The organism is Agrobacterium sp. 33MFTa1.1, assembly GCF_004328495.1.
Taxonomy (GTDB): domain Bacteria; phylum Pseudomonadota; class Alphaproteobacteria; order Rhizobiales; family Rhizobiaceae; genus Agrobacterium; species Agrobacterium pusense.
In genome coordinates this window covers 1,861,534-1,917,705 of record NZ_CP036358.1, presented here as the reverse complement: position 1 = coordinate 1,917,705, position 56,172 = coordinate 1,861,534, and the positions used below count along the sequence as shown (strand labels likewise).

53 protein-coding genes (2 of these 53 cut by a window edge) are annotated in these 56,172 nt (G+C 59.5%); 32 read left to right on the top strand and 21 right to left on the bottom strand.

Features of this window, described 5'->3' with window-relative positions:
• The 9 genes from EYD00_RS09720 to EYD00_RS09680 form a co-directional block, all read left to right on the top strand.
• Window positions 1-1,020, top strand: partial view of an NAD(P)/FAD-dependent oxidoreductase gene (locus EYD00_RS09720; RefSeq protein ID WP_034498736.1) — the 3' portion only. The gene continues 195 nt to the left of window position 1, outside the view; only the last 1,020 of its 1,215 coding nucleotides appear in the window; its start codon lies beyond the left edge, outside the window; the stop codon is at window positions 1,018-1,020.
• A gap of 96 nt (window positions 1,021-1,116) precedes the next feature.
• On the top strand, window positions 1,117-1,824 hold the full coding sequence (locus EYD00_RS09715) for a DUF1045 domain-containing protein (protein ID WP_004443119.1): 708 nt from the start codon (window positions 1,117-1,119) through the stop codon (window positions 1,822-1,824).
• 200 nt (window positions 1,825-2,024) lie between these two features.
• Window positions 2,025-2,948 (top strand): allantoinase PuuE, encoded by a 924-nt coding sequence (gene puuE / locus EYD00_RS09710; RefSeq protein ID WP_004443118.1) that lies wholly within the window; start codon window positions 2,025-2,027, stop codon window positions 2,946-2,948.
• Window positions 2,948-3,445, top strand: coding sequence for a 2-oxo-4-hydroxy-4-carboxy-5-ureidoimidazoline decarboxylase (gene uraD / locus EYD00_RS09705; RefSeq protein WP_004443115.1), 498 nt, complete (start codon window positions 2,948-2,950; stop codon window positions 3,443-3,445). The genes puuE and uraD overlap by 1 nt, the downstream gene beginning before the upstream one ends.
• A gap of 49 nt (window positions 3,446-3,494) precedes the next feature.
• Window positions 3,495-3,785: a nucleotidyltransferase family protein gene (locus EYD00_RS09700; RefSeq protein WP_004443113.1), complete on the top strand. Its 291-nt coding sequence runs from the start codon at window positions 3,495-3,497 to the stop codon at window positions 3,783-3,785.
• Window positions 3,782-4,144 carry a HepT-like ribonuclease domain-containing protein gene (locus tag EYD00_RS09695; protein ID WP_004443112.1) on the top strand — a complete coding sequence of 121 codons (363 nt, stop codon included), beginning with the start codon at window positions 3,782-3,784 and terminating at the stop codon, window positions 4,142-4,144. The genes EYD00_RS09700 and EYD00_RS09695 overlap by 4 nt, the downstream gene beginning before the upstream one ends.
• 3 nt (window positions 4,145-4,147) lie before the next feature.
• Window positions 4,148-4,648, top strand: a complete 501-nt coding sequence (locus EYD00_RS09690; protein WP_004443111.1) for an ureidoglycolate lyase — start codon at window positions 4,148-4,150, stop codon at window positions 4,646-4,648.
• Complete coding sequence (gene uraH, locus EYD00_RS09685) at window positions 4,645-5,001, top strand: hydroxyisourate hydrolase (protein WP_004443110.1); 357 nt, start codon at window positions 4,645-4,647, stop codon at window positions 4,999-5,001. Before EYD00_RS09690 ends, uraH begins: the two co-directional genes overlap by 4 nt.
• A gap of 5 nt (window positions 5,002-5,006) precedes the next feature.
• Window positions 5,007-5,750 (top strand): metallophosphoesterase family protein, encoded by a 744-nt coding sequence (locus EYD00_RS09680; RefSeq protein WP_004443109.1) that lies wholly within the window; start codon window positions 5,007-5,009, stop codon window positions 5,748-5,750.
• A gap of 3 nt (window positions 5,751-5,753) precedes the next feature.
• Here the strand turns inward: EYD00_RS09680 and EYD00_RS09675 are convergent, their stop codons facing one another.
• Window positions 5,754-7,025 carry a D-alanyl-D-alanine carboxypeptidase gene (locus EYD00_RS09675; RefSeq protein ID WP_034498739.1) on the bottom strand — a complete coding sequence of 424 codons (1,272 nt, stop codon included), beginning with the start codon at window positions 7,023-7,025 and terminating at the stop codon, window positions 5,754-5,756.
• Window positions 7,026-7,225: 200 nt separating this feature from the next.
• On the opposite strand from EYD00_RS09675, the gene EYD00_RS09670 reads away from it, so the two are divergent.
• The gene (locus EYD00_RS09670) at window positions 7,226-7,792 is read left to right on the top strand and encodes a TetR/AcrR family transcriptional regulator (protein ID WP_004443107.1); all 567 of its coding nucleotides are present in this window, start codon (window positions 7,226-7,228) and stop codon (window positions 7,790-7,792) included.
• Window positions 7,793-7,794: 2 nt separating this feature from the next.
• Window positions 7,795-8,139 (top strand): DMT family transporter, encoded by a 345-nt coding sequence (locus EYD00_RS09665; RefSeq protein ID WP_004443106.1) that lies wholly within the window; start codon window positions 7,795-7,797, stop codon window positions 8,137-8,139.
• A gap of 202 nt (window positions 8,140-8,341) precedes the next feature.
• On the opposite strand, the gene EYD00_RS09660 is transcribed toward EYD00_RS09665, so the two are convergent.
• From EYD00_RS09660 to puuD, 4 genes are all read right to left on the bottom strand, one after another.
• Window positions 8,342-9,475, bottom strand: a complete 1,134-nt coding sequence (locus EYD00_RS09660) for an alpha-hydroxy acid oxidase (RefSeq protein WP_004443103.1) — start codon at window positions 9,473-9,475, stop codon at window positions 8,342-8,344.
• Window positions 9,476-9,555: 80 nt separating this feature from the next.
• On the bottom strand, window positions 9,556-10,275 hold the full coding sequence (locus EYD00_RS09655) for a sulfite exporter TauE/SafE family protein (protein ID WP_081859507.1): 720 nt from the start codon (window positions 10,273-10,275) through the stop codon (window positions 9,556-9,558).
• A 303-nt stretch (window positions 10,276-10,578) separates the two neighbouring features.
• Window positions 10,579-11,889 (bottom strand): guanine deaminase, encoded by a 1,311-nt coding sequence (gene guaD / locus EYD00_RS09650; protein WP_004443100.1) that lies wholly within the window; start codon window positions 11,887-11,889, stop codon window positions 10,579-10,581.
• Window positions 11,886-13,148, bottom strand: a complete 1,263-nt coding sequence (puuD, locus tag EYD00_RS09645) for a urate hydroxylase PuuD (protein WP_004443099.1) — start codon at window positions 13,146-13,148, stop codon at window positions 11,886-11,888. Before puuD ends, guaD begins: the two co-directional genes overlap by 4 nt.
• A gap of 473 nt (window positions 13,149-13,621) precedes the next feature.
• On the opposite strand from puuD, the gene EYD00_RS09640 reads away from it, so the two are divergent.
• Window positions 13,622-13,960: a hypothetical protein gene (locus EYD00_RS09640; protein ID WP_006699610.1), complete on the top strand. Its 339-nt coding sequence runs from the start codon at window positions 13,622-13,624 to the stop codon at window positions 13,958-13,960.
• Here the strand turns inward: EYD00_RS09640 and EYD00_RS09635 are convergent.
• From EYD00_RS09635 to EYD00_RS09615, 5 genes are all read right to left on the bottom strand, one after another.
• Window positions 13,936-14,865, bottom strand: coding sequence for a LysR substrate-binding domain-containing protein (locus EYD00_RS09635; RefSeq protein ID WP_004443095.1), 930 nt, complete (start codon window positions 14,863-14,865; stop codon window positions 13,936-13,938). The genes EYD00_RS09640 and EYD00_RS09635 overlap by 25 nt on opposite strands.
• A 237-nt stretch (window positions 14,866-15,102) precedes the next feature.
• Window positions 15,103-15,957, bottom strand: a complete 855-nt coding sequence (gene xdhC / locus EYD00_RS09630) for a xanthine dehydrogenase accessory protein XdhC (RefSeq protein ID WP_004443092.1) — start codon at window positions 15,955-15,957, stop codon at window positions 15,103-15,105.
• A 195-nt stretch (window positions 15,958-16,152) separates the two neighbouring features.
• Window positions 16,153-18,492, bottom strand: coding sequence for a xanthine dehydrogenase molybdopterin binding subunit (xdhB, locus tag EYD00_RS09625; protein ID WP_004443090.1), 2,340 nt, complete (start codon window positions 18,490-18,492; stop codon window positions 16,153-16,155).
• Between the two features lie 2 nt (window positions 18,493-18,494).
• Window positions 18,495-19,964, bottom strand: a complete 1,470-nt coding sequence (xdhA, locus tag EYD00_RS09620; RefSeq protein ID WP_004443088.1) for a xanthine dehydrogenase small subunit — start codon at window positions 19,962-19,964, stop codon at window positions 18,495-18,497.
• Window positions 19,965-20,091: 127 nt separating this feature from the next.
• A complete protein-coding gene (locus EYD00_RS09615; RefSeq protein ID WP_004443086.1) occupies window positions 20,092-20,868 on the bottom strand; it encodes a 3-hydroxybutyrate dehydrogenase in 777 nt (258 codons plus the stop codon).
• Window positions 20,869-21,073: 205 nt separating this feature from the next.
• Here EYD00_RS09615 and EYD00_RS09610 point away from each other — a divergent pair, with 205 nt between their 5' ends.
• The 4 genes from EYD00_RS09610 (at window position 21,074) to sbmA (ending at window position 25,859) form a co-directional block, all read left to right on the top strand.
• Window positions 21,074-22,138: an LLM class flavin-dependent oxidoreductase gene (locus EYD00_RS09610; protein ID WP_004443085.1), complete on the top strand. Its 1,065-nt coding sequence runs from the start codon at window positions 21,074-21,076 to the stop codon at window positions 22,136-22,138.
• A 51-nt stretch (window positions 22,139-22,189) separates the two neighbouring features.
• On the top strand, window positions 22,190-22,942 hold the full coding sequence (gene map, locus EYD00_RS09605; protein WP_004443083.1) for a type I methionyl aminopeptidase: 753 nt from the start codon (window positions 22,190-22,192) through the stop codon (window positions 22,940-22,942).
• A 263-nt stretch (window positions 22,943-23,205) separates the two neighbouring features.
• Entirely contained in the window at window positions 23,206-24,396 is a 1,191-nt protein-coding gene (locus EYD00_RS09600; RefSeq protein WP_034498742.1) for an MFS transporter, read from the top strand.
• 185 nt (window positions 24,397-24,581) lie between these two features.
• Window positions 24,582-25,859, top strand: a complete 1,278-nt coding sequence (gene sbmA / locus EYD00_RS09595) for a peptide antibiotic transporter SbmA (protein ID WP_034498745.1) — start codon at window positions 24,582-24,584, stop codon at window positions 25,857-25,859.
• A 47-nt stretch (window positions 25,860-25,906) separates the two neighbouring features.
• On the opposite strand, the gene EYD00_RS09590 is transcribed toward sbmA, so the two are convergent.
• Complete coding sequence (locus EYD00_RS09590) at window positions 25,907-26,890, bottom strand: polysaccharide deacetylase family protein (protein ID WP_004443077.1); 984 nt, start codon at window positions 26,888-26,890, stop codon at window positions 25,907-25,909.
• Between the two features lie 148 nt (window positions 26,891-27,038).
• On the opposite strand from EYD00_RS09590, the gene EYD00_RS09585 reads away from it, so the two are divergent.
• From EYD00_RS09585 to EYD00_RS09570, 4 genes are all read left to right on the top strand, one after another.
• Window positions 27,039-27,623 (top strand): NnrU family protein, encoded by a 585-nt coding sequence (locus tag EYD00_RS09585; protein ID WP_034498747.1) that lies wholly within the window; start codon window positions 27,039-27,041, stop codon window positions 27,621-27,623.
• A 156-nt stretch (window positions 27,624-27,779) separates the two neighbouring features.
• Complete coding sequence (locus EYD00_RS09580) at window positions 27,780-28,451, top strand: tetratricopeptide repeat protein (protein WP_004443073.1); 672 nt, start codon at window positions 27,780-27,782, stop codon at window positions 28,449-28,451.
• 132 nt (window positions 28,452-28,583) lie between these two features.
• Window positions 28,584-30,014: a ribosome biogenesis GTPase Der gene (gene der / locus EYD00_RS09575; protein WP_004443070.1), complete on the top strand. Its 1,431-nt coding sequence runs from the start codon at window positions 28,584-28,586 to the stop codon at window positions 30,012-30,014.
• A 196-nt stretch (window positions 30,015-30,210) separates the two neighbouring features.
• Window positions 30,211-30,819, top strand: a complete 609-nt coding sequence (locus EYD00_RS09570) for a DUF2026 family protein (RefSeq protein WP_004443068.1) — start codon at window positions 30,211-30,213, stop codon at window positions 30,817-30,819.
• Between the two features lie 170 nt (window positions 30,820-30,989).
• Here EYD00_RS09570 and EYD00_RS09565 read toward each other — a convergent pair whose 3' ends face one another.
• Both EYD00_RS09565 and EYD00_RS09560 read right to left on the bottom strand, forming a co-directional pair.
• Window positions 30,990-32,039 (bottom strand): bifunctional monoglucosyl/glucuronosyl diacylglycerol synthase, encoded by a 1,050-nt coding sequence (locus EYD00_RS09565; RefSeq protein WP_004443066.1) that lies wholly within the window; start codon window positions 32,037-32,039, stop codon window positions 30,990-30,992.
• Window positions 32,040-32,177: 138 nt separating this feature from the next.
• Entirely contained in the window at window positions 32,178-33,095 is a 918-nt protein-coding gene (locus EYD00_RS09560; protein ID WP_034498750.1) for a sugar kinase, read from the bottom strand.
• Between the two features lie 155 nt (window positions 33,096-33,250).
• On the opposite strand from EYD00_RS09560, the gene bglA reads away from it, so the two are divergent.
• From bglA to EYD00_RS09545, 3 genes are all read left to right on the top strand, one after another.
• On the top strand, window positions 33,251-34,915 hold the full coding sequence (gene bglA / locus EYD00_RS09555; protein ID WP_004443063.1) for a beta-galactosidase BglA: 1,665 nt from the start codon (window positions 33,251-33,253) through the stop codon (window positions 34,913-34,915).
• Window positions 34,912-35,367, top strand: a complete 456-nt coding sequence (gene aac(6') / locus EYD00_RS09550; RefSeq protein ID WP_004443061.1) for an aminoglycoside 6'-N-acetyltransferase — start codon at window positions 34,912-34,914, stop codon at window positions 35,365-35,367. Before bglA ends, aac(6') begins: the two co-directional genes overlap by 4 nt.
• A gap of 265 nt (window positions 35,368-35,632) precedes the next feature.
• On the top strand, window positions 35,633-36,184 hold the full coding sequence (locus EYD00_RS09545; protein WP_004443060.1) for a hypothetical protein: 552 nt from the start codon (window positions 35,633-35,635) through the stop codon (window positions 36,182-36,184).
• Between the two features lie 67 nt (window positions 36,185-36,251).
• Here the strand turns inward: EYD00_RS09545 and ade are convergent, their stop codons facing one another.
• Window positions 36,252-37,946, bottom strand: a complete 1,695-nt coding sequence (gene ade / locus EYD00_RS09540) for an adenine deaminase (protein WP_004443058.1) — start codon at window positions 37,944-37,946, stop codon at window positions 36,252-36,254.
• A gap of 276 nt (window positions 37,947-38,222) precedes the next feature.
• Between ade and EYD00_RS09535 the strand changes: the two genes are divergently transcribed.
• A complete protein-coding gene (locus EYD00_RS09535; protein WP_004443055.1) occupies window positions 38,223-39,167 on the top strand; it encodes an HD-GYP domain-containing protein in 945 nt (314 codons plus the stop codon).
• Here EYD00_RS09535 and EYD00_RS09530 read toward each other — a convergent pair.
• Both EYD00_RS09530 and EYD00_RS09525 read right to left on the bottom strand, forming a co-directional pair.
• Window positions 39,164-39,673, bottom strand: coding sequence for a GNAT family N-acetyltransferase (locus EYD00_RS09530; RefSeq protein WP_004443053.1), 510 nt, complete (start codon window positions 39,671-39,673; stop codon window positions 39,164-39,166). The two genes, EYD00_RS09535 and EYD00_RS09530, sit on opposite strands and share 4 nt — an antisense overlap.
• A complete protein-coding gene (locus tag EYD00_RS09525) occupies window positions 39,673-41,862 on the bottom strand; it encodes an anthranilate synthase (protein WP_004443052.1) in 2,190 nt (729 codons plus the stop codon). The genes EYD00_RS09530 and EYD00_RS09525 overlap by 1 nt, the downstream gene beginning before the upstream one ends.
• 282 nt (window positions 41,863-42,144) lie before the next feature.
• Here EYD00_RS09525 and EYD00_RS09520 point away from each other — a divergent pair, with 282 nt between their 5' ends.
• Window positions 42,145-43,083, top strand: coding sequence for an extensin-like domain-containing protein (locus tag EYD00_RS09520; protein WP_004443050.1), 939 nt, complete (start codon window positions 42,145-42,147; stop codon window positions 43,081-43,083).
• A 56-nt stretch (window positions 43,084-43,139) separates the two neighbouring features.
• On the opposite strand, the gene EYD00_RS09515 is transcribed toward EYD00_RS09520, so the two are convergent.
• A complete protein-coding gene (locus EYD00_RS09515; RefSeq protein ID WP_004443048.1) occupies window positions 43,140-45,380 on the bottom strand; it encodes a TonB-dependent hemoglobin/transferrin/lactoferrin family receptor in 2,241 nt (746 codons plus the stop codon).
• A 353-nt stretch (window positions 45,381-45,733) separates the two neighbouring features.
• On the opposite strand from EYD00_RS09515, the gene EYD00_RS09510 reads away from it, so the two are divergent.
• Both EYD00_RS09510 and EYD00_RS09505 read left to right on the top strand, forming a co-directional pair.
• Window positions 45,734-46,255, top strand: a complete 522-nt coding sequence (locus tag EYD00_RS09510; protein ID WP_004443046.1) for a TIGR00645 family protein — start codon at window positions 45,734-45,736, stop codon at window positions 46,253-46,255.
• Window positions 46,256-46,350: 95 nt separating this feature from the next.
• Entirely contained in the window at window positions 46,351-47,067 is a 717-nt protein-coding gene (locus EYD00_RS09505) for a helix-turn-helix transcriptional regulator (protein ID WP_004443044.1), read from the top strand.
• A gap of 30 nt (window positions 47,068-47,097) precedes the next feature.
• On the opposite strand, the gene EYD00_RS09500 is transcribed toward EYD00_RS09505, so the two are convergent.
• From EYD00_RS09500 to EYD00_RS09490, 3 genes are all read right to left on the bottom strand, one after another.
• Window positions 47,098-48,255: a DUF2333 family protein gene (locus EYD00_RS09500; protein ID WP_004443043.1), complete on the bottom strand. Its 1,158-nt coding sequence runs from the start codon at window positions 48,253-48,255 to the stop codon at window positions 47,098-47,100.
• Window positions 48,256-48,491: 236 nt separating this feature from the next.
• Window positions 48,492-48,941, bottom strand: coding sequence for a pseudoazurin (locus tag EYD00_RS09495; RefSeq protein WP_004443041.1), 450 nt, complete (start codon window positions 48,939-48,941; stop codon window positions 48,492-48,494).
• Between the two features lie 111 nt (window positions 48,942-49,052).
• Entirely contained in the window at window positions 49,053-49,634 is a 582-nt protein-coding gene (locus EYD00_RS09490; RefSeq protein ID WP_004443038.1) for a thymidine kinase, read from the bottom strand.
• A 373-nt stretch (window positions 49,635-50,007) separates the two neighbouring features.
• On the opposite strand from EYD00_RS09490, the gene EYD00_RS09485 reads away from it, so the two are divergent.
• From EYD00_RS09485 to EYD00_RS09470, 4 genes are all read left to right on the top strand, one after another.
• Window positions 50,008-50,910 carry a choline ABC transporter substrate-binding protein gene (locus EYD00_RS09485; RefSeq protein WP_373887382.1) on the top strand — a complete coding sequence of 301 codons (903 nt, stop codon included), beginning with the start codon at window positions 50,008-50,010 and terminating at the stop codon, window positions 50,908-50,910.
• A 187-nt stretch (window positions 50,911-51,097) separates the two neighbouring features.
• A complete protein-coding gene (gene choW / locus EYD00_RS09480) occupies window positions 51,098-51,949 on the top strand; it encodes a choline ABC transporter permease subunit (protein WP_004443035.1) in 852 nt (283 codons plus the stop codon).
• On the top strand, window positions 51,946-52,992 hold the full coding sequence (gene choV / locus EYD00_RS09475) for a choline ABC transporter ATP-binding protein (RefSeq protein WP_004443032.1): 1,047 nt from the start codon (window positions 51,946-51,948) through the stop codon (window positions 52,990-52,992). Before choW ends, choV begins: the two co-directional genes overlap by 4 nt.
• Window positions 52,993-53,529: 537 nt before the next feature.
• On the top strand, window positions 53,530-53,850 hold the full coding sequence (locus EYD00_RS09470; RefSeq protein WP_003524068.1) for an ArsR/SmtB family transcription factor: 321 nt from the start codon (window positions 53,530-53,532) through the stop codon (window positions 53,848-53,850).
• 128 nt (window positions 53,851-53,978) lie between these two features.
• Here the strand turns inward: EYD00_RS09470 and EYD00_RS09465 are convergent, their stop codons facing one another.
• Entirely contained in the window at window positions 53,979-55,154 is a 1,176-nt protein-coding gene (locus tag EYD00_RS09465; protein WP_034498837.1) for a DUF3095 domain-containing protein, read from the bottom strand.
• Between the two features lie 286 nt (window positions 55,155-55,440).
• Here EYD00_RS09465 and EYD00_RS09460 point away from each other — a divergent pair, with 286 nt between their 5' ends.
• Window positions 55,441-56,172 carry the 5' portion of a branched-chain amino acid ABC transporter substrate-binding protein gene (locus EYD00_RS09460; RefSeq protein WP_004443027.1) on the top strand. It continues 372 nt past the right edge of the window, so only the first 732 of its 1,104 coding nucleotides appear in the window; it begins with the start codon at window positions 55,441-55,443; its stop codon lies beyond the right edge, outside the window.

Genomic DNA, 56,172 nt, shown 5'->3' with positions numbered 1-56,172 from the left:
GGCGCGCTGATGCCTCATATGCCGGACCGCTGGTCGGACAAGAAGCAGTTCCAGTTCGCCGCCCTCGTGGCGCTGGAAAAAGAGATCGCCGGGCTGGAGGCGGAAACGGGGCTTTCCGCCGGTTATCGCCGCTCTGGCCGGATCATCCCATTGCCGAAGCCGCATCTGCGTCCCATCGCCGAGCGGCATGAAAGGGATGCGCAGGAGAACTGGGTCTCGGGTGAGCGCCGGTTCCATTGGCATGTCGGTGACAGCCCAGCGGTTGCGGGCTGGGTGGATGACGCGGCTGGCGCAGCGGGTTTCGTGTTCGATACGCTGGCGGCGCGGGTGGCTCCGCGTGCAATGATTGCGCTTCTTTCGGCATTTCTCGGCAAGGCGCGGCATGTGCGGTTGATCAAGGGTTGCCGCGTCCTTTCGCTTGACGCGGAGACAGGCCGGGCGGCGCTGTCTTCGGGTGACGAGGTCGTGTTCGGGCACGCCGTGATCGCCAACGGACATCGATCCTTTCCCCTGATCCGGGACGCACTGGGCCTCGACACCGGGCTGGTGCTCGGGCAGCCGGTGAAGGGGCAGGCGGCGCTGCTCGACGCGGCGGTCGATCCGGCCATGCCGGTGGTGTTCCTGAACGGTCTTTACATCGTGCCGCACGAAGACGGAACGGTCGCCATCGGCAGTACCAGCGAAGATTGTTTTTCCGACCCCTTCGATACGGATGAGAAGTTGGAAAAACTGCTTGCGGATGCGGCTGCGATTGTCCCCTGCCTTGGCGGGGCGCCGGTTCTCGAACGCTGGGCCGGGCTGCGGCCGAAGGCTGCGGGCAGAGACCCCATGGTGGGAACGGTTGCCGGTCACCCGAAGCTTGTGGCATTGACGGGCGGCTTCAAGGTGAGCTTCGGTCTTGCCCATTCTCTTGCCGATGCCGCGCTACAGGCCGTCTGCGGAAAGGCACCGGACGTGCCGCGGAGTTTCCAGCTTCAAGAACACGTGAACATAGCCATGGCGGGCATCGGAAAGTTCTGACCAGACCGCTTACGTCGTTAATCTGTCACGCAAATCACTTATTTGCTGGCCTGCAACGAGGCAGGTTTGTCCGCTTTTGCGGCGAGGTGACAGCGCATGCGATACGCCATTCATTTCACGCCTTCCCCCAATGACCCCCTGACGCAGGTAGCCGCTGCGTGGCTGGGGCGCGATGCCTATTCCGGTCAGGCGGTTGAGCCGCCCGGTATGATCGATCTTGGCATGCAGGAGATTTCCTATCACACGGCCCTGCCGCGCCGGTATGGTTTCCATGGCACCATCAAGGCTCCTTTCCGCCTTGCCGAGGGTCAGTCCGAAGCGGCGCTCCTGCGTGACCTGATGTATTTTTCCGGCAGGCAGGAACCCTTTCCGTTGCCGCAACTTGTGGTGGCGAGGCATGACAATGTCTTCAGCCTCGTCCCCGAACGGCCCTGTGAAGTGCTGCATTTTTTCGCGGCCCGCGTCGTGCAGGAATTCGACCGTTACCGGGCGCCTCTCACAGAGGCGGAGATCGAGCGTGCCGATCCGGACCGGCTGTCGGCCTCGCAGCTCACCAATCTGCACCGCTGGGGCAGCCCGCATGTGATGGACGAGTTCCGGTTCCAGATGTCGTTGACCGGCGGTGTGGAACCCGCCAGCAGCCAGAGGATCGAGCGGGCCGTGCGCAAGGTGTTCGAGCCGCTGCTGTCGCGGTCCTTGCAATTTTCCAGCCTTGCGCTCTTCATCGAGGATGAGCCGGGAGCGCCTTTCCGGGTGCACTCGCTTCATCCCATGGGCCGCGTTTCCGCCCGCAAGATTGCCTGACTGGCGCGCCATCATAATCGTATACAAAAAAGCTTCGGAATGTCGGCAAAATTGATCTCGACATTCCGTATGCGAATGCTACCGTTCGACATCGCATATTCGAAGTGCGCTGCGTCATCCGTCTGGATCAGGCATCTTCGAAGTTCTGTTTATGTCTCCGAAATCGGTTGCCGATTGGGAGAGATGGTCTGGGTGGCTGAATGATTTCCGAAAACTACTCCCGCAATCTGGTGGGCTATGGCCGCAATGTTCCCGATCCGAAATGGCCGGGCGGTGCGCGCATTGCCGTGCAATTCGTCATCAATTACGAAGAGGGCGGCGAAAGTTGCATTCTCGACAATGACAAGGCGTCGGAATCGCTGCTGTCGGAAATCGTCGGCGCCCAGCCCTGGCCTGGCCAGCGCAACCTGAACATGGAATCGATCTATGAATATGGCTCGCGCGCCGGCTTCTGGCGGCTGTGGCGCATGTTCACCGGGCTTGGCGTCACCACCACCGTTTACGGCGTGACCGCAGCCATGGCCCGCAACCCGGAAGCGGTTGCGGCAATGAAGGAAGCGGGTTGGGAAATCGCCAGCCACGGATACCGCTGGCTGGAATACAAGGATTTTTCCGAGGAGGAAGAGCGTAAGCACATCGTCGAAGCGGTCCGTCTGCACACGGAGGTCACCGGCGAACGTCCCTATGGCATGTATCAGGGCAAGCCCTCGGACAATACGCTGCGGCTTGTCATGGAAGAGGGTGGTTTTCTCTATTCGTCGGACTCCTATGCCGACGATCTGCCCTATTGGGTGAAGGGTGTGAAGGATGAGCCTTTCCTGATCATTCCCTACACGCTTGAGACCAACGACATGCGGTTTGCCACGCCGCAGGGCTTCAATTCCGGCGACCAGTTCTTCACCTATCTGAAGGACGCTTTCGACGTGCTTTATCAGGAAGGTATGGAAGGTGCGCCGAAGATGATGAGTGTCGGTCTGCATTGTCGTCTTGTCGGCCGTCCCGGTCGTGCAGCAGCACTTCGCCGCTTCATCGAATATGTGCTTGGCCACGAAAAGGTGTGGATCCCGCAGCGCATCGAGATCGCCCGTCACTGGCATGAGCATCACAAGCCGGAGGCGCTTTGATGCTGACGCGTGAGGAGTTCGTTACCCGTTTCGGTGGCGTGTTCGAACATTCGCCATTCATTGCCGAGCGGGCCTATGACGCTGGTGGGGCCGGCCTGGAGCTGACGGCGAAGGCGGTTCATGCCGCGCTTAGCGCGCAGTTTCGCGCGGCTTCCGAGGCGGAAAGGCTTGGAGTGTTGCGGGCGCATCCCGATCTCGCCGGCAAGCTGGCAATTGCCGGCGAGTTGACGGCGGAGAGCCGCAACGAACAGGCCGGTGCCGGGCTCGACAGGCTTGCCCCGGAAGAGCACGCCCGTTTTACCGAATTGAACAGCGCCTATACCGATAAATTCGGTTTTCCTTTCATCATCGCGGTCAAGGGGCTGAACAGGCACGATATACTCTCGGCCTTCGAGACACGCATAGGTAACGGCGCAGCCGAAGAATTCGCGACCGCCACGGCGCAGGTTGAAAAGATCGCCTGGCTTCGTCTTTGCGCAATGCTGCCGGAGGGATGATTGGCGCGTTGCGGCCATTCTGCTAGAATCGCGCCGTTTGGAGATGACGATGAGACCTTCCGAGGTGCTGGAAAAGAACAGGGAAGCGATCCGCGAAGCGACGAAACGCTTCAATGCGGCAAATCCCCGCGTGTTCGGCTCCGTCGCCCGCGGCGAGGACAGGCCGGACAGCGATCTCGACATTCTAGTGGACGCGCTGCCGGGTACGACGCTGTTTGATCTCGGCGGTTTGCTGGAAGAACTGAAGACGATGCTTGGTGTCGAGGTCGATGTCGTCACCTCGGGCGGCTTGCATTCGGATATTCGGGCGCGCGTTCTGAAGGAAGCCAAAGCGGTATGAGTACGGATCGGCTTCTGCTCTATCTGAAGGAGATGGATGTTGCTGCTGCCAGGATACGGGATTTCATTCAGGATATGGATGAGGCCGCTTTTTCTTCCGACACGCGCACGCAGATGGCGGTGATGATGGGTCTTGCCCTGATCGGCGAGGCGGTCGCCAAGCTCGACAGGCACTACCCAGCGTTTTTACAGCAGCACCCGGAAATCCCCTGGATCAAGATGAAGGGTATGCGCAATCTGATCGTGCATGATTACTTCCGGGCAGAGCTCTCGGTCGTCTGGAAAACGATAACGCAGAGTATTCCGGATTTGCAGGCGCGCCTCTCCCTTCTCCGAAACTGGCATGCCCAAGGTGAATGACATTTGACTGATTTTCTCAACATACAACCTCTTACCAAGGAGGCGTTTGCGTCCTTCGGCGACGTGATCGAAACAACACCTTCTTCCATGCGGTACATCAATGGCGGTCAGACGGAGCGGCATCATGCGCTCGCAGCGCCGGAGGCGGCAGGCGAGGGGGCACGTGTGATCCTCAATATCTTCCGCGGGCAGCCGCGCGCCTTTCCGCATGAAATCGAGATGATGGAGCGGCATCCGCTCGGCAGCCAGAGTTTTTCGCCGCTTTCCGGCCGGCCCTTCCTCGTCGTCGTTGCCGAAGACGATGGCGGCCGGCCGGGGCGGCCTCGGGTGTTTCTGGCGCGGGGCGATCAGGGCGTGAATTACCGCCGCAATGTCTGGCACTATCCGCTGATGCCGTTGCAGGCGGTTTCGGATTTTCTGGTTGCCGACCGTGACGGGCCGGGCAACAATCTGGAAGAGTATTTTTTCGACAGGCCTTATGTAATCGCGGAGCCCAGCCTATGACCGGTCTGACGACCCATGTTCTCGACGCCGCGCACGGCACGCCTGCCGAGGGGCTGGTGATTGATCTCTACCGGCTCTCCGGTGATCGCCGTGACAAGCTGAAGACGGTGCAGACAAATGGCGACGGCCGTGTCGATGGCGGGCCGCTGCTCGTTGGCGACAGTTTCATGGCCGGTGAGTATGAGCTGGTTTTCCATGCCGGCGATTATCTGCGAGGAAAGGGTGTCGTGCTTCCGGAGCCGGCCTTCCTCGATATTATCCCGATCCGTTTCGGCATTGCCGATGAGAGCGGTCATTACCATGTGCCCTTGCTGCTCTCGCCTTATAGCTATTCCACCTATCGAGGAAGCTGACGCCGATGATCTTTGCCGCCATTGCCGATATTCACGGAAACTGCGCCGCGCTGGAGGCGGTGCTTGAGGATATCGCCAGGCTCGGTATCGAGGACATTGTCAATCTCGGCGATTGTTTCAGCGGTCCGCTGGAGGCCGGTTTTACCGGCGACGTGCTGGTCGGCAACTGGATTCCCAGCATCCGCGGCAATCACGACCGGGAACTGATCGAGCGTGCGCCGGAGGAGATGGGGAGCTGGGAAAGGCCCGCCCATGCGCAGCTGAGCACTGCGCACCGGGACTGGTTGCAAACTCTTCCGTTCAGCATGGTGTTCAAGAACGTCGCTTATTGCTGTCATGGTTCGCCCCGTGACGATCTGGAATATTGGCTGGAAACGCTGTCGCCTGAAGGTGTCCTGAAATTGCGGCCTCTGGCCGAAATCGAAGCCATGGCTGAGGGTATCACGCAGCCGCTGATGCTTTGCGGCCATACCCATATTCCACGCGCCGTGCAGCTTTCAGATGGCCGGCTGATCGTCAATCCGGGCAGCGTCGGCTGTCCTGGGTGGAGGGACGATACGCCTTTCGATCACCACGTTGAAGCCGGTCACCCGCTCGCCACCTATGCGGTTCTCGAAGAAACCGCACGCGGCTGGCAGGTCTATTTCCGCAATATCCGTTACGACAACCTGGCCATGTCCGAAATGGCTCGGGTCAACGGTATTCCTTATCTGGCCGATGCGTTGGAAAACGGCTGGCTGAAGCGCTAGGGATCACCCCTCGCTGGTCATCACCACACATGCATAAGAGCGTGCCTTCAGCGCCTTGCAGGCGGAGACTGCCGAGGACTGGTCTTCGAAGCCGGTGAAGCGGGCTCTGTAGAGCGTCGCCGATCCGCTCTGCACGGCTTCGGTGTAGGGGGCGATGCCGGAATAGTTGCCGATATTGGAGCGCGCATTGGCGAGCAGCGAGCGGGCGGCGGCTTCGCTGTCGGTGGCGGCGATCTGCACCTCCCACCGGCTGCGCTGGCCGGAAGGGGCCGCGGCGGGAGCAGGCCGCGGGATGGCCGAGACCTGCATCATGTCCGCCACATCGGCGTTTGCGGTGGCAATCTGCATGGCAACCGGATCTGCCCGGCGCTCGGCGAACATCGGCAGCGGCACGGCAGCCGGCGGCACGGCGGCGGCAACATCGAAGGTGCGGCTGACATTGGCACTGGCGACGAGCTGTTCGGTGTTGCGGCCTCTCGATGCCTGCGGCACGGCCTTGTCGAGAAGTGCAGCCATCTGGGCATCGCGGCTGCGCGCGGTCTTGCCACCCAGCACGACGCCGACGACGCGGCGGCCATTGTGATTGACTGCACTGACGAGATTGAAGCCGGAGGCGTTGGTATAGCCGGTCTTGATGCCGTCCATCCCCTGATAACGATACATCAGATTGTTGTGGCCACGGATGCGCTTTCCACGAAAATTGAAGGATTGCGTGGCGAAGAGGCTGTATTCTTTGGGAAAATCCCGTTGCAAGGCAAGACCGAGCTTCGCCATGTCGCGTGCCGTCGTCACCTGAGACTTGTTGGGCAGGCCGGACGCGTTGCGGAAGACCGTTTTGGTCATGCCGAGCTGGCGGGCCTTGCGGGTCATCATTTCGGCGAACCGTGCCTCGGAGCCGCCGAGGTGATCGCCCATACCTTCGGCCATGTCATTGGCGGATTTGACGATCATGCCGTAGACGGCTTCGCGCACGGTGAAGGTCTGGCCCTGACGCACATAGAGCTTCGAGGGGATGACCGATGCCCCATTCTTGGACATGGTTATCTTCTGGTCCCAGCGAAGTTTGCCGGCATGCAGCGCCTCAAAGGTCAGGTAAAGCGTCATCATCTTGGTGAGCGAGGCGGGGTGGTTCAGCACATCGGCATTGCGGGCGGCCAGAACCTTGCCGGTATTGGCGTCCATGATGAAATGGGCATAGCCCGCCTGCGCCGGCGACGCATGGAGCGAGAGGATCGCGCAAAAGAAGGCGAGTGCAAAAATCCAGGCACCCGCCATTCCCCGTTTGATCATTCCCGACATAGTTCACCCCTTTTGTTTGATCGCCGTGCTGGGCAAAGTTTTACTGACACTTTCCGGCAACAAAACCGCTAAAACTTTAGAGATCGCTTTCATGCTTAATTAAGTATGAATTTCAACCCGACAGCTGCCCTCACAATTTCCTTGAAAAGAAACCAACCATCCGGTATGTTTGCGACATGACAAACGCTCATGAACGCAAGAAGCAGCCTGAGGTGGTGCGCCGCAATCTACTCGATTGCGCGGCGAAACTTGCTGCTGAACAAGGGGTTGCAGCACTTTCCGTGCAGGCGGTGGCGGATGCGGCGGGAGTGACCAAGGGCGGGCTGTTTCACCATTTTCCTTCCAAGCAGGTGCTGCTCGAAGCCGTCATGACTGACCTTCTGGCGGCGCTGGACAACGAGATCGATGCTCTCATCTCACAGGATCGTGAAGCTTCTGGAAGCTTTACGCGGGCCTATGTAAACGCGGTTTTCTCTGATCGGGGCAGGGATTCGGGTCGGCAATGGGCAGCGATCTCCGTTTCGATGGTCGGCGAACCGTCGCTTCGACGTATGTGGAACAGCTGGATCGAGGGTCGTCTTGTCCGTCATAAAGAAACGGATGACGGGGTGGTACTGGAGATGGTGCGGCTGGCTGCCGACGGCATCTGGTTTGCCGATCTGCTGGCCGACGATGGCAAAGCGGGTGGCGACAGGGCGGCTCTGAGGGCCCGGATGATCGCCCAGACGAAGAAGGATACGTGACGATGAATACCGCGGTCTTCACTTATGGCGCGCTTGTCGCAGCCATTGTCTGCGAGGTAATCGCCACCTCCTTCCTGCAGCAATCGCAGCAGTTCACCAGGCTAGTACCGACAGTGCTGATGGCGTTGTTTTACGGTGCAGCCTTTTATCTTCTGTCGTTTACGCTGCGGGCGCTGCCGGTCGGCGTGGCCTACGCGATCTGGAGCGGGCTTGGCATCGTGCTGATTTCCGGCATCGGATATTTCGTGTTCCGCCAGACGCTGGATATTGCCGCCGTCATCGGCCTCGGCTTCATCATCACCGGCGTGGTGATCGTGAACGTGTTTTCGAAGACGGTCGGGCATTGAGGGGCTGGGTGGTGTAGCGCGAAGGCTATACCGACCGCCGTCATCCCGGCCTTGAGCCAGGATCCGGCGCGATCAAGTCTTTGATCGCGAGAGACTCTTTCGCGGCGCAGACGCGCCGCGGCTGGATGCCGATCTAGTCCGGCGTGACGGTAGAGAGGTCTGCGAGCTGCGGTTGTCACGCCGGAACTTCTGCCTTCTGACATCACGCCAGAATGCTGCGATCCACATCGGTAATCAGCCGCTTGCCGCAGAGCGCCATGCTGACATCCATTTCCTTGCGGATGATCTCGAGCGCTGTCGTCACGCCCTGCTTGCCATCCGCACCGAGGCCGTAGAGGAAGGGCCGGCCGATATAGGTGCCCTTTGCGCCAAGTGCCACGGCCTTCAGCACATCCTGACCGGAGCGGATGCCGCCATCCATGTGCACCTCGACCCTGTCGCCAACGGCATCGACGATTTTCGGCAGCATGGCGATGGAGGAGTGCGCGCCGTCGAGCTGGCGGCCGCCATGGTTGGAGACGATGATGGCGTCGGCGCCGGTATCGAGCGAAGCGCGGGCGTCTTCCTCGTCAAGAATGCCCTTGAGGATAAGTTTGCCGCCCCAGCGTTCCTTGATCCATTCAACGTCTTTCCAGGATAAACGCGGATCGAACTGCTCGGCCGTCCAGGAAGAGAGCGACGAGAGGTCGGAGACGTTCTTGGCGTGGCCGACGATGTTACCGAAGCTGCGGCGCTTGGTCCGCGCCATGTCCAGGCACCATTTGGGCCGGGTCGCCATCTGCCAGATATGTTTCGGGGTGAATTTCGGCGGGGCCGAGAGGCCGTTGCGCAGATCCTTGTGCCGCTGGCCAAGGATCTGCAGGTCGAGCGTCAGCACCAGCGCCGAGCACCCGGCGGCCTTGGCGCGGTCAATGAGGTTGTTGACGAAGTCGCGGTCCTTCATCACATAAAGCTGGAACCAGAAGGGTTTCGAAGTGACGGAGGCCACATCCTCGATGGAGCAGATGCTCATGGTGGAGAGCGTGAAAGGCACGCCGAATTCCTCCGCCGCCTTGGCAGCCAGCATTTCGCCATCGGCATGCTGCATGCCCGTAAGGCCCGTAGGGGAAAGCGCTACCGGCATAGAGACTTTCTCGCCGACCATTTCGGTGGCGAGCGATCGGTCGGTCATATCCACCAGCACGCGCTGGCGCAGCTTTATCTTGGCAAAATCATCCTCATTGGCGCGGTAGGTGCTTTCCGTCCACGCGCCGCTATCGGCATAGTCAAAGAACATTTTCGGCACACGGCGCTGCGCCTGGTTTTTCAGGTCAGCTATGGTCAGGATTTTGCCCATGGATAAAGCCTTCACATTTGAATGATGGCTTCACTTAACATGAATAGCACGGTTGCGACATCGAAATCGTCGTTCTTGTTTCACCAAAAAGCGCGCAGGGATAGTTCGCAGCCAAGCACGAGCAGGCAGATGAGGAACCAGCGCCGAAATGTCGCCGGGCTAACGATATGGCGGATTTTCTGGCCAAGCCACATGCCGAGAAGCGCTGGCAGGACGGCGAATGCGGAAAGCGACAGATGCTCGACATGAAAAGCATTCTGCGAAGCGAGACCGGCGGCAAGTGCAAGGGTGGAAATGGTGAAGGAAAGGCCGAGTGCCTGCACCAGATCGTCTCGGCTAAAACCCAGCGACTGGATATAGGGCACAGCGGGTACGACGAAAATTCCGGTGCCGCCGGTCAGAAGGCCCGTCACCAACCCCATGATGGGGGAGAGTTTTGGTTCCAGCCTTGCCGGTATCGAGATCGGTCTGGCAAGCAGGCTGTAGGCTGCGTAAACCGCGAGGCACAGGCCGAGCGCTGAGGTGGTCCAGACGCCGGTGCCCGCCGTCATCAGCCGGATACCGATAAGGGTGCCAAGCGCAATGGCGATCATCATCGGCCACAGCCGCTTCACGATGGCCCGGAAATCAGGCCCGGCCAGCAATTGCCAGATATTGGTGATGAACGAGGGCAGGATGAGCAGGCCGGCGGCGATGACCGGAGGCATGAAGAGGCCGAGCACGCCCATCGCAACAGTCGGCAGCCCCATGCCGGTCACACCCTTGACGATGCCGGCAACGATGAATGTTGTGAGGATCATCAGCAGGGTGGTTGTGTCTAGGTTCGGCACCGGGCACTCCAGAGGTCATTCGCATTCGGCCGAAATGGCGTCAGGCAATCATGTGGAGCGAGCGAGTGCCGCTAGTTTCTTCTCCGCGCCGGGGAGAAGGTCGCGGCAGCGGGATGAGGGGGCAAGCTCTCCGAAATCCGGCAACGTTGCCTCCTCATCCGACCCTTCGGGCCACCTTCTCCCCGGGGGGAGAAGAAACTAGCGGCACACGCTCGATCCAATAGGTGACGGATGTAAACGAGTTAGCCGCTTTATGTTTCGGCCGCAGCCGAACTATGCCAGCACGCTCTTCATCGGCTGGCCGGCCACATAGGTCTCTACCACTGTGCGGTCGTCGCCCATGGTCAGCATCAGGAAGAGTTCTTCCGTGAGGCTTTTGACCACCTCCATCTTCAGGGCCATGGCTGACGTCGAGGAGGCGTTCAGCACCGTGATGTCGGCATCCGTGCCGGCCTCCAACGTGCCAATGCGGTCGACCATGGAGAGCGCTTCGGCATTACCACGGGTCATCAGATACCAGCTTTCCAGCGGGTTGAGACGTTCGCCCAGCAATTGCTGGATCTTGTACGCCTCGTCCATGGTGCGCAGCATGGAATAGCTCGATCCGCCGCCGATATCGGTGGCAACCGCGATACGAACAGGCTTTTCGCGCCTTTGCAGCTTTTTCATCGGGAAGAGGCCGGAGCCGATGAAGAGGTTCGATGTGGGGCAATGCACTGCCACCGCGCCGGTTTCCGACAGCACATCCGCCTCGCGATCGGACAAATGAATGGCATGGCCGAGAAGGGTCTTTTTGCCCATCAGGCCGTAACGCACATAGATGTCGGTGTAGTCGGTCGCTTCAGGGTAAAGCTCGCAGGTATATTTGATCTCGTCCAGATTTTCAGACAGATGCGTCTGGATGAAGAGATCGGGAAACTCCTGCGCCAGCGCCTGTGCTGCTTCCATCTGTTTCGGCGTGGAAGTGATGGCGAAGCGCGGGGTGATGGCGACGTGGTTGCGGCCCTTGCCGTGCCAGTCGGCGATGACCTGGCGTGTCTCGTCATAGGAAGTTTCCGGCGTATCCAGCAGGCCCTGCGGGGCATTGCGGTCCATCATCACCTTGCCGCCGACCATCAGCATGTTGCGCTTCATGGCTTCCGTGAAGAAGGCGTCGGCGGAGGTTTTGTGCACGGAGCAATAGGCGGCGGCCGTTGTCGTGCCGTGGCGCAGAAGCTCGTCGTAAAAATGCGTGGCGATGCGTTGAGCATGCGCGGTTTCGACGAAGCGGCATTCTTCCGGGAAGGTATAGGTGTTCAGCCATTCCAGCAGGTTGGCGGCATAGGAGCCGATGACCTGCATTTGCGGGAAATGCAGGTGCATGTCGATGAGGCCCGGCACGATAAGGTGCGGGCGGTGGTCCTTTTCCTCGACGTCTTCGGGTGCTGTCTTACGGATATCGGCGTATTCGCCGATGGCGGCGATCTTGCCGTCTTCGAGAAGCAGGCCGCCATCTTCAATATAGAGATAGCTTTGCGTATCGTCGATTGCGAGCGGCGCGCGGCGGAAGCTCAGCAGGCGGCCACGCAGCAGAACCAGGCTCATTCAGTCTTTCCTTCGGCTTTTCCAGCCCCGGAAACCGCACTTTCATACCATGCGGTTAGCACCTTGCGCTCATCCGGGGTGATGGCGGTGATGTTGCCGGGAGGCATGGCATGGCTGCGCCCGGCTTGCAAATAGATTTCACGCGCATGGGCGGCGATCTGTTCGTCAGTTTCGAGCTTCACCGATTTCGGCGTGAACGGCACGCCTTCCCACGCCGGCTCGGCGGCATGGCACATGGAACAGCGACCCTGAACGACGTCGCGGGCCTTGGTAAAATGGGCATCGCTGACGAATTGCTGCTGCATGGGTGAGAGGGTGGCAGCCTTCTCTTCCTGTTCGCCGGTCAGCACTTTCGGCACGGTGGAAAGCCACATGATGACGATGAAGATGAGGGCGGTCGCAAGCCATGTCCATGTCGGCTTGCCCTTGCGGGCATGGGTGGTGTTGAACCAGTGGCGGATGGTAACGCCCATCAGGAACACCAGCGCTGCGATGATCCAGTTAAACTGCGTGGCAAAAGCCAGCGGATAATGGTTCGACAGCATGAAGAAGATGACGGGCAGAGTCAGGTAGTTGTTGTGCAGCGAGCGCTGTTTGGCGATGCGGCCGTATTTCGGGTCCGGCGTTCGCCCGGCGATCAGGTCTGCGACGACGATCTTCTGGTTGGGGATGATGATGAAAAAGACGTTCGCCGACATGATGGTGGCGGTAAACGCACCCAGATGCAGGAAGGCGGCGCGACCGGTGAAGACCTGCGTGTAACCCCAGGCCATCGCCACCAGCGCGACATAAAGCACGATCATCAGGCCCCAGGTATTGTTGCCGAGCGGCGATTTGCAGAGGAAATCATAAAACAGCCAGCCGATGGCGAGCGATGCCAGCGACAGGGCGATGGCCTGGAACTGGGTGAGATCAAGTACGGAATGGTCGATGAGGAACAGGTCCGCCCCGCCATAATAAACGATGCAGAGCATGGCGAAGCCGGAAAGCCAGGTGACGTAACTTTCCCATTTGAACCATGTCAGGTGCTCGGGCATCTGGGCAGGGGCGACCAGATATTTCTGGATGTGGTAAAAGCCGCCGCCATGCACCTGCCACTCCTCGCCATAGGCCCCCGGCGGCAGATGCGGCCGTTTGACCAGCCCGAGATCGAGCGCGATGAAATAAAAGGATGAGCCAATCCAGGCGATGGCGGTGATGACGTGGAGCCAGCGGACGGCAAAGGCCATCCATTCCCACGCAATGGCGTATTCGTACATGCGGTTCCCCTGATCCTTGTGCAGCGCACCTTGCGAGAAATTTGGCCTTTAGGGAAGGGAAAAGCAGAGACCTGGCAGAGATTGTTCACAATGCAAAGCGGTTGTGTCTGCAATCCTGGGCCGGTCCGTTCCGGCTGGGCGATCAAGCCCTCGAAAGCTGGAAACGGTCTATCCTGTCGTTGAGTTTGTGCTTAGCTGGCTAAGGCGACTCAGCTATGATCCTGTGTGCAGCCTGCTGATGTGTTAGAATATCAGGCTGTGGACTCTCGCGCCGATGCGCAGGGCTCCCATGACATGTTTCGCTGGCGGTTTTTCCGAAAGCGGGCGCTGCGAACCTTGGGCGGAGCAGATCAGGGGGCAGGTGTCGCAGTTCCCGGTGCCATTGTGTCCGGGTGTGAGTGATATGAGATTTTAAGTTAAGGGACGCAATGATCTTCCGGCTGCCGCCGTTGTTCTCAACGGAGACCGTGCCGATGCGCCTTGTTCTGACGGTTCTTTTTCTGCTTTTTGCATTCAGCGCCACCGCGCTTGCCCATGAATCCCACAAGGGATTCAAATATGAAAGCTACTGCTGCAACGGCGATGCCGAAACCGGCGACTGCCAGATGATCCCGACGCGCAGCGTTCGGGTGACGTCTGATGGTTACGAGGTCTCGCTTGCGCCCGGCGATCACCGCATGGTCACGCGACGTCACGTTTTCAACTGGTCCCAGAGTCAGGCGCGTCGATCCGAAGACGGCGAGTACCACCTCTGTCTGTTTCCGGATGAGGATACGCCGCGGTGCTTTTATGCGCCGGATATGGGGTATTGAGGCTGCTGCTGCGGCCGGCTTTCCTCGATCCGCTTCAAAATCCAGTCGCGGAACAGCCTTATCTTGCGAATGTTCCGGCGGTTTTCGGGGTAGACCAGCCAGTAGTTCTTGCCCTCGCTGCTAAGATGCTCGAAGGGTTGATAAAGGCGGCCGAGCGCAATCTCATCGGCATAGAGTTCCGGGGTGAGCATTGCGACGCCCTGGCTGGCGATCGCCGCTGCGGCCTCGAAGGCCTGCACATTGAGACGGCTGCGGGGATAACGGTCGAGACCGGGATTTTCAACGCCCACTTCCTGAAACCACTGGCTCCACCAGATATCGCCGGGATCAATGATGCGCAGGCGCAGCAGATCTTCCGGTTTGTGCAATCCGCCGATGCTGTCAGCAAGACTTGGGTGCAGCATCGGCGTATAAACGCCGCGCAGCAGTTGATGGTAGATCAGCCCTTTACCGTTATCTTTGCTCCAGCGAATGGCGACATCGCAGTCTGATTGGGAAAAATCGATCAGTGAGCTCGATGTATCAAGCCGCACCGCGATTGAGGGATGTTCAAGCTGGAAAGCGCCCAGATGCCGAGAAAGCCAGCGCGACGCAAAGGTGGCGGTTGAGTGGATTGTCAGCGTTGCGTCGGGCGTGTCGCGCACGCTATCGACAGCCTCCTTTAAGGTATTAAAGGCTTCCGCAACTTTCGGCGCTAATTTTTCTCCAGCCTCGGTCAGCGAGACTTGCCGCGCCCTTCTTATGAAGAGCGGCTCTCCGATATTCTCCTCCAGCAGTTTCACCTGATAGCTGACTGCCGTCTGCGTCATGCCCAATTCCTCGCCGGCCTTGGTGAAGCTCTTGTGTCTTGCGGCGGCTTCGAACACCCGCAGGGCATTCAGGGGGAACTGGCGTGACATTTTCATGGATAAGTTCTCTTTATGCCAATTGCCGAAGGTTTCATTGGTTTTTATTCGGAAATCAGAGCATTTTTAGCGCAATTCATCAACTGAGCTTCTGACATTTTTGAACGGAGACGAACATGCGCACAGCACTCTTGCGCGCGTTGTCCCGCCTGCGCGCGGGCCTGCGGACAGCGGAAAGGTTTATCCTAGAGAGCCTCCAACCCGACAATCTGGCGGATGAAAGCCTGCCGGACGCGCTCAAGCGAGATCTAGGCCTTGAGGATGGCCGTATTGATTACCGCTGCGGCGGGTTTCGGCAGCGGAAAATGCTTGAAGCAACTCGGCTGCCACAAGGGCCGCTATAACGGCGGGACGCTTGTCCCTGACGCTGCTGCCGCCGATGGGCAGGGTGAGTTTCGCAAGGCGGGAAGGCGGCTCGTCTTCCCGCTCCAGCCAATGGGCAAAGGTAGCGCGTTTGGTCTTCGAGCCGATCATGCCGACATAGGCGAGATCGTTGCGGGCGAGCGCCTCCTTCGCGATCATGAAATCGAGTGCATGATCGTGGGTGACGATGACCGCGGCCCCATTTGCCGGGATTTTCCGAACGAATGCTTCCGGCATGGGGGTGAGTATGGACGCCGCTGCCGACGGAAGATCGCGCAGCTCGTTTTCGCGTGTTTCGATCACGGTCAGGGTCAGGGGCAGCAGCGACAGGGCCTCAGCCAGCGCCTTGCCCACGTGGCCGGCACCAAAAATGAAAACGGCGGGCTGCTGCTCAGCTTCGCCCTTTTGCCTTGCCTCGAGCGCGGCGGCAATATCCGCCGTGACCAGCCGAAAGCGCAGGAGCGTGCGCCCGCCGCAGCATTGGCCGATTTCGGGGCCGAGCGGGATATCCATGCGGTCTTCGGCAACACCGCTGCGCAGCATGGCGCGGGCATGGTCTATGGCCATATATTCGAACTGGCCGCCGCCGATGGTTTCCCAGATGGCCTCCTGGCTGACCAGCATGAAGGTGCCGGCCTCGCGCGGTGACGAGCCTTTCACGGCTTCGATTTCCACGAGGATTGTGGAGGTGTAGCGGGGGAGGAAAGTGGAGAGGGAGGCGTCAGGCATTGGGGCTGGCCCCCTCATCCGGCGCTGCGCGCCACCTTCTCCCCGGCGGGGAGAAGAAACCCGGAGAACTGGCTCCGTCCATCTTACGTGCTTGCAGGAAGGGTGAGGCGATGCGGCATCTTTCTTCTCCCCGACGGGGAGAAGGTGGCCCGAAGGGACGGATGAGGGGGCTCGGCCGCATGGGTACGTCCTCCCTCAAACCTTCTTCAACCGTTCCACCGCCATCAGCACCCGCTCCGGCGTCGCTGGCGCGTCGAGGCGTGGGCAGACTTTGTAATCTGCCACGGAAGCGACGGCCATGGAGAGGGCTTCGAGAACCGAGATGGCCAGCATGAAGGGCGGTTCGCCCACGGCCTTGGAGCGGCCAATGGTGGGTTCGGCATTTTCCGACCATTCCGCCAGCCTGACGTTGAAGCTCTTCGGCCGGTCGGAGGCGAGCGGGATCTTGTAGGTGGAAGGCGCGTGGGTGCGCAGCCGCCCCTTGCCGTCCCACCACAATTCCTCCGTGGTCAGCCAGCCCATGCCCTGCACGAAGGCGCCCTCGATCTGGCCGATATCGATGGCCGGGTTGAGCGACTTGCCGACATCGTGGAGGATATCGGTACGTTCCATCAGATATTCGCCGGTCAGCGTATCGATCGATACTTCCGAGCACGCCGCGCCATAGGCGAAATAATAAAACGGCGTGCCGCGTCCCGCGGCGCGATCCCAGTGGATTTTCGGCGTCTTGTAAAAACCGGCGGCGGAAAGCTGCACGCGGGCGAAATAGGCCTTTTTGATGAAGTCGTTGAAGGCGATTTCTTCGAGGCCGATCCGTACCCGGTTCGGCAGGAAGACGACTTCCTCTTCCGGCACGTTCCAGTTTTCGGCAGCGAATTTGATCAGCCGCTCGCGGATCTGGCGGGCGGCGTCATAAGCGGCCATGCCGTTAAGGTCGGTGCCTGACGAGGCGGCGGTGGCTGAGGTGTTCGGCACCTTGCCTGTGGTGGTGGCTGTTATCTTCACCCTGTTGATATCCACCTGGAAGGCATCGGCCACCACCTGCGCCACCTTGGTGTAGAGGCCCTGGCCCATTTCGGTGCCGCCATGGTTCAGATGGATGGAGCCGTCATTATAGATATGCACCAGCGCGCCGGCCTGGTTGAAGGCGGTCATGGTGAAGGAGATGCCGAATTTGACAGGGGTCAGCGCGATGCCCTTGCGGATGATCGGGCTGGTCTTGTTGAACTCGACAATGGCCTGCCTGCGCGCGCGGTATTCGCTGGATGCTTCCAGCTCCTCGACGACGCGGGCGATGATGTTGTCCTCGACTTCCTGATGATAGGGCGTCGTGGTGCGGCCTGAACCGGTCTCGCCGTAGAAATTCAGCTTGCGGATATCGAGTGGGTCCTTGCCGACGGCATAGGCGATTTCTTCGATAAAACGTTCCGCCCCCAGCATGCCCTGCGGGCCGCCGAAACCGCGAAAGGCGGTGTTGGAGACGGTGTGGGTTTTCAGCGGCCGCGAGGTGAGGTGCACATGCGGATAGAAATAGCTGGAATCCGCATGGAACAGCGCGCGGTCCGTGACCGGGCCGGACAGATCGGAAGAAAAACCGCAGCGGGCGGCATAGGTGGCATCGACGGCGTGGATGCGGCCCTCATCATCGAAGCCCAGCTCGTAATCGACGCGGAAATCGTGGCGTTTGCCTGTCGCCGTCATGTCCTCGTCGCGGTCGGGCCGGATTTTCACAGCCCGGTTCAGCTTCTTGGCGGCGATGGCGCAGAGAGCGGCGAACTGGTTGCCCTGCGTTTCCTTGCCACCGAAGCCGCCGCCCATGCGGCGCACCTGCACGGTGACGGCATTGGATGGCACCTGCAGGATGTGGCTGACGATGTGCTGGATTTCGCTCGGATGCTGGGTGGAACTCCACACCGTCACCTCGTCATCCTCTCCCGGCACGGCCATGGCGATGTGACCTTCGAGATAAAAATGCTCCTGTCCGCCGATCCGCATCGTGCCGGTGAGGCGGCGTGGCGCGACATCCATTTCCAGCTTCGCATCGCCACGCTTCAGCGTCATCGGATCGATGACGAGCGCGCCGCCATTTTCAATCGCTGTATCGATGTCGGTGAAATGCGGCAGATCCTTATAGGTGATCTTTGCTTTCCGGGCGGCCTTGCGAGCAATATCGCGCGTCTCGGCGAAGACCGCGAAGATCGGCTGGCCGTGGAATTCGACCTTGGTTTCGGCCAGCAGCGGTTCGTCGTGACGGCCGCCCGAGGAGACATCGTTTTCGCCTGGCACGTCCTTGCCTGTCATCACCCAAAGCACGCCCGGTGTTGCCTCGACCTCCGAGAGGTCCATCGACACAATTTCCGCGTGGGCACGGTCCGCCATGCCCAGCGCGCCGTGGATGAGGCCCGCGGGTTCGGGAATATCGTCGATATATTCGGCGCTGCCCGTCACGTGCTTGTGGGCGGAATCGTGCCGGAGTGAGGTGTGCATCGGGCCGTCGATTTCGGTCTTGGTCTTGTCGAAGCTTGTGGTGTCCATGATCACGCCTCCTCCAGCGAGAAGCGGGCAAGTTCCTGCTTTTCCCCTGATGTCTCGAGGAAAAACCGTGTCAACAAATTCTTGGCCGTCAATTGCCGATATTCGGCGGTCGCACGCCAGTCGGTCAGCGGTGTGAAATCCTCGTCCAGCGCATCGCGCGCGGCATCGATTGTTTCCTGTGACCAGGCTTTACCGAGAAGCGCCGCCTCCAGATGTGCAGCGCGTTTCGGCGTACCGGCCATGCCGCCGAAGGCGATGCGGATGTCTTCGACTGCGCCCTCAGCATCAAGCGTCAGATTGAACGCTCCGCACAGCGCGGAAATATCCTCGTCGCGGCGTTTGGAAATTTTGTAGACGGCATAGTGGCTTTCCGGCTTCTGGAACGGAATCAAGAGCTTTTCGACGAATTCGCCGCTCAGCCGGTCCTGTTTGCCGTAATCGACGAAATAGCTTTCCAGCGGCAGGCTGCGGTTTCCCGAGGAAGAACGCAGGGTCAGCGTCGCGTTAAGCGCGATCAGCGCCGGCGGTGTATCTCCGATAGGCGAGCCATTGGCGATGTTGCCGCCGATGGTGCCCATGTTGCGCACCTGCTCGCCGCCGAGACGATCGAACAACCGGGCAAGCGGCGGGAAATGCTCTGCGATGGTCTTGAAGGCCTGGCTGTAGGTGACGCCCGCGCCGAGCGTGATACCGTCTTCCCCCACCGTGATGGTCTGCAGGTCGCCGAGATTGTTGATGAAAATGACAGGGTTCAGCGCCCGCATCTGCTTCGTCACCCACAGGCCGACATCGGTTGAGCCGGCAACGATGGTTGCTTTCGGCTCCGCGGCGTAGATTTCGGTAAGATCAGCAAGCGTTGCCGGAATTATGGTGCGGTCTTCGCCGCTGACGATCGTGATAGTCTCGTTTTCGCGGATCGCCCAAAGCCGTGCCATGATATCGGTGCGGTCCCGTTGCAGCGGGTCGAACAGGGCGCTCGGGCGGGCGGCAGCGATTTTTTCGGCGGCCTTCACGATCGGCTCGTAACCCGTGCACCGACAGAGATTGCCTTGCAGCGCCTTCTCGATATCGGCGCGGCCTGGGTTTTCGCTGGTCAGCCACAGGCCGTAAAGCGACATGATGAAGCCCGGCGTGCAAAAGCCGCATTGCGAGCCGTGGAAATCCACCATGGCCTGCTGCACGGGATGCAACGTGCCGTCGCGGGCTGCCAGATGCTCCACTGTCACGATATGGGTGCCGTGCAGCGAGCCCAGAAAACGGATGCAGGCATTGACGCTTTCATAACGCAGCGAACCGTCCAGCAGCCGCCCGACCAGCACCGTGCACGCGCCGCAGTCGCCTTCCGCGCAGCCTTCCTTGGTCCCGGTCAACCGCTTGCTGATGCGGAGGTAATCGAGAAGCGTGTCTGTCGGTCCGAAATCCCTAAGCGAGATCGTTTCGCTGTTGAGGATGAAGCTGATCGCGTCGTTCATGCAATGCCTTGCTTTTTGTCCGGCCGCCGAGCCGGTTTCTTGTTGTTCATCTATGCACGCCCCGGCAGGCATATCGATTTCCGTTTTGGCAATTCATTCTTTCCATAACGGAAAGAAAATTTGGCGATTATTGTGCCGTCCATCCACCGTCGACGGAAATATGCGTGCCGGTGATGTTGCTGGCGGCGTCGCTGGCCAGGAATATGGCCGCGGTCGCGACATCATCGACGGTGACGAATTGCTTCGTCGCCTGCAATTCCAGCATCACGTCGTTCTTCACCGCCTCTTCGCTGATGCCACGCACCTTGGCCATCTCAGGTATCTGTTTTTCCACCAGCGGGGTGAGCACATAACCGGGACAGATGGCGTTGACGGTCACCCCGGTCTGCGCAAGCTCCAGCGCCGCCGTTTTCGTCAGGCCCATGATGCCGTGTTTTGCGGCCACATAGGCCGATTTGAACGGCGAGGCGACGAGGCCATGGGCCGAGGAAATGTTGATGATGCGGCCTTTGCCAGCCTTCTTCATCAGCGGTATCGCGGCGCGCATGGTATGGAAGGAACTGGTCAGATTGATGGCGATGATCCAGTCCCATTTTTCCGTCGGAAACTCCTCGATGGGCGCGATATGCTGGATGCCGGCATTGTTGATGAGCACGTCGACCGAGCCGAGCTTATCGTGCGACGACTGGATGAGATCGGCGATCTCGTCCGGTTTCGTCATGTCTGCGGGATGGTAAAGCACGCGCCCGCCGCTTTCGGCTTCCAGCACCAGACGGAGTTTTTCGATCTCGTCCTCGTCGCCGAAACCGTTCAGCACGACATTTGCGCCCTCCCTTGCAAATCTCTGGGCAATGGCAAGGCCGATGCCGCTCGTGGAGCCTGTCACGATAACTGTCCGATGCATGCTTTCCCCTTTTTGCATTACTTCGCACATATTTAACCAGCGTATGCCCAAGAAGGCAGGCTGGCAATCGCCATTTCTGTCCGGGGTCACAGGACACGGATCCGGCGGCGCCCATCCATTTTTTCGAAGCTAAACTTCCATATTATGCGTTTGTCTGCGGGGGCCTCAGTCCCTATCTCTCGGACAGGCAAACAGAGGTATGTTCATGGAACTCGGTCTTTACACTTTCGCGGATGTCAACCCGAACCCCGCCGATGGCCGGGGGCCGGAAGGCGCGCGCCGGCTCAGGGAGCTTCTGGAGGAAATCGAACTTGCCGACCAGGTAGGTCTCGATGTGTTCGGGCTCGGCGAACATCACCGCCCGGACTATGTTGTGTCCTCGCCCTCCACCGTGCTTGCTGCGGCGGCGGTGAAGACGAAGAACATACGTCTGACGAGCGCCGTTTCGGTGCTGAGTTCGGATGATCCCGTTCGCGTGTTCCAGCAGTTTTCCACCGTCGATCTCCTGTCGAACGGCCGTGCCGAGATCATGGCGGGGCGCGGCTCCTTCATCGAATCCTATCCGCTGTTCGGTTATGATCTGGAAGATTACGACGTGCTGTTTGCCGAAAAGCTCGATCTGCTGCTGGCGCTGCGCGAACAGGAAATCGTCACCTGGTCGGGCACCAAGCACCCGGCCATCAACGGTCGGGGCGTTTATCCGCGACCGCTGCAGGAACGTCTGCCTGTCTGGATCGCCGTTGGCGGCACGCCGCAATCGGTCGCCCGCGCCGGCGCCATGGGGCTGCCGGTAGCGCTCGCCATTATCGGGGGCGAATATCGCCGGTTCGCGCCGCTCTTCGATCTCTACCACGAGGCTGCCCGGCGGGCCGGTCAGGACAAGACGACACTGCGCACCAGCATCAACGTGCATGGCTTCATTGCCGATACCACCGACAAGGCGGCCGATCAGTTTTACGGTCCGCAGGCGGAGGTGATGAACCGCATCGGCCGCGAGCGCGGCTGGGGGCCGACCAACCGCGCCCATTTCGATGCAGCGCGTGGCCCGGAAGGCAATCTTTTTCTCGGCGAGCCGGAGCTGGTGGCAGAAAAGATCATCAAGGCGCATGGGGTATTCAGGAATGATCGCTTCCTGCTGCAGATGGCCATCGGCCTGATGCCACATGATCAGATCATGCGCGGCATCGAGCTTTATGGTACGAAAGTCGCTCCGATCGTCAGAAAAGAATTGACGGGGAGCGCCGATCCGGTGAAAGCCACGGCCTCATGATTACCAAGGCGGGCGCCACGAGACCCGCCATTCACAATGACGGAAAGACATATGGTTATCTCCACCGACGAAGAACTGGTCATGCTGAAGGATATCGGCCGCATATGCGCCGTTGCCATGCAGACCATGGCGGATGCGCTGGAACCGGGCATCACCACGGCCGAACTGGATGCCATCGGCCGCAAGGTGCTCGAGGATAACGATGCGGAATCGGCGCCGGAGTTCTGCTACAAGTTTCCCGGTGCGACCTGCATCAGCGTCAACGAGGAAGTGGCCCACGGCATTCCGGGAGCGCGCATTATCAAGGCGGGCGACCTCGTCAATATCGATGTCTCGGCCGTGAAAAACGGTTTTTTCGGCGACACGGGTTCGTCTTTCGCCGTGCCGCCGGTCAAAAAGGAAATCGAGCGGCTGTGCCGCGATGGCAAGCGCGCCATGTGGACAGGCCTGCAGCAGGTCAAGACCGGCCGTCCCTTTGCCGATATCGGTAACGCCATCGGCGCTTTCGCCAAGAAAAACCGCTACACGCTGATCACCAATCTGGCGAGCCATGGCATTGGCCGTTCGCTGCACGAGGAGCCGAAGGAACTGGCGACCTGGCCGGACAAGGATGAGCGGCGCATCATGCAGGAAGGCATGGTCTTCACTGTCGAGCCATTTCTTTCGACGGGGGCTTACTGGGCGGAAGACGGCGATGATGATCCGTGGACGCTCTATAGCGATCCGAGCGCGCCGACGGTGCAATATGAACACACCGTGGTCGCGACCAAGAACGGGCCGCTGGTGCTGACGCTCGCGGACTGACGACGCCTCCTTTGCCGCCTTGTTTTCGCTGCCGGAGCGGGCGCGTGCCGATTGTTTCTTCTCCCCGAGGGGAGAAATTCGCGGCAGCGGGATGAGGGGGCAACCTGGCCCCCTCATCCGACCCTTCGAGCCACCTTCTCCCCGGCGGGGAGAGGAAATAAGTGGCACCCTCGATGCTCACCGCTTGACCGATAACGACCGCTTATAACGCCGATCAAAATAACTCGCTTGTCCCTTATCCTCCCCGTTGCGATAAGCCATGCATGAGCATCGACAAGCCACTTTCCGCCAGACATCTGACAGCGCTCGGTTTCGCCGGTGCCCTGATGATGGCCTCCGCCATGGGCTTCGGCCGTTTTTCCTTTACGCCGATCCTGCCCGGCATGATGGCGAACGTGCCCCTGTCTGCGGGGGATGCGGGGATCGTGGCGGCTGGTAACTTTGCCGGTTATCTGGCGGGTGCGGTTCTCGCCGCCTATACATGGGGCTCGGGACGGGAAAGGCTGGTGGCGCTGAGCGGCCTGTTTGCAACCGGAGCGCTTTTGTTGGCGATGGCGGCTTTCAATTCCGTCGCCGCTTTCACAGTCATCCGGTTTCTTGCCGGAATAGCCAGTGCGCTGACCATGATCTTCACCTCGCAGATCGTTATCGGCCATGCCGTCAAGGCCGGCAGGGACAATATCCAGGCGTTGCATTATGGTGGCGTTGGCGCGGGGATCGCAATCTCCTCGCTTGCGGTCTATCTCATCGGTGTCGTGTTCGATGGGGGTGGCGCCTCGTGGCGGGAGGAATGGATCGCCGGCGCCGTCTTCTCCTTCCTGACCTTTATGCTCGTCTTCAGGATATTGCCGGCAGGCCCGCCGCGGCATGCTTCCGCGGTGACGGAACCGCCGCTCAGCTGGACACGACCGCTTTTCCTGACGACGTTGGCCTACGGTCTTTTTGGCTTCGGTTATGTCATCACAGCCACCTTCATCGTGGCGATAGCGCGCATGGCAGCAGCCGGTGTTTTCGTGGAGTTCCTCGCCTGGTTCATCACCGGCTGCGCCGCTGCGGTATCCTTGTTCCTCTGGAAGCCGCTATTGAGGGCGCAGGGGCTGAAACGTGCTTTCGTGATCGTTCTTGCCGTGGAAGCCGTCGGCGTCTTCGCCTCCGTGATGCTGCCGCCCGTGTCCGGTGTGCTCATGGGCGGTCTGCTCCTGGGGCTGACCTTCATGGTCATCACCGCTTACGGGCTACAGCTCGGCCGGGAATTTGCGGGTCCGAGCCCGCGTCGCGCCTTTGCGCTGATGACAGCCGCTTTCGGGACGGGCCAGATCGTCGGGCCGCTTGCCGCCGGCTGGATTGCCGAGGCGACGGGAAGTTTTACCGCGCCCAGCGTTCTCGCCTCCGCCGTGCTCATCGTCAGCATTCTGCTGATGCTGCCGGTGCTCGCCACGGAGCGGCGTGGTTAAGGCCGCGGGCCGCCGTCTCTTCCCCTTTCATCCTGCGTTTCCGCTGGGTATCGTCCACGGACTCTGCCTTACATCTTGTTAAGGTCAGCGCTTCGCCGTTGCTGTGCACAAATTTCTGCCCTAGGTTCGGGCAATCTAGTGCTTCGCCAATAATGGCTGATTTCAAACGCGCGTGAGTTCGAAACGTGTTTCATTCCTTCTTTCCCAAACCGAAATTGTTCTTCACGTCGGCCGCGCTGTGGACAATCGTGTGTATCGTTGTCTGGTACAGTGTCGGCCCGCAGATCGGTGCGGCCATCGGCCTGCCGCCACTGGCGCCCGGACAGACCGCGCCGATCGGGCTTGCTTATTTCTTCTCGCCTGACAATCTTTGGTTCTATCTCTATTTCACGATCTTCGTCGCCATATTCGGTGTTACATGGCAGATCATCGCCAAGGATCACCCATGGACCGCATGGTCCATCTGGGGCTCGGCATTCATCATCTTCATCGCCTATTTTGCGGTGCAGGTTTCGGTGGCGCTGAACAACTGGCGCGGCCCGTTCTTCGATCTTCTACAGAACGCGCTTGCAAAGCAGGGCGACGTGACCGCCGCGCAGTTCTACGATTATCAGCTCAAGTTCCTTGAGATCGGCGCCGTCGGGGTGGTGATGAACGTCGTGACCGCCTTCTTCACCAACCACTATGTATTCCGCTGGCGCACCGCCATGAACAACTACTACATGTCGAAATGGGACAAGCTTCGGCACATCGAGGGTGCATCCCAGCGTATCCAGGAGGATACGATGCGGTTTGCCAATATTCTCGAAGGGCTGGGTGTGACGCTTATCAATTCGGTGATGACGCTGGTGGTCTTCCTGCCGCTTCTGTTCCGCATGTCCGAACATGTGGGCGACCTGCCTGTCATCGGCGCCATTCCACATGCGCTTTTCTGGCTGGCGATCGTCTGGTCGATTTTCGGTACCGCGCTGCTTGCGCTTGCTGGTATCAAGCTGCCCGGGCTTAACTTCCGCAACCAGCGCGTGGAAGCGGCCTACCGTAAGGAACTAGTCTATGGCGAAGACCATGCCGACCGCGCCGATCCCGTCACGGTGCGGGAACTGTTCGCCAATGTGCGTAAGAACTATTTCCGTATGTACTGGCACTATCTCTATTTCAACGTGGCGCGTTACTCCTACGGCCAGCTTGACGCCATCTTCCTGAACTTCATCCTGATCCCGACATTCGTTGCCGGACGCATCACCATGGGTATCTGGCAGCAGATTGCGACGGCCTTCGGCGAGGTCAGCAACTCCTTTCAGTATCTGGTGAACTACTGGTCGACGATCATTGAGCTGCTGTCCATCCACAAACGCCTCGTCGCCTTCGAAGCTGCGATCGACGACAAGCCGCTTCCGGATATCGACGAGCGTTACCTGCGCCGCGAGGCAGAGGAAGGTGAACTGGCGGCCAACCGTCCGTGACAAACAAAAAGGCGGCCAATCGGCCGCCTTTTTTTCATGAAGAGGTTTCAGCCCTCGGTCTTCAGCTTCTTGCGCGCCTCGATCATCGGCATGGATTCAGCATAGCTCACACAGGTGACATCGGTCTTGTGGCAAACCTCGCGCAGCAGCCTTTCATAGGCGTTCCAATAGGCGCCGCCATTCATTTTCACGAAGTGAAAGCCCATCTGCAGGGGAATGCGTTCGCCATTGTACTGCCTGTCGAAAGCGTTGCGGAAGGCAGTGTAGGCGCGCTCTTCGAACTCGCTCGAGCGATCGGGCGTTTCGACTCCGACGGAGTGGCGGATGAAGAGGTTGTAATCCATGGCAATGATCGGGCGGTTGCCCGGGCCTTCGGGTATCAGCGGCAGGCCAAAATGCAGGATGCCTTCCCGCTCCACTGGCCATTCCGGTCCCTTGGTGATGCTGGTGGCGTCGTAAACGAAGCCGTGCTTTTTCTGCGCGGCGGTCAGCGCCGGACCCTGCGACAGATAGGGTGCACGGAAACCATTGATCTTTTTGACCATGTCGCGCCAGCCTTCGGGCTCCTCGCCCTTCTTGCCGATCATCTGCCAGGCGTTTTCCAGCGTGCTGGTGAAGGTGGTGAATTCGCCGTCCCACTGTTCGGCGGTCCATTGCCCGCCGTCGAAATGGCCGCAGGTGTGGTTGGCGATCTCGTGGCCTTCGCGATAGGCGGCCCAGATGTTTCTAAGCCTTGCCTCCACCTCATCCGGCGACTGGCCGAAGCCGACATTGGAGCGGCCGGCCTTCTGGCCCGGTCCCTGATAGGTCTTGGCGCTGGTCCTGCGATCCATCACCAGCGTACAGGCGAGAAAATAGGTGAAATGCGCCCCGACTTCTTTCGCCGTCGTCCGGCTTCTTTCCCACAGGGTATTGTCACCCGCACCGTCGAAGGAAACGATGACAAGCTGCTTCGGCTTCTGCACCTCTTGCGCAAAAGCGGGAAGGGCGGCGAGAAGCGACAGGGAAAAGGCGGCAAAGGGGCGAAACATCAGTCTTCCGTCATATGAACACCGTGGCCTTTTGCGGGTGGAATAAGGCGAAGCTTTGAATAGTCTGGCGTTTTCATGACTTTCAGCCTAATTCCTGTTCTTGACTGCGGTGATTGAGCCGCTTCGTTCCACTCCGGGGGCCGTGTTCATGCTTTTTCTCGCACTCTGTCTTGCCTTGTTTTTGCTCACCCATCTCCTGAAGGTGATCGCACCGCAGTTTCGCGCGCGCATGATCGCGACGATGGGTGAAGGGCCATTCAAGGGCGTTTATTCCGTCGTCAGCCTCATCACGCTCGGCCTTGTCATTTACGCTTTCGGCGAAGCGCGGCAGAAGACGGGCATGCTGTGGTATCCGCCGGTCTGGATGAGCCACATCGCCATTACCCTGATGTTGCTGGCGATGATCTGTCTCGTGGCCAGCCTTATCCCGGCTGGCCATATCGCAACGAAGACCAAACATCCGCTCATTCTGGCCGTCAAAATCTGGGCGCTCGCGCATCTTCTCGCCAATGGCGAAACGTCTTCGATCCTGCTTTTCGTGTCGTTCCTTGCCTGGGGCGTGGTGATGCGGATTTCGCTGAAGCGCCGGGAGCGGGCAGGTGAAAAAGTGGTCCGGGACTTCGTTTCAAGCCGCTACGATCTGGTGGCGGTCGGCGGCGGCATCGTTCTGTGGGGGGCTTTCATCCTGAAACTGCACGAATGGTTGATCGGCGTTCAGCCCATCGCCATGTAGGAAATCGACGTTTCCCCCTTACATATCAGGCAAAATAGGCTAGAAGGCCGACCATGACCCGGTTGGCCTTACTTTTGCTGATCCGGGTAAGCGGCTTGGTATGTCCGCGGACGGATGGATCGGGACACGATCTCCGCGCGGGTAACGGAGAATTTGATGGCAAACGAGAATGATACCTTTATCCGCGAAGTGAACGAGCAGATCCGCTCCGAGCAGCTGTCGCGCTTCTGGGGCCGTTACGGTATCGTGGTCGTGGGTGCCGCCGTCCTCGTTGTTCTCGGTGCCGCCGGTGCCGGCATCTACGAATACTGGAACACCAGCCGTGCCTCCAATTCCGGCGATCAGTTCCTGGCGGCCCTGACGCTCGCTTCCGAAAACAAGACGGATGAGGCGCTGAAGGCCTTCGCCGATCTCGAAACCTCCGGTCACGGCAACTATCCCGTTCTGGCGAAGTTCCGTTCGGCAACGCTGCTGTCACAGAAGGGCGATGCGGCCGGTGCGATCGCCGCCTTCACCGCGATCGGCAACGATAATTCCGCGCCGCAGGTCTTCCGTGATGCCGCCAAGGTTCGCGCCGCCTGGCTGCTGGTCGATAATGGCACCTATGATCAGGTGGCTGCGCTTGCCGAACCGCTCAGCACTGACGGCCAGACCATGCGCGCTTCCGCCCGCGAGGCGCTCGGTCTTGCCGCCTATAAGGCTGGCGATTTCGCCAAGGCCAAGCAATGGTTCGAGCAGATCGTCGGCGACACGCAGGCGCCGCGTAACGTCACCAATCGCGCGCAGATCATGCTCGATAACATCACCGCTTCGGGCAAGGCTGCCTAACGCCGCTGCCCCGCCCGAGATCGCGCCGACAATCTTCGCATTGCCAAAGCGATCCAACGCATTATTTTACGCATGTCCTTTGCCCAAAACAGGTAACGTTTTGGGCAGACGTGCTTTAAGGAACCAGGATCAATGAGCTTCACCGTCGCCATAGTCGGGCGCCCCAATGTCGGCAAGTCCACGCTTTTCAACCGTCTCGTCGGAAAGAAGCTGGCGCTGGTGGATGATACGCCCGGCGTGACCCGCGACCGCCGGCCTGGCGAGGCAAAGCTCGTCGACCTGCGTTTCACCATCATCGATACCGCCGGTCTGGAGCAATCCGGGCCGGAAACGCTTCAGGGCCGCATGTGGGCCCAGACGGAAGCGGCGATCGACGATGCCGACGTGACACTCTTCGTCGTGGATGCAAAGGCAGGCCTGACACCCGCCGACGAGACGCTGGCGGAAATGCTGCGACGTCGCGGCAAGCCGGTGGTGCTGGTGGCCAATAAATCCGAAGCGCGCGGTTCCGACGCCGGTTTCTATGATGCCTTCACGCTCGGTCTTGGCGATCCTTGCCCGATCTCGGCCGAACACGGCCAGGGAATGATCGACCTGCGCGACGCCATTGTCGAGGCGATCGGCGAAGACGTCGCCTTCCCGCCGGAGGTGGACGAGGCGGAAACGGATATCGTTCTGCCACGCAGCGAGCCCGGCAGCGAGGACGAGGAAGACGAAGAGCCCGTCTATGACGAGACCAAGCCGCTGCGCGTCGCCATCATCGGCCGGCCGAATGCGGGCAAGTCGACGCTGATCAACCGTTTCCTCGGCGAAGATCGCCTTTTGACCGGCCCCGAAGCCGGTATCACCCGCGACAGTATTTCCGTCGAATGGGACTGGCGCGGCCGCACCATCAAGATGTTCGATACGGCTGGCATGCGCCGCAAGGCCAAGGTGACGGAGAAGCTGGAAAAGCTCTCTGTTGCGGATTCGCTGCGCTCCATCCGCTTCGCCGAAACCGTCGTCATCGTGTTCGACAGCACCATTCCGTTCGAAAAGCAGGATTTGCAGCTGGTCGATCTCGTCATTCGCGAAGGCCGCGCCGCCGTGCTCGCCTTCAACAAATGGGATCTGGTGGAAGACCCGCAGGCCTATCTCGCCGATCTACGTGAAAAGACCGAGCGTCTGCTGCCGCAGGCGCGCGGCATTCGCGCCGTGCCGATTTCCGGACAGACGGGGTATGGTCTCGACCGGCTGATGCAGAATATCATCGATACCGACAAGGTCTGGAACCGCCGCATCTCCACCGCAAGGCTTAACCGCTGGCTCGACGCGCAGACCACGCAGCACCCGCCGCCGGCCGTCTCCGGCCGCCGCCTGAAGCTGAAATATATGACGCAGGTCAAGGCCCGCCCGCCCGCCTTCATGATTTCCTGCACGCGGCCGGAAGCCATTCCGGAGAGCTATACGCGTTATCTCGTCAATGGCCTGCGCAAGGATTTCGACATGCCGGGCGTGCCGATCCGCGTACATTATCGCGGCTCGGACAATCCGTTCGAGAGCAAGGCGAAGAAGAGACGTTGATTTTGGCGTGAGACGTCGCGGCAATTTTCTTCTCCCTGCCGGGGAGAAGATGGCCCGAAGGGTCAGATGAGGGGGCAAGCTCTCCGTATATCGCTGGCCTAGCCCCCTCATCCCGCTGCCGCGGACTTCTCCCCCTCGGGGAGAAGAAACAAGCGGCGGACGCTCATCCAACGCCTTGTTTTGAAGAGTAAAAATCATGCTGATCAAGCAGACCGACTATCAGCGGATCTACCGCGTCATCAACAGCCTGCTCCTCGCCCAGAATGCCGATCCCGCTTCGGCCTCGATGTATTTCAGCACTTTCGGCGCCTTCATCCTGCAGCAGCACTACAAGGTGAAAGCGGTGCCGAAGGGCGGGCTTGCGGCCTATAATCTTGACGGAAAGGTGCTCCTGTTCGCGGATCATCGCGACGATGGTTACGTGACAGGTGCGGGCGAGAATTTCCACTGCTGGATCGATGCCGATGGCTGGGCGATCGATTTCATGGCGCCGGCTTTTGCCGATAGCGCCCGGGGGCTGTCGGTGCCGGCAAAAATGTTCCAGCGGCCACTCTCCGCCATGGCGGCATCCATCAACGATCTCGGCCAATCCGGCGATTTCTTCTATCGTTCGGAGCCTGAAGCAACAGCCAGGCGCTTTGCCGAATGGCACAAACAGGCGGCGATCGGAGATATGGCAAGCGTCGCCGCCAACTGGTTCCGCAAGTCACCCAAGCAGATGGCCGCATCTCTTTCGGTCAAGGACCGAGACGGAAAGGAACGGGCCGTGCCGCTGACGGGAGAATCTCTGGTCGGTGCCTGGTAGGCACCGGTTTATCGGACTAAAGGACGGCCAGCGTAATCTCGCGGCAGCCGCCTGACGTCAATCAGCAGCCCGACCCCGTTCTAAAGATAACGGCAGTCGCGTCCTGATCGCCTTGTGACATTCCCGATCGGTTTCGTCCACTATCCCTGAAGAAAATCTCGGGGATCGACTCATGCAAGTTGGGAGCGGGAGAGCAGCGGCAGCGATTTGCCAGCGGCATGAATGACATTGTCGAGGAATTGCCTGGATGCCTTTTCCCAGCTGTAGCTCCTGGAGAGCGCCAGCGCCGCCTGGGGCGAACAATGAAGGGCGGCAAGACAGGCATCGCGAAGATTGTCGTCCAGCGCTCCGGCCGCCGGGTTGCCGCCAAGGATGTCGATTGGTCCGGTAACGGGGAAGGCGGCCACGGGCACGCCGCTTGCCAGAGCTTCCAGAATGGTGTTGCCGAAGGTGTCTGTCTTGGACGGGAAAACGAAGACATCGGCCTGCGCATAGGCGTCGGCAAGATCCTCGCCGGTCTTGACGCCGGTGAAAAGGACGTCAGGGTATTTTTCCTGCAATTCATGGCGGGCGGGGCCGTCGCCGATGACGACCTTAGATCCCGGCAGGTCGAGATCGAGGAATTCCGGCAGGTTCTTCTCCACCGCTACACGTCCCACGGTCATGAAAATCGGTCTCGGCAGGTCGAAGGGCAGCTTTGCCTTCGGGCGGGGATGGAAAAGCTCGGCGTCGATGCCGCGGCTCCAGCGTTTGAGGTTGCGCACGCCGCGCGCCTCCAGTTCTGTCTCAAGGCTTGGCGTCGCCACCATGCAGGTGTTGCCGCCATTGTGGAACCAGCGCACGAAGGCATAAAGCCAGCTTTCCGGCACGGGAAAGCGCGCCGCCACATATTCGGGGAAGCGGGTGTGATAGCTGGTTGAAAAACGCATGCGGTTCTTGACGCACCAGCGCCGCGCCATGAAACCCAGCGGCCCTTCTGTGGCAATATGCACGAAGGAGGGCTGGCTTTTTTCGATCTCCGCCGCCACGCGGCGATAGCCGGCAACCGAAAGGCGGATTTCCGGATAGGTGGGGCAGGGGATGCTGTAAAAACTCTGCGGCGTCACCATGCGCACATCGACGCCGAGCCGCGCGAGTTCGGTATTGGTGTTTTCGATCGAGCGAACCACGCCGTTGACCTGCGGGTGCCAGGCATCTGTGACAATCGTGATTCTCGTCATGAACACCGATCCTGCTCATCTGCGCACGGGCGAATCCCCATTGCCCGGCTTCCGCCCGTATATGCGGCGCGCGTGTTACAGGATCATGTCAGGGTCTGTGACGGCTGCAAAACCTTGTTTGCTGGCCGGGCGTGGCGGCTATCCGACGAGAGGGAGCAATTCGGGGCTGATCAGCGCGCCGTGGTGGCCGATGACGGTTGCCGCCGCCCTTGCGGCGAAAGTGGCCGCTTCTTCCGGAGAGCTTCCGGTCACATAACGGGCGAGGAAGGCGCCGTTGAAACTGTCGCCGGCGCTCGTCGTGTCAACCACCTCAACGGCCTTCATCGCCGGGGCGTGGCTGCGGCTGCCGCCGAAATCGAGTGTTGCGCCTTTGGCGCCGTCCTTCACAACGATGTTTTCAACACCGAGCGAACGGTAACGGGCAATGGTCACTTCCACCGATACATCGCCGAAATGGCTCGCCTCGTCGTCGAAGCTCGGCATGACAAGCGTCGCGGCGCGGGCGCCATTGGAGATCGTCTCCAGCATCTCCTTGTCCGCCCAGAGGCGCGGGCGGATGTTGGGATCGAAGACCACGAGCTTACCGGCCGCCCTGGCGCGGCGCAGTTCCGCAAGGAATGTATCGACATCATGGGCGGAGGCGAGGATGGCGAGCGTAATGCCGGAGAAATAGACGACGTCGGCGTTTTCGACCGTTTTGCGCAGGTGGTCCGCGTCCGCAGCGAGCTGTCTTGCCGCCGCGGCATTGCGCCAGTAGCTGAAGGTGCGTTCGCCGTCTTTCAGGTTGATCAGGTAAAGGCCGGGCGTGCCGCCCTTGATGCGGCGGATTTTTTCCGTGCCGATGCCGGCTTCCGCAATGAATGCCAGCATGTCTTCCGAAAGCGGATCATCGCCGAGTGCGGTGAAATAATCGACGGACCAGTCCTCCGGCAGGCAGGCGCGCGCATACCAGGCGGTATTAAAGGTGTCGCCGGCAAAACCCTTACGCAGCAGCCCGTTGCCGGCCTGCGACAGTTCCACCATACATTCGCCAATCGACAGAAATCGTCCGCCCACGCCGTCATCCTCCCGTTTTTTCCAGCCATGCGGCTTACGACGAGTGCGCGCTGCTGACAAGGTGGTTTTGGCCGTTTGTGCAGGTGCGAAGTTAAGGTTTACGCGGAGGCGGCGGCTTTATATTCTCTCCGTCAGACACGATCAGGAGATTGCCGATGACGTTATCCCATGCCCCGGTCCACAAACCCCAAGCGCAATCGGACTGGTGGAAGGGAGCGGTGATCTATCAGGTCTATCCGCGTTCGTTTCAGGACACGACAGGCGACGGCTATGGTGATCTCGCCGGCGTGACCAAGCGCTTGCCATACATCGCCTCGCTCGGTGTCGACGCAATCTGGCTTTCGCCCTTCTTCACCTCGCCCATGGCGGATATGGGCTATGACGTCTCGGATTATTGCAATGTCGATCCGCTGTTCGGCACGCTCACTGATTTCGATGCGCTGATGGCCGAGGCGCATCGTCTCGGCTTGAAGGTCATCATCGACCAGGTCATCTCGCACACGTCGGACCAGCATCCCTGGTTCGTGGACAGCCGGGCGAGCCGGACGAACAGCAAGGCCGACTGGTATGTCTGGGCCAATCCCAAACCGGACGGCACGGCACCGACGAACTGGCTTTCAGTTTTTGGCGGGCCGGCCTGGGAGTGGGATGGCGTGCGCAAGCAATATTACATGCACAGCTTCCTGACGTCGCAACCGGACCTGAACTTCCACAATCCTGAGGTTCAGGATGCGCTGCTGGAAACGGTACGCTTCTGGCTGGATCGCGGCGTGGACGGTTTCCGGCTCGATACCGTCAATCACTATTTCCACGACAAGCTCCTGCGTGACAACCCGCCGCTGTTCGACGAGGAAAGCTTCGGGCTCGACGCTTCCGACGTCAATCCCTACGGCATGCAGGACCATCTCTATGACAAGACCCGGCCGGAAAATATCGGTTTCCTGAAGCGCTTCCGCGCACTACTCGATGAGTATGAGGGCCGCGCCACCGTGGGTGAAGTGGGTGACGGCGCGCGGTCGTTGAAGACCGTTGCTGCTTACACGTCCGGCAACGACAAGCTCAACATGTGCTACACCTTCGACCTTCTGGGGCCGGATTTCACCGCCAAACACATCCGCGGGTCGGTCGAGACTTTCGGCAAGGTGGTGACGGACGGGTGGGTCTGCTGGGCCTTTTCCAACCATGACGTGGTGCGCCATCTCAGCCGGTTTTCGGAAGGCGCCGAAGAACAGACGCGGGTTGCCAAGCTCGCTATCTGCGTTCTCGCCAGCCTGCGCGGGTCCATTTGCCTCTATCAGGGCGAGGAACTTGGCTTGACGGAGGCTGAGCTGGCTTTCGCTGATTTGCGTGACCCCTATGGCATCCGCTTCTGGCCAGCCTTCAAGGGGCGCGATGGATGCCGCACCCCGATGGTGTGGGAAACAGGCAAGCAGAATTCCGGCTTTTCGACCGCTGACAAACCGTGGCTGCCGGTGCCCTATGCGCATGCCATGCACGCCGCGGATGCGCAGGAACGAAGGCCGGACTCGATCCTGAACCATTACCGGGCGGTTCTGTCGTTCCGGAAAAGCCATGGCGCGCTGCGTGACGGGGACATGACGTTCCTGAAAACCAATCTCGACGTGCTGGCCTTCACGCGTCACAAGGGCGAGCATACGCTGCTTTTCGTTTTCAACCTGACGCGCAAGCCGGTGGAGTTTCCCATCCCCAGGGGCATGAACGTGACGACAATCCTGCCGATGCCGGGTTTCGAGCCGCTGTTTGATGGCGGCATCGTCAAGCTTGAGGGGCTGGACGTGTTTTGCGGGAGCGTTGAATGAGCGGGACTTTCGACGTCCGAAATGCTGGCGACTATCCGGATGACTGGTGCCTTCTGCGACACCGTCTCTGGCCCGATACGGCGCCTGAAGACCATCGGGCTGAGTTGCAGGACGTTTGCGAAACCGGGGCTGGATTTATCGTTCACGATCTTGACGGATCGGCCATTGGTTTTGCCGAGGTCAGCCTGCGGCGGGATTACGTCAACGGCTGCGATACGTCACCCGTGGCGTTTCTTGAGGGAATCTACGTGGAGGAGGCGTTTCGCAGGCAGGGCGTCGCCGCCCTTCTGGTGGAGCAGGTGACCCGCTGGGCCATCGACCAAGGCGTCAGCGAACTTGCCTCCGATGCCGATATCGCCAATCTCAGCTCCCATCGCATGCATGCGGCCCTGGGATTTGAGGAAACGGAGCGCGTCGTTTATTTTCGCAGGTCGCTGATCCCGAAGCGATAAGCTGCCTGTGCTGATCCGCGAAGAGTGTCTGGCTGCGGGGCGGGTTGCCACCGCCGCATGTGACGTCATGGCTTTGTCTTAACGTCGTAACGAAGCTATTTAAGTATATTCATAATTTAGAATGTTTATATTATCGTTTTTCCTCCGCATAAATAATGGTTTCGCATTTATTTCGGCTGTACTGCAAGTCTTGGGCAAGCTTTCGGCGTCAAACATCGAGTCCTGTATATTTCCATCACCACTCGTTAGTGAAGCAGGAATTGTCATGTCCGTTTCAATCAAGAATTTCAATCAGCCCAACAGCGGTAATACTAGGTCCTCAGGCGGCAAAGCCAAGGCTGCCCTTCCGTCCATCCGCGATGTATTTCCTTCCGGGAAATCGGCGGCCCGCACATCCTCATCGACACCAGCGGCAAAAACCTCTTCGGCCGACTATATCGCGTCGCCCGCTTTCATGCGGAATCTGAAAGCGAAGCTCGCGTTGGCTGGCGACGATCCGGCGCAATATCTGCGCGCCCGGGCAATGGTAGGCGCTCTCGAGCGCGGGGCCCTGCAGGTTACCAATCCCACTCAGGGTAAAACGATCAATGCGTGGGATCCCAACCAGAAAAAAGCAACGCCGACCACAGCTACCGATACCGCCAAGACCAACTGGGTCGACTTCCTCAATACTCAACTGAAGCGCAGCGAAGACGGTGCGCTTTCCAAGGACGGAAACGGGAGTTATGTCGAAAAGGCGACGGGAAAAAATGCCTATTTCGGCAGGGTCGCGGGCAAATATTATTATGTCACCTGGCCTGCGGAGACGAAGGCATGAGGCCGCGCCAGCGGCCTCAAAAACGGAGGCGAAGCGTTCTTCGCTGCCGCTAGTCGCCAAGCCACCATCAGATCAGCGCAAACCGGTCCACATCCACCATGCCCATGTCGGAAATCTTGAGATGGGGGATGACGGGCAGGGGCAGGAAGGCGACCTGAAGGAAGGGTTCTTCCAGCGTGGTGCCCAGCGCATAGGCTGCTTTTCTCAGGGTGTGCAGCGTATCGCGAACGGTCTCGTAGGGTTCAAGGCTCATCAGCCCGGCGACGGGCAAAGCGATTTCGCCTGTCACCCTGCCGTCTTCCACCACGACAAAACCGCCCTTGATTTCGCCCAGCCGGTTAGCGGCCAGCGCCATGTCGTCTTCGCTCACCCCGACAACGCAGATATTATGGCTGTCATGGCCGACGGTGGAGGCGATGGCGCCCTTTTTCAGGCCGAAACCTTGAACGAAACCATTGGCATGGTTGCCGTTCTTGCCGTGGCGTTCGATGACGGCGACCTTGATGATATCGTTTTCGAGATCGACGGTGGTCTGGTTGCCGTCCGTCGGCAGTCTGTAGCGACGGTGCTCGGTAATGATCTTGCCGGGAAGCACGCCCATGACAGGGCTTTCGCCTTCCGTGACCGGCACGCCAAAATGCGAGGCGAGCACGGGTCTCGCCTTGACGCTGTCGAGACCGACCGGTGCGACCGGTTTGCGCGTGGCAAAGAGCGCATCGTCGACGATCCGGCCGCCGGAAAGAACCATGCTGGCTTTGCAGCTTTCCAGGCTGTCGATCACCACGAGATCGGCGCGCCAGCCCGGCGCGACCAGGCCGCGATCGCGCAGGCCAAAGGCTTTGGCGGCGGAAATAGAGGCGGCGCGATAGATGGCGAGCGGTTCCACGCCGCTGGCGATCGCGGTGCGGATCATGTAGTCGAGATGGCCCTGTTCGGCGATGTCGAGGGGGTTGCGGTCATCGGTGCAGAGCGCCAGATAGGGCGACAGCCGCTCGGTTATGATGGGCATCAGGGCATGCAGGTCTTTCGAGACCGAGCCTTCGCGCACCAGAATGTGCATGCCCTTGCGGATTTTCTCCAGCGCTTCCGTTGCACTCGTGCATTCATGCTCGGTGCGGATGCCGGCAGCGAGATAACCGTTCAGCGCTGTTCCGGAAAGAAGCGGTGCGTGCCCGTCGATATGCTGGCCCTGAAAAGCCTCCAGCTTCGCCATGCACACCGGGTCCTTGTGGATGACACCGGGGAAATTCATGAATTCAGCAAGGCCGATGACCTTCGGGTGGCTCCGGAACGGCAGCAGCTTTTCAATCGGCAGGTCGGCGCCAGCGGTTTCCAGGTGAGTGGCGGGCACGCAGGAGGAAAGCTGCACGCGGATGTCCATGATGGTTTCCATGGCGCTGTCGAGGAAGAACTGAAGCCCCTCCACCCCGAGCACATTGGCAATTTCATGGGGGTCGCAAATGGCGGTGGTGACGCCATACGGCAAAACGCAGCGATCGAACTCATGCGGTGTCACCAGCGACGATTCGATATGGAGATGCGTATCGATGAAACCGGGGACGACGATTTTGCCGGAAATATCGATTTCCCGGTAACCCTCATAGCTTTCACCGGTTCCCACGATCGTATCGCCACAAATGGCGATATCCGAGGCAACGAGTTCTCCGGTGACGAGATCGAAGAAGCGGCCGTTCTTGAGAACCATGTCTGCCGGTTCACGGCCCGTACCCTGGTCGATGCGCTTTTCAAGTCTGGAATTCATGCGGCTTTCTTCGGCTCCTGATTTACGTCGTATGCGAGAATCTTCATTATTTACATTCGAGGGTTGTTTCTGGATCTATTCGAATTGATTCTTTGAGTTTTAAATATATCGAGAGTAAAAAATTTTCATATTTGTGGTATCTAATCTTCAAGGTTCAAGTTTAGGCGGGATTGGGAAGGCTTGACTTCACCTTTATAGTTCAACCGGTTGTGCACCGGCATTTTTACGAATTGCGGTTTTAGGTTATATTCCCGGGAAGGAAAATAAAAGCGTCTGATGCTCAAACGAATTTCCACCCAGCAACTGACACTTGGCATGTTTATCGAAGCGGTCGAAGGAACGCTTTCGAATCAGGGATTTTTAAAGCGGCACCGCTTTCTTTTGCGGCAGGAGGAATTGATGCGGCAACTGAAATCAAGCGGCGCTGAAAGCATCATCATCAACACGGCCAGGGGATACGATACCGAAGGCGGCAGGCGTTCGGCTGCGGTTTCGCTGGCGCCGGACAATTGCCCGGAAACCATTGCCGCCGTAACCCATGCGGTCCGATCAGCGGCAGGCACTATTTCCGAGACCTTTGCTTCCGCAGAAGCCGGCGGCCTTGTGTCGCTGAAGGGCATGGCGGCGGCGGCGGGCAAGATTTCCGATGCCGTGCAGTCGAACCCGGCGATCTTCATCGGGGTCACCCGCCTGAAATCGAAAGATGAAACGACTTTCGTGCACTCGGTTTCCGTCAGCGGGCTGATGATCCTCTTCGGTAATTATCTCGGGCTCGACCGCGGAACGGTCGATCTGCTCGGCGTCAGTGGCCTGCTGCATGATATTGGCAAGGTGGAAATCCCCTCGTCCATTCTCAACAAGGCGGATGGGTTGAGCACCGACGAACGCAAAATCATCAATCTCCACCCTGCATTCGGGCGGGAAATATTGTCGCGAAACGAGCAGATGCCTGAGATGGTGCTTGATGTCTGCTTCAATCATCATGAGCGAATTGACGGCGGCGGTTATCCCAGCGGGCGTGCCGGCAGCGAGATCACCCTTTACGCGCGTATCGCGGCCATCTGCGACGTTTACGACGCCGTGACTTCGGTCAGACCCTACAAGAAGCCATGGACGGCGAATGACGCGCTGACCTGGATGCTGCGCCGGGAGGGACATTTCGACCTGCAGCTGCTGAAGAAATTCGCGCTTTGTATTTCCGCTGCGCTGCCGAGGGGTTAGTTGCCGAGGATGATCGCCATGTTCAGGCTGTCGATATAGCGCCCGTCGATCAGAACGGCATCGCGGGCCCGGCCCTCATGCACAAAGCCGATTTTTTCGTACAGCGCTATCGCTCTGGCGTTGTCCGCATGCACGCTCAGCTCGACACGACGCAGCCCGCCTTGACGGGCGGAATCGAGCGCTCGCCGCATCAGCTGCGCGCCAAGTCCCTTGTCACGGTAGGCCTGTAGGATACCAATGCCGAGTGTGCCGCAATGGGCGCGGGTTACTCTGTCCTGGCGGCGAATGTCGCACCAGCCCGCCACTTCGCCATCCGCAATCGCTACAAATTGCGGATGGTTGTTCTCGATCATGTCGAGAACGAAGGCGCGCACCGCATCGAGCGGCGGCGCCTCCAGGAAGCTCAGATATTTCCGCTCGCGCGATACCGCATCGAGCGCACGGTGAAAGCTCTCAACGTGCTCCGCCCGTATCGGCTCGATGTTGGTGGTATCGGCGGCAGCCATCACGCGGCTTTCGTCTTCGCCTTGCGGGTCAGATGCACCACCACGTTCTCGATCATGCGCATGCCGGCGTCCTGGCCAAGCGTCATGATCGATTCCGGGTGGAACTGAACGGCAGCCACGGGTTCCTTGGCATGTTCGATGCCCATGATCGTGCCGTCCTCGCTTTCGGCCGTGATGATGAAATCACGCGGCAGGGTGGAGGGGTCGGCAAAGATCGAGTGGTAACGGCCAACGGTCACTTCCTTGCCGAGACCGGAGAAGACGAGGCCCGGTTCCAGCACGCGGATGCGCGAGGGTTTGCCATGCATCGGCACCGCAAGCTGGCGAAGCTCGCCGCCATAGGCTTCCGCCAGAGCCTGAAGGCCGAGGCAGACGCCGAAGACCGGCAATTCGCGGGCGCGGGCCGCCTTGATCGTCGCCTTGCAGTCGAAGTCCGTCGGGCTGCCCGGTCCGGGGGAAAGCACGACGAGATCGGGCTGGAAGCGATCGAATACGTCGGCTGCGACCGGCGATCTGACGGTGGAGACGGTCGCACCGGTCTGGCGGAAATAATTCGCCAGCGTGTGGACAAAGCTGTCTTCGTGATCGACAAGCAGGATCTTCACGCCAGTACCGACCTTGGCCGCATCGCGCTTGGTGGAAGCGGCGTTGGTGGCTTTCGCGTCGCGAATGGCTGATATCATGGCGGACGCCTTGAGTTCGGTTTCGGCTTCTTCTTCCTGCGGATTGGAATCGTTGAGCAGGGTCGCACCCGCACGCACCTCGGCAATACCGTCCTTGATCCGGATGGTACGCAGAGTGAGGCCTGTATTCATGTCGCCATTGAAACCGACCATGCCGATCGCACCACCATACCAGGCGCGCGGGCTCTTTTCATGGCCTTCGATGAAGCGCATGGCCCAGAGCTTCGGTGCGCCGGTGACGGTCACGGCCCAGGCGTGGCTGAGGAAGCCATCAAAGGCGTCCATATCGTCCCGAAGGCGGCCTTCAATGTGGTCCACCGTGTGGATGAGGCGCGAATACATCTCGATCTGGCGGCGGCCAATGACCTTGACCGAACCGGGTTCGCAGACGCGGCTCTTGTCGTTGCGGTCCACATCCGAACACATGGTCAGTTCGGACTCATCCTTCTTCGAGTTGAGCAGTTTCAGGATCTGTTCGCTGTCGGCAATCGGATCATCGCCGCGCTTGATGGTGCCTGAGATCGGGCAGGTCTCGATGCGGCGGCCGGAGACGCGCACGAACATTTCCGGCGAGGCGCCGACCAGATATTCCTGATGGCCGAGGTTGATGAAGAAGGAGTAGGGGGACGGGTTGATCGCCTTCAGGCGGCGCGAAATCGCCGACGGGTTGCTTTCGCAGCGTTCCATGAATTTCTGGCCGGGGACGACCTCGAACAGATCGCCGCGGCGGAAGCTTTCCTTGGCCTTCACGACAAGTTCGGAATATTCGCCGGGACGGTGATCGCCCTTGGGCGGGATCGTATCGGTTGTCTTGAAGGGATCGGTTGCTATGTCGGAGGACTTGCCGTCCGTCGTCACGCCGCCCTTTTCGAAGTCGTAACGGTCGATCCAGGCCTTGGCGGAATAGTGATCAACGACCAGGATTTCATCGGGTAGGAACAACACCATGTCGCGCTGGTCTTCCGGGCGCGCCAGCGACAGTTTGATGGCGTCGAACTGGAAAGCGAGGTCGTAACCAAAGGCGCCGAACAGGCCGATTGCCGAATCCGCGTTCGAATAGAAGAGGTCGACTATGGCGCGCAGCGCAGTGAAGACGGTCGGGATTTTTGAGCGTTCTTCTTCGGTGAAGACGCGGTCCGGTTCGTTGACGGTGAGATCAAGACGACGCGTGGTGGAAGCGCCGAGCGTGAGATCGGGCGTCGCCTTCAGCTTTTCGGTGATGAAGGAAAGCAGTACTTCGCCGCGGCCATTATAGGCCTCAATCCACACCTTGCGGCCAAAACAGGAAATGCCGAGCGGCGGGTCGATGATGGCCGTGTCCCAGCGCGTGTAGCGGCCGGGATATTCATAGTTGGATGAGAAAACCGCGCCGCGATGGGAATCGAGCTTTTCGACATAATTGTCGATGGCGTTGGCATAATCGGCAGGCCGGCGCTTTCGGCTGACCTTGATGCCGCCTTTCGTCTCGTAGGTTTCCGCTCCGTCATCCTGAATGATCGTTACCATTTCTTTCGCACTTCCCGTTGTTCAGGCCCGATGACAGGCGGCAAGATAACAAAAAAGCCGCCTGAAAATTCGGGCGGCTTGGACTTTGTCTGAAGACATGACTGGTCAAGGCCGCGTAAAGCTGCTCCACCACCAGTTAGCAATGTTCTTAGACACGATGTTCATGCGAAAATTGTTAGCGTGCACGATCCGCCTTGGCAAGCGGATTTCGGCAAGGGAATGAACCTTACGGGCCGCCGCGGCGTTGCAACCCTGCCGAAACGGTCAGGAGTGCCCCGTCAAATGCTTCATCGCCTGTGTCTTCTGGTAACCACCCTCGCACTGATTTCTGCCTCTGAACCGCCGGCGCAGGTACCGGTGCCGCAGCCGAAACCGGGTGAGGGGCAGTCCTCCACCCCCTCGGAAAAGCCATCCGACAAGACGCCGCAAAGGCCGGCGGAAGCACCCAAACCCGTTCCCAAGCCGCAGCCCGAGGAGCAGCCGGTCGCGAAACCCGATGCTTCCGGAAACCAGCAATCCGATGGTGAAAAGACACCCGCAGACAAGGGTTCCGATGACGCCAAGAAGGAAGGCGAGGACAAGGATGGCGTGGAGCAGAAGAAACCGACTGTCGAAACGGCGAAACCTGATGAGAAGCCACCGGAGCCGGTGAAGCCGGAGGACCCGGCCGCACTCCAGGCATGCCTTGCCTCGTTGAAGGGGATCGGTGCAGAGTTCAAGCAGCTTGAGCCGATCCGCGATACGGAACAGGGGTGCGGCATCGACGCGCCTATCGAGCTTTCCGTGGTTCTGCCTGGCATCAAGCTTGAGCCATCTGGAACCATGCGCTGTGAAACCGCGCTTGCGCTTTCACGCTGGACCAAGGAGATGATGGTGCCGGCGGCCGCTCTGGCTTTGCCGGAGAAAAAGGTGACGGCCATCGCCAATGCCTCGACCTATATTTGCCGAAACCGCAACAGCGCGGAAAACGGCAAGATTTCCGAACATGCCAAGGGCAATGCCGTGGATATTTCCACCATTTCCTTCGATAAGGGCGAGCCGCTGGTGATGAAGCCGCGCGGTGAGGACCGGACGCCGGAGGGTGCTTTTCAGCGCACGATTACCGCTGCCGCCTGCCTGTTTTTCCGCACGGTCCTTTCGCCCGGCAGCGACGCAACCCATCAGGATCACCTGCATCTCGACGTGCTGGAGCGAAAAGGCGGCTATCTCTATTGCCGCTGACAAAAAGGGGCGACCCGAAAGGCCGCCCGACTGGAGTTGATGCTTCCGCCCCGGATTTAGAACTTCTGGGTCAGGGAGATTTTGAAGGTGCGGCCTGCTTCCGTGTAGAAATCGACCGGCTGATTGACCGTGCTGACCGAATTCGGGTTCACGTCGCGGACGCCGACGGCATTCCAGTATTTCCTGTCGAACAGGTTGTAGATGCCGGCCTGGATGCGCAGGCCCTTGGTCTGCTCGGGTTCCCACCAACCGGTCAGGTTGAAGACGCCGTAACCGGGGGCGTCGAAAGTGTTGGCCACCCTGTCGTCACGCATGCCGGCGGAGAAAACGCCCGTCAGTTCCGTGCCCCAGACATCCTGCGCATAACCCACGCCGAGGACGGACTTGAACGGTGCCACCGTGCGGATGAACTCGTTGGTGTCGGTGTCCTTGCCATAGGCGTAGGCGAGCGAAGCGTGGGCGAAGAAGCCGTTTGCCAGATCCTTGCGGACCTTGGCCTCCACACCGGAGATTTCGACGTTGTTGCGGTTGCGATAGGTAAACAGCGATCCGTTGCCCCTGCCGCCGAAGCCGGGGAAGAGCGTTGTCGAGGTCGTATATTGTTCGATGAAGTTCTTGTACTTGTTGTGGAACAGCGTCAGGCTTCCCGTCAGGTCGCCGGAGGCGTAGTTCGCACCGATCTCGAAACCGTTGCTGGTCTCGGGATTGAGGGCGGAGTTGCCGACAACAGCGTAACCGGAGCTGACGTTGGAGAAGTTCAGATACAGTTCGTTGATCGTGGGGGCACGATAGGCCATCGACCATTGTGCGAAAAGCTGTAGTTCGGGCGTGACGTCATAGGTGGCAAGAAGCTTCGGCGAGAAGCGCGAGCCGCTATTGCCGCTCGGCAGGCCGAATGTTCGGTAGCCGCTGTTGCTGGAAACGGAGCCATCGGGATCGTAATCGTAGGAATCGAAGCGCAGGCCGGGGGTCAGTCGGAAGCCGTTGCCGAAGGCGATTTCGTCATCGAGATAAAGGCCGAGGCTCTTGCCGCTCACGTCAGGCATGTCCGATTGCGACGATGAGGTCGAACCGGCCGTATTGGCGAAAAGCTCCTGGCTGAAATCGGTGGTCATGGCGTTGCCGCCGAAACGGACGGTGTGCTGCACGCCGCCAAGCTCGAACCCGGATTCTAGGCCGCCGACGATACCGAAGGCGCTGTTGCGCATGCTGTCTTCGCGGATATAGAGCGAATTATTGGTCAGCCGGTCGCCGGCGCCGGATTCCTTGGAGAGGCGCGTCCAGTAGAGCGACAGATTGGCGGCATCGATCACGCCGTCAGTCGAGGGCGCCTCGTATTCATAATCAAGCGAGACGCGGTCGCGCTCAGTGTCCTCGTAACCGCGGTAATCGCCGATGCGATAGGTCGAGCCCGATACGCTGACACCCTGAAGGGTTTTCATGTCGCTGCGGTCTCTCAGCGAATACCGTTCGGCAGTAAGTCCTATGCGGTGGCCACCTTCCAGATCCTGGCGGATCTTGAACATCAGGTTGCTTTCATAGGTGTCGGCGGGGTTGGGCTTGGTGCGACGCGTGCCGTAGATGTCGGCCGTACCCTTGTTGTCCGTTTCATTGCCGCGTTTGTAGGAGCCCTGGAACAGGACCGAGGTGTTCTCGATCTTCTTGGCGACGGCGAGCGATCCGCCCACGCTCCTGTCCTCGCTGTCATAGGTGGTCTTGGCGACACCGCCCCAGTCCCTGCCTTCACCGATCAGGTCCTCCGGTTCGAGCGTGCGCAGTACCAGAGCGCCGCCAAGGGCACCGGAGCCGATACGGCTGGAATCGGCGCCGCGCACCACATCGACCGTCGAGAGCGAGGAAAAATCGAAGCTTGAGCTTGTGTCGCTGAGGGTGGTGGTTGCCTGACCCTGACGGGCGAAATTGTTGAAGTAAGGAACGGGAATATTGTCGATCAAAGTGACGACGCGTGCGCCGCCGAGGCCGCGAATGAACAGGCCGCCGGGCCGGCCGGGCTTGGCGTCGACGTAATCGACACCCGGTTCCGTGCTGTTGCCGAGGTCCTTGATGCTGCCGATGTCCTTCTTGCGGATATCTTCCGCCGTCGTCTGGCTCGCCAGCGGGGTGTCGGCGACGGCATTGGCGCTTTTGACGCGCTTGCCCTTGACGACGATTTTTTCGAGCGTGGTGGTGCCATTGGTACCGGAAGCGGCATCCTGTGCCTGTGCGTGGCCGGTCAGGGGCAGAAGAGACATGGCGGTGCAGAGAAGCAGCGCGGAATGCGTGCGTGAGATGGACATTGATTACCCCCGAATATGCGCGCACAGGAGCCACGGCGCGCAAAAACGCGCCGCGCTCAGGCGCGGCTGGATATGTTCTGATTGGTTACGGGCGAGCCGATAAGCGAGGACTAAAAAACATGACGATAACTGTCAACATATTATATATGACTTTTTGCATCATGTTTTAAAGCGGGGCGCTATGTTGCAAAAATATTACGTTTGCGGGCCGCGGCCAAAAAAGATGGGTCAGGGCGAAAACGCCACGATGCGGTCAAAGTGCCGACATTGATGCTTGCTACGATCTTCGCGGCCAGTTTACATGGCGAAAGAAAGCATACCCGAAAATAACAGTTTAATAATCGGATACGGAAATGAAGTCTCTTGAACTGCTCGTCGAGCGGATCATTCTCTCCAGCCGCTGGCTGCTGGTCGTTTTTTATCTCGGCCTGGTCGCGGCGCTGGCTGTCTACGCCTTTTCTTTCGCGCTCAAGTTTCTGAAAGTTGCGAAGAACGTTTTTACCTACGACGAAGCCGACATGATCCTCGCCATGCTGGGCCTGATTGATGCGGCACTCGTCGCCAGCCTGATCGTCATGGTGATGATTTCCGGTTACGAGAACTTTGTCAGCCGTTTCGACGATGCCGATGCGGAGGTTTCGTTTCTGGGCAAGCTTGATGCCGGAAGCCTGAAAATCAAGGTCGCGTCGTCAATCGTGGCCATTTCGTCCATTCACCTGCTGCAAATCTTTCTCAATGCCAATCAGTACTCGGACAGCAAGCTGATGTGGTTCACGATCATCCATCTGGCTTTTGTCGCCTCGGCGGTCATGCTTGGTTTCCTGGAGAAACTGATGGCCAAGCCGAAGGACAAGGCCGAAAAGCCGGTGCTTTAGCAGGGTAATCCAGACGATATGAAGGTCGCAACCCCGTCATGGCCACGCATTTTTTCGCTCCTGGCGTCAAGACCCGGCGCGGAGAAGGGGCGTGAATGGTGAAGACGGAGCGTCAGGCGAGGCTATGCGATGATCTGTCGGCTGCTGCCGACAAGTCCCAATGGCTGGAGGCGCTGCAGGAAGTGATGCACGCTTTCGGTTACGCCTATGTGACCCTGCTGCTCCTGCCCGGCGGCCAAAATGCCTATGGCTTGCCGACGGTCATTGAAAGCAGCCTGCCAATCTGGGTCGTGAATGCGATGACCAGCGACGGTGCGCTCGGGGATTGTCCCGTCATCAGGCGCGGCGCATCATCGATGATGCCGCAATATTGGTCGTTGCAGGACCCGGACATTGCGTGTGAAACGCTTCAGGATGCCGTATCCTCCGTGCGCAGCATGGGCATCACTTCGGGTCTCATGGTCCCGGTACACGGCATGAACGGCAATCGGTATCTGATGAATTTCGCAGGCGATCGCGATACCCTGCAACAGGCCGCGCTGAACGAGCTGGGCATGATCGCGCTACATGCGCTGGAGGTCTATGACCGGCTTTGCCGCACCGGCTCCAGAGGGCCTTCACCGCTGACGAAGCGGGAACTCGACGTGGTGCGCTGGACGGCGCAGGGGAAGACCTCGGTGGAGATTGCCGAGCTTCTCTCCATCTCGGAACATACCGTCAACGCCTATATGAACAACGCCATCCGCAAACTCGACTGCGTGAACCGCACCCAGCTGGTGGCCAAGACCATACGCCTTGGCCTGATCGTCTGATCGGTCCCGCCCTTCGGGAAAACCTGCGCCTTATCGGTCGAGAACCGAGCGAAGCTCGACGAGATTGGAGCGAACCCGCAAAACGTAAAATCCCATGGTGGCCAGGTGCGACGGCATGATCCAGCCGCTCTCCTCACCATTGGAGATGATCGCCGGCTGGATACGCAAGGCTGCGCGGGTCTGCAGGAGCGTGTCGTTCCACAGGTTGGTGAGGTTGCGTTCGCGGATGACCTGCGCGAAGTCGGATCCGGCTGCGGAAAGTACGCCGTAATAACCGTAGAGCTGGCCATAGGCGAACCAGAAACGGTCGTCGGCGCGGGTATCGAACCAACCGCCATTATAGTTTTCCGAACGCTCACGGAGGATGGCCGATGTCGAGCCGATATCGCCGGCAATGCGGTCGATGAACTGGATCAGGTTGTCGGCGCGGGTGTCGAAGACGGCCTTGCAGGCGACGAGCTCGCCATTGAAGGCCTGGAAGCTGCGGATCGCGGCGCGGTAATAGCTGGGAGTCGGCGTCTTCGGGCCGAAAGGATCGAGACCGAAATACCAGGAATATTCGCTGAACTGCATATTGCCACGCGCTTCCTGGAGGTTGTTGTTGATGCCCGATGTCCCGCGCACGCGCCCGAGCGTATCCACCAGCTCCACCGAGGTGCGGCGCACGGCCTGGTTCACGCCGCGCTGGAATGAGGCCTTGTTGTCGAGAAACGGTGTGCTATCCCAGTCCATGCCGAAGAGACCGAGGCGATAGAGCAGCATGGAGGAAATCCACGCATTCTGGTTGACGTTGAAATCGGTGAGATCGGCGGCAGCGTCAACGATGGCCGAGCGCTGGCACACCGGTGCGGATGTGTTGGCGGCAGCACCGGTTGCGCCAGCGGGCGATGTCGGGGAGGCGGCCGGCAGTTCCTGTCCGGGCGGCACGGTCCGTTCAGCAAGCTTGTAACGGGAAATGTAATCCGGATCGAAATTGCTCCAGACCTGCGTTTGCCAGACGAAATATCCGTAGAAGCCGGCAAGCAGGATGAGAACCAGAGCGATCGGGCCCTTGATGAGCCAGTTGCGGCCGCTGTACCAGCCATGGGCGGCCATGAAGGGCCATAAAAGCCAGGCGACGAGAAGACCGGCGGCCCTGCCGATGGCACTGAAGGCTGCCTGAATCGTGGCGGTGATCCGGTCTATCATGTCGTCATAGTCTCCTCTGCCCGCGGGGCTGGATGCCGGAATAAAACCGCCATCCGGTGGGGCGCCCTTCGGCGCCTGGTCGGACTCCGGTCATTTACTGTCCTGCAGATATGTCCCGGTCAACCGGGATACAACATGATTGCGAAACTTTTCTCAACCTGCGGTCTGCGCCGGCCATCATCGCTCTCCATACGGACTGCGACGTAATGGCCGCCGCGGAGCCGGAGGGCAAACAGTCAGAGGCCGAGCCTGGCGATCTCCTCATTCAGCCGGTCGCGTGCCTTTTTCGGCAGTTTGCCGCTCTTGACGGCATCGAGGTTGGCCGGCACGGCGTCGCCCACGACAACGAGCGCGACCATGCCCATGCCGAGATGCGGCGTGCATTTGACGACGTAGGCGCCTTCCTTCTCGACCGTCAGCTTCACCGCCTCGTTCATCTTGCCCTTGAACTCGGAAACCCCCTCGGGGATCATATCCTTCACGGCTGCCGCGTCATGGCCCTTGTCCACCGGAATGAAGGTGATGACGTCACCTACGGCAGCCTTGACGGTTGCGGGCTCGAAGACCATCGCCTGACCATCGCTGCCCTTGTTGAGCATCTTCACTTCGATTTCGGCAGACAGGGCGGGGAAGGCAAAAAGTCCAGCAATGACGAAGCTGGCAAATCCGGCAATTTTGTTCTGCATAATTTTGCTCCTGAGAGAAAGCACATCCAAGCGGATGTCCCCGCCGTTCTAGCGCAGGAGCCGGGTGGTCATCTTTGCGAAAAATCAAATGCGGCAACCGGACGCAGCCGCTCAGCCGCCGTTGAACGTCTCCACCCAGTGGCGGCGGCAGAAGGAAACATATTTTTCGTTGCCGCCTACCTCAATCTGCGCGCCTTCCGTGACGACATTTCCTTCATTGTCGAAGCGGGCCACCATCGTCGCCTTGCGGCCGCAATGGCAGATGGTGCGGATTTCGCGCAGCTCGTCGGCAATCGCAAGCAGTTCTTTCGAGGCAGGGAAGAGCTTGCCCTGGAAATCCGTGCGCAGACCATAGGTCATGACCGGGATGTCCAGCCGGTCGACAATCTCGGCAAGCTGCCAGACATGGTGTTCTGAGAGGAAATTGGCCTCGTCGACGAAAACGCAGGCGACGGGCGCCTGTACATGCAGGGCCGATACTTCAGCGAACAAATCGGTATTTTCATCGAAGGTCAGGGCGTCGGAGGACAGACCGATGCGCGAGGCGACACGGCCGACGCCGGCGCGGTCGTCAAACGCGGCCGTGAAGATCAGCGTGCGCATGCCGCGCTCCTGATAATTATAGGACGCCTGCAGCAGCATGGTCGATTTGCCGGCATTCATCGTCGAATAATTGAAATAGAGTTTTGCCATTATCCACTCCCGGAGCGCCTTCGCGCCTTTCGGACGCCTCGCAACCTCACGAAACGGCGCGCCGGATTTCACCAGGCGATCACAAAGCCCGATCCGATGCCGCATCAGGCGTCTTTTGACGAGGAAGATTTGGATTGAAAAGTGCGCAGGCGCGAAAAACACAGATTTCTGCGGTCTGCTTTTTCCCATTTGCAGGTTCGAATCCCGACGTTTTTGCCGTTTTTGTCGCAAACGGGCGGGCCAAAGCACGCAAATGCACGCGAGTTGATTGTGGCCGGAAGATATTGATAATGGCAAGGGAACGAAAAAAAGGGAGCAAACAATGTTTGCAAATAGACGTCGCTGTCTGGTTCTGGCCGCAGCAATCTCCTCCATGACGTTCAGCGCGGCCGGTGCCGCCGAACCGGCAAGCTGCGGCACGGTGCGGTTTTCCGATGTGGGCTGGACCGACATCACCGCCACAACGGCCACAGCCACGGTACTACTGAAAAGCCTAGGCTATGAAACCGACGTCAAGCTTCTCTCTGTTCCCGTTACCTATACATCCCTGAAAAACAAAGACATCGATGTCTTCCTCGGCAACTGGATGCCGACCATGGAAGGGGATATCGCGCCTTACCGCGAAGACAAATCGGTCGAAACGCTGCGGGAAAACCTGACCGGCGCCAAGTATACGCTGGCGACCAACGCCAAGGGTGCCGAACTCGGCATCAAGGATTTCAAGGACATCGCCACGCACAGCGACGCGCTTGGCGGCAAGATTTACGGCATCGAGCCCGGTAATGACGGCAACCGCCTGATCCTCGACATGGTGGCCAAGGATACATTCGGATTGAAGGCGTTCGAAGTCGTCGAATCCTCCGAGCAGGGGATGCTGTCGCAGGTCGCCCGCGCGGAAAAATCCGGCGAGCCGATCGTTTTCCTCGGCTGGGAACCGCATCCGATGAATGCGAATTTCAAGCTCACCTACCTGACGGGCGGCGATGAGGTCTTCGGTCCCAACTTCGGTGGTGCAACGATCTACACCAATGTTCGCAAGGGTTATGTCGAGGAATGCCCCAATGTCGGCGCCTTCCTCAAGAACCTGCAATTTTCCCTGCCCATGGAAAACGAGATCATGGGCAAAATCCTGAATGACGGGCTTGAGGGCGAAGCTGCCGCCACCGCATGGCTGAAGGCCAATCCGGCTGCGGTCGAGCCCTGGCTCGCCAACGTCAAGACCAAGGATGGCAGCGCCGACGCCCTGCCCGCCGTCAAGAAGGCGCTTGGCCTTTAAAACGCAAGACTATGCATGACTGTATCCGGCCTGCGCGACAGGCTGGATGCAGCGGGAAATATCGATGCCCATGCATGACCTTGCCCGCGCATTTTCAACGCATTGCAGGTCATGCGCCAGCACCGCGTCCGGCCGCCGTCTGCCGGTCGTTGTTTCTGCATTTGTTTAAGAAAGGTCTTTTCTTACCGTGGAATGGCTCAGCGCTCCTGAAAACCGCCTGCCCGTCGGCCGATATGCCAAGGAGGCCATCGACTGGCTGACCGGCAATCTCGCTTTTTTCTTCGATTGGCTTTCCTTCATTTTCCAAAGCGTCATCAACGCCCTGCTTTATGTGCTCCAGGCGCCGCATCCGCTGGTCATCGTGGCGATTGTCACGGCGCTTTCGGCCTGGACGCGACGCTCGATCGGCATGCCCGTCTTCACCGCACTCGGCCTGCTGCTCATCATCAATCTCGGCTATTGGAAAGCGACGACGGAGACGCTGGCGCTGGTCATCGCCGCCAGCGCCGTGTGCATGATCATCGGCATACCGCTTGGCATATTGGCGGCGAGACGCAAATGGATCTATGCCGGCATGCGCCCTGTGCTGGACCTGATGCAGACCATCCCCACCTTCGTTTATCTCATTCCGGCGCTGGTGCTGTTCGGCCTTGGCATGGTTCCGGGGCTGATCGCCACCGTCATCTTCGCCATTCCGGCTCCGGTGCGGCTCACACGCCTCGGCATTGTCTCCACGCCGCCGGCGCTGGTCGAGGCGGCCGTCGCCTTCGGAGCAACGCCGTCGCAGGTGCTGCGCAAGGTGGAGCTGCCCTTTGCCGCGCCGCAGATCATGGCCGGTCTTACCCAGACGATCATGCTGTCGCTGTCGATGGTGGTCATTTCCGCGCTTGTCGGCGCCAATGGTTTGGGCGTGCCTGTCGTGCGCGCCTTGAACACCGTCAATATCGCCATGGGCTTCGAGGCGGGATTGTGCATCGTCATACTGGCAATCGTTCTTGACCGGCTTTTCCGCCTTCCCGGTACGGAGGATGATCTATGAGTGACGCCATCATCTTCGGAAATGTCGATATCGTCTTTGGCGACCGGCCCGATGCCGCGCTGCCGATGATCGACAGGGGCAGTACGCGCGACGAGATCAATGCCGAGACCGGTCTGGTGCTCGGTGTCGCCAATGCATCGCTGTCCGTCAGCGAAGGCGAGATACTCGTGCTTATGGGGCTTTCCGGCTCGGGCAAGTCGACGCTGCTCAGGGCCGTCAACGGGCTTGCGCCCGTGGTACGTGGCAATGTGGGGGTGAAGACCAAGACCGGCTTTGTCGATCCCTATCGCTCAACGGCCAAATCGCTCCGCGACCTGCGCATGCATACGGTTTCCATGGTGTTCCAGCAATTCGGTCTTCTGCCGTGGCGTAACGTGGCCGACAATGTCGGTTTCGGGCTCGAGCTTTCCGGCGTACCGGAAGCGGAACGCAAACGCATGGTGGCCGAGCAGCTCGAACTGGTCAATCTTTCCGCCTGGGCCGACCGCAAGGTGGGAGAGCTTTCCGGCGGCATGCAGCAGCGTGTGGGACTGGCGAGAGCGTTTGCCACCGGCGCGCCGATCCTGCTGATGGACGAACCATTCTCGGCGCTCGACCCCCTTATCAGAAGCCGCCTGCAGGATGAGCTTCTCGAATTCCAGAGCCGGCTGAAGAAAACGATCCTCTTTGTCAGCCACGATCTGGATGAGGCTTTCCGCATCGGCAATCGTATCGCCATGATGGAAGGCGGACGCATCATCCAGTGCGGGACGCCGCAGCAGATCGTCAAGCAACCGGCCACGCAATATGTCGCGGATTTCGTGCAGAATATGAACCCGATCTCCATGCTGACCGCTGCGGATGTGATGAAGCGGGGCGTAGATGAACGCAACGGCCAGATGACCGTCGCGGCCACCGCCCGCCCGTCATCCCCCCTGATCGACATTCTCGATGCGCTGGCCAAACATTCCGGCGCAATCGGTGTCGTCGACAATGGCGCGATCGTCGGCACGATTTCCGCTGACGAAGTCGTGGCAGGGCTGACCCGTCATCGCAAAAAATAACTGGCTTTTGCCAGGAAACAAAAGGGACCTCCCTCACCGGGGGGTCCCTTTTGTTTTTCCGCAGATATTCCGGGCAAGTTACCTTCCCCCTGTTGGAAAGAGTATCTTTGACATCATAAGTTATGCATGAAAATTATTACTAATAAAAACCATATTGCAAATTTCGAGAAAATTGCGCAAAGTAAAACTAGATTCTGTAGCCCGTTGCTAAATTTAAGGTGGTATAAGCTTAAAGCCTCAAAATCGGTCGCGGGTTATGGTGATTTGGGAGCTGAAATTTTTATCATTTGTTGCTTATGAATACTTATTCTAATACATGTTTTTATTGTAAATGTGATAAAAATCAGGCAGAACGCCGATATTTTAGGTGAAGTGTCTTAGATGGATAATTAGTGAAGAATAGTCTTTGAAAGGGACACGATATAAGCAAGATTTAGGTATATACAACGTATCCACCGAATTATAAAAACACCTTTTGGAACACCTATAATAGCCACCATGACCGTCTTTCCGACTGTCATCAGGAGACTTGAGCGTATGGATAACCAATCTCTGTCGGAACATAGCATCGCCGCTGCAGACTTGCTCTCAGCGATGGCGAATCCCAAGCGCCTGATGATCTTATGCACGTTGGTGGATACGGAAGTGCCGGTCGGTGTTCTCGCCTCTCAGGTTGGTCTCAGCCAGTCCGCTCTTTCGCAGCATCTTTCGAAATTGCGGGCCCAGCGGCTGGTAAAGACACGACGGGATGCGCAGACCATCTATTATTCCAGCAACTCCGAATCCGTTAAGAAAATCCTGGCCTCCCTTGAGGAAATTTATTGCCAGGCGCAGAAGAGCAGCAAGACAGCCGCCTGATCCGGGGCCGTCAGGCCTCCGGCAGCATTGAATTGAAACCGGCGCTTGACGCCGGTTTTTCGTTTGTGAGTTACCTGACCGGGAGGGTGATCCCGCAAGGAGCGCGCTGGTCTTTGCGCCGGGTGCGATCAGCGGGCGGGAACAGCCTGCATCTGCTGCTTGAGCAGGGTTGCTGCAGCCGCGTATCCGCCGTCAGCGCCGTCCACGAAATGCATGTGATCCCGTGAAAGCGGGGAGGGTACGATACAGGTCATCAATGCGGCGTCCTGCTCATGCAGGCCGAAATAACAGCTTCCAGACAGGCGGCCTTGCTCCAGCCGGTCGCGAATTTTTTCGAGCCTTGCGGCGTCGATGTCCACGGTCATCTTCAAACCGTCGTCGAATTTCCTGAAATCGGTATTGCTGGCGACGGAGCGCCGATAGCGCTCCGCATTGAACCGTCCGAGCGAAAGACCCGTCAAGCCGAGCAAATTGATAAGCAGGGTCTCGCCGAGAATACGGGACGAACGGCGCAACTGGCCCCAGACGTCGCGATGGGCCGCTCCTGCGCGTGCCTCGAGATTCAGTCCCTCCCGCACGAAACCGAGCTTCGGGCCCTCCTCAGGCACGGGGTGGCCATGCCTTCCGTCCTGCTCGGCCAGATCGACAAGATCGGTAACAAGCTTGCGGAATGCCGGCATGTCCCGCGACGGCCCCGGCACCGCTATGATGGATACAACCTTGCCACGGGTCGCCGGAATGGGATTCCAGCGGCATGAGAGGCCGGTCAGATCCGGGCGTTCGCCTGCGGCTGCGGTGGGCAGGATATAAAGGCCTTCCTTCATCCGTGCTTCAGCCCAGCTATTGCCGCCACCTGAAAACATCGCATAGGATACATCGTCGCTTGCCTGAAAACGCGCGACGCGCACATCGAAGCCATTCTCACGAATATCCTCAACCGGAACCAGCGCTACCCGCATCGTAAGGTCGAGATCGTCCTTGACCCAACGCTGAACGGAAGAAAGAGCGGCGCTGGCAAGCGGCAGCCCGCCCGGGGGCACGGTGACGGCGGCGCCATCGCCGCCGAAAACGAAGGGCAGGTCGTGACGTCCGAGACTGTTCGACACACCGGAAATGACCGCCGCGCCGGCCATGTTCACCGCCTTGTATCGACCGGTCTGGATCGCCGTCGTTGAATCGACGATATCGGCGATGGCAAGCCCCCATCCCGGTGGCAGGGCACGATAAAGCGCCGGATCAACCACGTCCTCAAAGCGCTGGAAAACGGGCAGGCCCGTCAGAAATTCGTCATCTGCTGTGATCATGCCGCGATTATCCTCCAGCGGCGGCCAAACGCCAAGCATTTCCATGGGGCGATACCGTGCTTCGGAGTGATAGGATCATGGCCCGCTTCGCGTTTGATTTACCTCTAATAGACCTAATCCAGCAAAGGTGACTTGCATAGATCATCAATCCTTCCGTATGAGTTGAGTGGAAGGCTCGGAATTCAAAAATGGAACGAGTTTTCGCCGGGAGGCGTCCGATAGTTTCATTCGGTCGGCGCCCATGGCGCTCACCGGGTCCCGCGACCCCCTTTAAGGAGACACCAGGATGAAACTGAAGACATTGACCAGCGTGACGCTTGCAGCGTCCTTCGCATTCGCACCCCTTGCCCATGCCGAAATCGTCATCGGCCTGATTGCGCCGCTTACCGGTCCTGTCGCCGCTTATGGCGACCAGGTCAAGAACGGCGCCCAGACGGCAGTCAATGAAATCAACAAAAAGGGCGGCATCCTCGGCGAACAGGTCGTGCTGAAGCTGGCCGACGATGGCGGCGAGCCGAAGCAGGGCGTTTCAGCCGCGAATCAGCTGGTTGCCGAAGGCATTCACTTCGTCGTCGGTCCGGTGACGTCCGGCGTCGCCATTCCCGCTTCGGACGTCTTTGCCGAAAACGGCGTGCTGATGGTGACGCCGACGGCGACTGCGCCGGGCCTTACCAACCGCGGCCTTTCCAACGTCTTCCGCACCTGCGGTCGCGATGACCAGCAGGCCGAGGTTGCGGCGAAATACGTTCTCGCCAACCTCAAGGACAAGAAGGTCGCCATCATTCACGACAAGGGCGCTTACGGCAAAGGCCTGGCAGATGCCTTCAAGGCGACGCTGAATGCCGGCGGCGTGACCGAAGTTCTCTACGATGCCCTGACGCCGGGCGAAAAGGACCTCGGCGCGCTGACGGCACGTCTGAAGTCCGACAATGCCGAGATCATCTATTTCGGCGGTTACCATCCGGAAGCCGGTCTTCTGGTGCGCCAGTTGAAGGATATCGGCTCCAAGGCTGCCGTT

What these genes read in the sequence shown, in the direction of transcription:
- EYD00_RS09715 (WP_004443119.1), top strand. Translation starts at nt 1,117, where the DNA reads ATGCGATACGCCATTCATTTCACGCCTTCCCCCAATGACCCCCTGACG.
- puuE (WP_004443118.1), top strand. Translation starts at nt 2,025, where the DNA reads ATGATTTCCGAAAACTACTCCCGCAATCTGGTGGGCTATGGCCGCAAT.
- uraD (WP_004443115.1), top strand. Translation starts at nt 2,948, where the DNA reads ATGCTGACGCGTGAGGAGTTCGTTACCCGTTTCGGTGGCGTGTTCGAA.
- EYD00_RS09700 (WP_004443113.1), top strand. Translation starts at nt 3,495, where the DNA reads ATGAGACCTTCCGAGGTGCTGGAAAAGAACAGGGAAGCGATCCGCGAA.
- EYD00_RS09695 (WP_004443112.1), top strand. Translation starts at nt 3,782, where the DNA reads ATGAGTACGGATCGGCTTCTGCTCTATCTGAAGGAGATGGATGTTGCT.
- uraH (WP_004443110.1), top strand. Translation starts at nt 4,645, where the DNA reads ATGACCGGTCTGACGACCCATGTTCTCGACGCCGCGCACGGCACGCCT.
- EYD00_RS09680 (WP_004443109.1), top strand. Translation starts at nt 5,007, where the DNA reads ATGATCTTTGCCGCCATTGCCGATATTCACGGAAACTGCGCCGCGCTG.
- EYD00_RS09675 (WP_034498739.1), bottom strand. Translation starts at nt 7,025, where the DNA reads ATGGCGGGTGCCTGGATTTTTGCACTCGCCTTCTTTTGCGCGATCCTC.
- EYD00_RS09670 (WP_004443107.1), top strand. Translation starts at nt 7,226, where the DNA reads ATGACAAACGCTCATGAACGCAAGAAGCAGCCTGAGGTGGTGCGCCGC.
- EYD00_RS09665 (WP_004443106.1), top strand. Translation starts at nt 7,795, where the DNA reads ATGAATACCGCGGTCTTCACTTATGGCGCGCTTGTCGCAGCCATTGTC.
- EYD00_RS09660 (WP_004443103.1), bottom strand. Translation starts at nt 9,475, where the DNA reads ATGGGCAAAATCCTGACCATAGCTGACCTGAAAAACCAGGCGCAGCGC.
- EYD00_RS09655 (WP_081859507.1), bottom strand. Translation starts at nt 10,275, where the DNA reads ATGATCCTCACAACATTCATCGTTGCCGGCATCGTCAAGGGTGTGACC.
- guaD (WP_004443100.1), bottom strand. Translation starts at nt 11,889, where the DNA reads ATGAGCCTGGTTCTGCTGCGTGGCCGCCTGCTGAGCTTCCGCCGCGCG.
- puuD (WP_004443099.1), bottom strand. Translation starts at nt 13,148, where the DNA reads ATGTACGAATACGCCATTGCGTGGGAATGGATGGCCTTTGCCGTCCGC.
- EYD00_RS09640 (WP_006699610.1), top strand. Translation starts at nt 13,622, where the DNA reads ATGCGCCTTGTTCTGACGGTTCTTTTTCTGCTTTTTGCATTCAGCGCC.
- EYD00_RS09635 (WP_004443095.1), bottom strand. Translation starts at nt 14,865, where the DNA reads ATGAAAATGTCACGCCAGTTCCCCCTGAATGCCCTGCGGGTGTTCGAA.
- xdhC (WP_004443092.1), bottom strand. Translation starts at nt 15,957, where the DNA reads ATGCCTGACGCCTCCCTCTCCACTTTCCTCCCCCGCTACACCTCCACA.
- xdhB (WP_004443090.1), bottom strand. Translation starts at nt 18,492, where the DNA reads ATGGACACCACAAGCTTCGACAAGACCAAGACCGAAATCGACGGCCCG.
- xdhA (WP_004443088.1), bottom strand. Translation starts at nt 19,964, where the DNA reads ATGAACGACGCGATCAGCTTCATCCTCAACAGCGAAACGATCTCGCTT.
- EYD00_RS09615 (WP_004443086.1), bottom strand. Translation starts at nt 20,868, where the DNA reads ATGCATCGGACAGTTATCGTGACAGGCTCCACGAGCGGCATCGGCCTT.
- EYD00_RS09610 (WP_004443085.1), top strand. Translation starts at nt 21,074, where the DNA reads ATGGAACTCGGTCTTTACACTTTCGCGGATGTCAACCCGAACCCCGCC.
- map (WP_004443083.1), top strand. Translation starts at nt 22,190, where the DNA reads ATGGTTATCTCCACCGACGAAGAACTGGTCATGCTGAAGGATATCGGC.
- EYD00_RS09600 (WP_034498742.1), top strand. Translation starts at nt 23,206, where the DNA reads ATGAGCATCGACAAGCCACTTTCCGCCAGACATCTGACAGCGCTCGGT.
- EYD00_RS09590 (WP_004443077.1), bottom strand. Translation starts at nt 26,890, where the DNA reads ATGTTTCGCCCCTTTGCCGCCTTTTCCCTGTCGCTTCTCGCCGCCCTT.
- EYD00_RS09585 (WP_034498747.1), top strand. Translation starts at nt 27,039, where the DNA reads ATGCTTTTTCTCGCACTCTGTCTTGCCTTGTTTTTGCTCACCCATCTC.
- EYD00_RS09580 (WP_004443073.1), top strand. Translation starts at nt 27,780, where the DNA reads ATGGCAAACGAGAATGATACCTTTATCCGCGAAGTGAACGAGCAGATC.
- der (WP_004443070.1), top strand. Translation starts at nt 28,584, where the DNA reads ATGAGCTTCACCGTCGCCATAGTCGGGCGCCCCAATGTCGGCAAGTCC.
- EYD00_RS09570 (WP_004443068.1), top strand. Translation starts at nt 30,211, where the DNA reads ATGCTGATCAAGCAGACCGACTATCAGCGGATCTACCGCGTCATCAAC.
- EYD00_RS09565 (WP_004443066.1), bottom strand. Translation starts at nt 32,039, where the DNA reads ATGACGAGAATCACGATTGTCACAGATGCCTGGCACCCGCAGGTCAAC.
- bglA (WP_004443063.1), top strand. Translation starts at nt 33,251, where the DNA reads ATGACGTTATCCCATGCCCCGGTCCACAAACCCCAAGCGCAATCGGAC.
- EYD00_RS09545 (WP_004443060.1), top strand. Translation starts at nt 35,633, where the DNA reads ATGTCCGTTTCAATCAAGAATTTCAATCAGCCCAACAGCGGTAATACT.
- ade (WP_004443058.1), bottom strand. Translation starts at nt 37,946, where the DNA reads ATGAATTCCAGACTTGAAAAGCGCATCGACCAGGGTACGGGCCGTGAA.
- EYD00_RS09535 (WP_004443055.1), top strand. Translation starts at nt 38,223, where the DNA reads ATGCTCAAACGAATTTCCACCCAGCAACTGACACTTGGCATGTTTATC.
- EYD00_RS09530 (WP_004443053.1), bottom strand. Translation starts at nt 39,673, where the DNA reads ATGGCTGCCGCCGATACCACCAACATCGAGCCGATACGGGCGGAGCAC.
- EYD00_RS09525 (WP_004443052.1), bottom strand. Translation starts at nt 41,862, where the DNA reads ATGGTAACGATCATTCAGGATGACGGAGCGGAAACCTACGAGACGAAA.
- EYD00_RS09520 (WP_004443050.1), top strand. Translation starts at nt 42,145, where the DNA reads ATGCTTCATCGCCTGTGTCTTCTGGTAACCACCCTCGCACTGATTTCT.
- EYD00_RS09515 (WP_004443048.1), bottom strand. Translation starts at nt 45,380, where the DNA reads ATGTCCATCTCACGCACGCATTCCGCGCTGCTTCTCTGCACCGCCATG.
- EYD00_RS09510 (WP_004443046.1), top strand. Translation starts at nt 45,734, where the DNA reads ATGAAGTCTCTTGAACTGCTCGTCGAGCGGATCATTCTCTCCAGCCGC.
- EYD00_RS09505 (WP_004443044.1), top strand. Translation starts at nt 46,351, where the DNA reads ATGGTGAAGACGGAGCGTCAGGCGAGGCTATGCGATGATCTGTCGGCT.
- EYD00_RS09500 (WP_004443043.1), bottom strand. Translation starts at nt 48,255, where the DNA reads ATGATAGACCGGATCACCGCCACGATTCAGGCAGCCTTCAGTGCCATC.
- EYD00_RS09495 (WP_004443041.1), bottom strand. Translation starts at nt 48,941, where the DNA reads ATGCAGAACAAAATTGCCGGATTTGCCAGCTTCGTCATTGCTGGACTT.
- EYD00_RS09490 (WP_004443038.1), bottom strand. Translation starts at nt 49,634, where the DNA reads ATGGCAAAACTCTATTTCAATTATTCGACGATGAATGCCGGCAAATCG.
- EYD00_RS09485 (WP_373887382.1), top strand. Translation starts at nt 50,008, where the DNA reads ATGACGTTCAGCGCGGCCGGTGCCGCCGAACCGGCAAGCTGCGGCACG.
- choV (WP_004443032.1), top strand. Translation starts at nt 51,946, where the DNA reads ATGAGTGACGCCATCATCTTCGGAAATGTCGATATCGTCTTTGGCGAC.
- EYD00_RS09470 (WP_003524068.1), top strand. Translation starts at nt 53,530, where the DNA reads ATGGATAACCAATCTCTGTCGGAACATAGCATCGCCGCTGCAGACTTG.
- EYD00_RS09465 (WP_034498837.1), bottom strand. Translation starts at nt 55,154, where the DNA reads ATGATCACAGCAGATGACGAATTTCTGACGGGCCTGCCCGTTTTCCAG.